Origin of the sequence: Nonomuraea sp. NPDC048892 (genome assembly GCF_040649735.1) — a bacterium.
Lineage (GTDB): Bacteria > Actinomycetota > Actinomycetes > Streptosporangiales > Streptosporangiaceae > Nonomuraea > Nonomuraea maheshkhaliensis.
On record NZ_JBEZFZ010000013.1, the window covers coordinates 115,344 to 171,547 of the forward strand.

The window sequence follows — 56,204 nt, forward strand, 5'->3', positions numbered from 1 at the left end:
GGCAGCTGCGGCTCAAGCCCGACCGCAAGATGATGACGGACCCGGACACGAAGTTCCCCGTCTACCTCGATCCGTACTTCTCGGCCGCGCGCAACGCCTGGACCGCGGTCTGGAGCAACTGGCCCAACTCCAACTACCTCAACTCCAGCGACGTCGCCCGGGTGGGGCACGTGGAGTCGCAGAAGAACCGCACGTTCTACCAGATGAACACCGGCTCGACGATCCACGGCAAGCAGATCATCAAGGCCACGCTGCGGACGTACGAGACGTGGTCGTACTCGTGCAGCGCCCGCAAGGTCGAGGCGTGGGCGACCAACACGATCAGCAAGAGCACGACCTGGAACAAGCAGCCCGCCTGGGTCACCAAGCTCTCCACCGTGAACGTGGCCAAGGGCTGGGGCGCGTCCTGCCTGCCCGGCGGCGTCGAGTTCGACGTCACCCCGCAGGTCGTGGACGCCGCCGCCAAGAACTGGGCCAACGTCACCATCGGCCTGCGGGCCACCAGCGAGACCGACGTCTACGCCTGGAAGAAGTTCAAGAACAACCCGAGCCTGGTCATCGAGTACAACTCGCTGCCGGCCGCCCCCGTGGCCGCCGACGTGTGGTCGGACCCGGGCGGCCCCTGCGTCTCGGGTGACGACCGCCCGATCATCAGCACCAACGCCCCCAAGCTGTGGGCGAAGCTGAAGGACACCGACAACTCGGTCAAGGGCCGCTTCGAGTGGTACAAGGAGGACGGCACCAAGATCGGCGAGTACGTCACCGCGCTCGGCTCCACCGGCACCGCCTTCTCCGCGTCGATCCCGACCACCCTGTACGCCGACGGCCAGCTGATCCGCTGGCGCGTGCGGGCCGAGGACGGCAAGGCCAACAGCGCGTGGAGCCCCTGGTGCGAGGCCACCGTAGACGCCACCGCCCCCGGCCGTGAGCCGCTGGTCTCCTCGCCCACCTTCACCGAGAACGGCTGGAGCGACGGCGTCGGCCTGCCCGGCACGTTCGCGTTCGGCCCGAACGGCATCACCGACGTGACCTCCTACGTCTGGGGCCTGGACACCACGCCCAAGACCGAGGTGGCGGCGAACCAGGACGGCACGGCCACGATCGCGCTGACCCCGCGCCACGACGGCCCCAACGTGCTCGTCGTGCGCAGCAAGGACCGCGCGGGCCAGCTCGGCCCCATCCGCACCTACGTCTTCAACATCAACGCCGGCCGCGGGCCCAGCGGTCACTGGCCGATGAACGAGGGCACGGGCAGCGTGGCCGCCGACGCCACCGGCGCCCATCCCGCCACCCTGACCTCCGCCACCTGGACCTCGGGCAGGACTGGCGGCGGGCTGAAGCTGACCGGCGGCTACGGCCAGACCGCCCGCCCCGTCATCGACACCAGCCGCAACTTCACCGTCTCCGCCTGGGCCAGGCTCACCGGCAACGGCGCCACCGCCACCGCCGTCACCCAGGAGGGCGGCAGGGCGGGCGCGTTCGCGCTGCAGTACTCCAAGGCCGACGACCGGTGGGCGCTCAGCGTGACCGGCTCCGACGCCGACGGCGCGGCCACCGTGCGCGCCAAGTCCGCCGCCGCGCCGAGGCTGAACGAATGGACCCACCTCACCGGCGTCTACGACAGCGCGGCGGGCCAGATCACGCTCTACGTGAACGGACGGCTGGAGTCCACGGTCGCCGTTCCGCAACCATGGAACGCCACGGGCCCCCTGACGATCGGCCGCGGAAAGGCCGGCGGGGCGGCTGCGGACAACTGGCAGGGAGACGTCGACGAGGTGCGCGCCTACGGCCGCGCCATGTTCGCCGACGAGGTCGCCGACCTGGTCAACAGCGCTGCCACGCTGGTGGGCCACTGGCAGCTGGACGAGGAGTCCGGCACCTCGGCCGCCGACTCCTCGGGCCGCGCGGGCGCGGCGACGTTGTCCGGAGCCGCCTCGTGGACGCCCGCCTGGCTGGACGGAGGGCTGGCGCTCGACGGCGTCAACGGCTTCGCCCAGACGACCGCTCCCGCGGTCAACACCAGGAACGGCTTCACCGTCGCCGCGTGGACCCAGCTCGACTACCTGCCCACCGCCGACACCGCGGCGGTGGCCCAGCCGGGCAGCCGGGCGGCCGGGTTCCAGCTCGGCTTCGACAAGGAGCAGGGCCGGTGGGCCCTCGGGATGGCCGCCGCCGACACCGACACGGCCGCTCTCGTACGCACCCGCTCCGACGCCATCCCCAACGCGCTGGAGTGGACGCACGTGGCCGGCGTGTACGACCCGCTGGCGGGCCAGCTGCGCATCTACGTCAACGGCCGCCTGTCCACCACCACGATCACCGACCACCTGAGCGCCTGGAACGCCACCGGCGCGCTGCAGCTCGGCCGGACCAAGGCCGCGGGCGCGTTCACCGGCTACTGGCCGGGGATCGTGGACGACGTCCGCACCTATGACGGCGTGCTGAGCGCCGAGCAGATCGCCCAGCTGGCTGCTCAGTGATCCACCCGGGCGGGGCCCACGCGGCTCCGCCCGGTGATCCACCCCGGAGCCTTCCCGGCTCCGCTTGGTGAGCCATCCCGGCGCGGAGCCTTTCCTGCTCTGCGCCGGTGGCGTTCCAGGGCCAGGTGTTAATAGAATCTCGTTCGGTTCGGCGGTTGGTCGTCAGAGGAGGCGGCGTGGGCGCGTTCGATCTCAGTGGGAAACAGGCTCTGATCACCGGGGCGTCGAAGGGGATCGGGCGGGCCATCGCGCTCGCGTACGCGGGGGCGGGGGCCGACGTGGCGCTCGTGTCCCGCTCGGCCGAGACCCTGGCCGAGGTGGGCAAGGAGATCGAGGCGCTCGGGAGGCGCGCGGTCGTCATCCCCGCCGACCTCACCGACCGCGAGGCCGCGACGGGCGCCGTGGCGGCGGCCCTCGACGGGCTCGGGCACCTCGACATCGTGGTCAACAACGCCGGCGGGTCGAACTTCCTGGTCGAGTTCAAGGACCTGCGGCTGTCGGGCTGGGACAAGCTGATGCGGCTCAACCTCGACTCCGCCATGGCGGTCTGCCACGCGGTCGCGCCGCACCTGCTCGGGCGGGGCGACGGGGTCGTCATCAACGTGGCGTCGGTGGCGGCGCTCGGCGCGCCCTTCCTCGCCCCGTACGCCGCCGCCAAGGCCGGGCTGGTGGCGCTGACCAAGACGCTGGCCGTGGAGTGGGCGAGCGCCGGGGTACGGGTCAACGCCCTGTGCCCCGGCTGGACGGCCACCGACCTCAACCGCAACCTCTGGGAGAACGAGGCGTCCTCCGCCGCCACGATCGCGGGCGTGCCCATGCGGCGCTGGGGGAGCGCGGAGGAGATGGCTCAGCCGGCCGTGTTCCTGGCCAGCCCGGCCTCGGCGTACATGACCGGGCAGGTGCTGTTCATCGACGGCGGGGCCACCGCCATCTGATCGCACGGCCGTCGCCCCGTGGATGGGGCTGCGGTCAGGCGGGCGGCGGGTCGTCGCCCAGGGGTTCGTACACGAAGACGATGTACGTCTCGCACGCCTTCGGGCCCTGGCCGGACACCCGGGCGGCGCCCATGGCCGTGCAGGCCGGCCGGAGCAGCCGGTCGCGCTCGTCGCGCTCGTCGCGCTCGTCGCGGTCGTCGTACCAGGAGGCCACCGCGTCGGCGGCGCCGCGCATCTCCTCGTCCTGGCTCCAGAACACGCTCTCGCCGGTCCCCGGGCGCAGGCCCTCGTGCCCGGCCCGCAGCCCCTCGTGCCGGGAGAGGGCGGCCGCCCTGGCCTTGGCGTACTCGACCAGCAGCGGGTCCATCGCCAGGGGTGGCGCGCCGTGCGCGGCGCGGTGGACGTTCGCCTCACGCAGCGCCTGGAGCAGGAATTCGCCGTTGGTGGCGTCGGGGAGGGCGGGACGGGTCCCTGTGGTTCCGGTGCCTGCCATGCTCGTCACCTCGGGGGGTGCGCGGTATCCGTGTCTGGATTGTGCGCGGAAATGCCAGGTCAGGCAATGTCGTATATATCCCCGGCATTTCCGGTGCGGGGGCACGGGTGCGGTGCGGGGACAGGTCGTCGGAGAAGCGGTCAGGACTGTCGGGGGATATCGGCATACGTCATTGAGTGATTGTTCCCGTGAACCGCGTTACCGTGTGGTCCGTGCAGCTCTACACGAGATCTGCCGGGACCGGGCTCCCGGTTGTGCTGCTTCACGCGTTCCCGCTGTCGTCGGCCATGTGGCTGGCCCAGCGGGAAGGGCTGGCCAGGGTCTGCCGGGTCATCACTCCTGACCTGCGCGGCTTCGGCGGGTCGCGGCTGGGCGACGATGATCCGTCGATCGACCTGATGGCCGACGACGTCGCCAGGCTGCTCGACGAGGAGGGCATCGACAGGGCGGTGGTCGGCGGGCTGTCGATGGGCGGCTACGTGACCATGGCCTTCTGCCGCCGGCACCCCGACCGGGTGCTCGGCGTGATCCTGGCCGACACCAAGGCCACCCCCGACCCGCCCACGGCCAGGGACAACAGGGAACGCATCGCGCGGGCCGTGCTGTCGGACGGCAGCGACGTGCTGGTCAGCGAGGTGCTCCCGGCGCTCATCGGCCAGACCACCAAGGAGCGGCGGGCCATGGTGTTCGGCCGGGTCAAGGGGCTGGTGCAGTCGGCCCCGCCGGGCGCGGTGGCTTGGGCGCAACGGGCCATGGCCGCGCGTCCCGACTCGTTCGAGACGCTGAGCGCGCTCAAGGTCCCGCTGCTGATCATCGTGGGGGAGGAGGACGAGCTCTCGCCGCCCGCCGACGCCGACGCCATGGTCCGGGCCGTGCCCGAGGGCAAGCTGGAGATCATCCCCAAGGCCGGCCACCTCAGCGCGGTCGAGCAGCCGGAGGCGTTCAACGCGGCGGTGACCGAGTTCCTGCGCACGGAGCTGGGCGCCACCGGTCCTGGACACTGAACGCGGGGCTCAGCGGGCGGGGGCGCGGACGTCGAGCGAGGGTCGGACTTCGATGGCGGGGGCCGGACGGCCGGGCGTCGCGGGCGGGGGTCGGGGCGGGGAGCGGTCTCAGGCGTGGTCCTGGCGTGGCAGCACGATCTCGCGGATGATCAGCGAGATCGCCGCCGCCACCGGGATGGCCAGCAGGGCGCCCACGATGCCGAGCAGCGCGCCACCGAACAGCGCGGCGATCACGGTCACCGCCGGAGTCACGTCCACCGAGCGCTTCATCACCCGGGGATAGATGAAGTAGTTCTCGATCTGCTGGTAGATCACGAAGAAGATCGCGCACGCGATCCCGGCGGGCAACGACTCCAGCAGCGCCACGCCGGTCACGAGCACGGCGCCGATCGTGGCGCCCACCAGCGGGATCAGGTCGGTCAGGGCGACGACGAGAGCCAGCGCGAGCGCGTACTGGACTCCGGCGATCGACAGGAAGATCCAGGTCAGCACGCCCGCGATGACGGAGATCAGCACGTTGCCCGCCACGTAGCCCCCGATGCCGCCGAGGATCTCCTCGCTGATCGCCCGCGTGCGCGGCCGGCGCGAGGCCGGGACCAGCTTGAGCAGGTAGTCCTTGATCGTGTGCAGCGAGCCGAGGAAGTACAGCATCAGCACCAGCAGCGTCACCGTGGTGAACACGCCGTTGAGCACCACCAGTCCCGCGCCCATGATGCCGGTCGCCAGTGACGGCCCGAGCGTGCTCGTCACGAACGTACGCAGCTGCGGCAGGATCTGGTAGTCGGCGTCGAGCTGGCGCAGCGTCGGATGGTTGCTCAGCTCGGTGATGTAGCCGGGCACCGCGTTGACGAACTCCGTGAGCTGCTTGCTCACCGGCGGCACGATGGCCAGCCCGAACAGCACGAACGCGACGATGACCCCGGCGAACACGATCGTGATCGCGCCCCTCCTGGCCACGCCCCTGCGCTGCAGGGACTCGACGGCCGGGTTGAGCCCGACGGCCAGGAACATCGCCACCACGACCAGCACGATCGTGCTCAGCGACGCGACCACCATCTGCGCGATGGCGATGGCGGTCAGCACCCCCAGCCCGCCGACCAGGCCGAACAGGAACGGGCCGCGGGCGAACGGCTTGCCGGGCAGTCCGTACGGCTGCCCGCCCTCCTCGCCCTTGACCGCCGCCCTCGGCGCCTGTTCCTGGGGTGCCGGTTCCTGCGGCGCCCGCTCCTCCTGCGGCTGGGGGCTCTCGGCCTTTTCCTGCTCGGCCGTGGACTCGACGTCTGCGGACAAGGGGACTCCAAGGGGGATCGACGACTGAGGATGACGGACCGGTATCGGTTCGTACATGCCCGGCGGCAAAGAGAGAGCCTAGCGACCATTCGATCGCCAGGCTCTCTCAGCCGTCATTCAGCCCCCGTGCGTGTCCGTCGGCGTTACTCCTGCCACCACTCCGAGTCGTCCTCGGACTTGGCGGCCGTCACCTTGGGCGCCGGGGCGGCCGGCGCGGCTGCCGGGGCCGGAGCGGGAGGCTCGGGCGCGGCGAGTGCGGCCTTCGGTGCGGCAGCGGCGACCGCGGGCTCCGGCTCCATGCCCGGCAGGGCGGCGCCGCCGAGGAGCTGGCGGAGCTGAGCCAGGTGGCTGGTGATGCTGTCGCGCTGGCGGGTGAGCTCGTCGACCTGGCGCTGCATCGCCGTACGGGTGCGCTCGGCTTCGTTCTTCGCCTCGGTGACGATGGTCTCCGCGCTCGACTTCGCCTCGGCCACTATCGTCTCGGAGCTCTTGCGGGCGTTGGCGACGAGCTGCTTGGCGTGCAGGTCGGCCTCGCGGCGGGTCTGCTCGGCCTGCTGCGTGGCCTTCGTGGCCCGCGACTCGGCCGTGGCGGCGCGCTGCTCGGCCTCGGCGACCAGCTTCTGTGTGGCGGCCTGCGCGGTGGCGTGGCGCTCGGCCTCCTGACGCTCGGCCTCCTCGCGGCGGGCGGCGAGCTGGATCTCGAACTCCGCCTCGTCCTGCGCCCGCTTGGCCTCCGACTCCTCCAGCACCCGCTGAGCCTGCGCGCGCATCTCGTCGGCCTGACGCTTGGCCGTCGTCAGCACCTCGTCGCGCTCGCGCTTGGTCGAGGCGCGCAGCTGCGCGACCTCGCGCTCGGTGGTGGTGCGGAGCTTGGCGATCTCGCGCTCGGCGTCGGCGCGCTTCTCGGCCACCTCGTGATCGGCCGTGGCGCGCAGCTTGGCGGCCTCGCGCTCGGTCGTGTTGGTGAGCTCGTCGGCCTCGCGGCGGGCGGTCGAGCGGATGTCCTCGGCGTCCCGCTCGGCGCTCGTGCGCATCTCGTCGCTCTCGCGGGTGGCCTGGGCGCGCTTCTCGGCGGCCTCGGACTCGGCGGCGGCCCTCAGGTCCGCGGCCTCGACCTTGGCCGCGGCCTTGATCTCGTTGGCCTCGGACCTGGCGGCCTGGACGAGCTCGGTCGCCTGTTCCTCGGCCAGCCGGAGCAGCTGCTCGATCCGGGCGCCGAGACCGGAGTAGGTGGGACGCTCCTGCTCCTGCAACTGGCGCTGGGAGTCGGACAGATCGCGCTGGAGGCCGACGACCTGCTCGCGCGCCTGCCGCAGCTCCCCGTCGAGCTGCTTGAGATGATCATGGACCTGGTGCCGGTCGTAACCACGGAGCACCACGTCGAACTCGCGGGCTGGGGCGTCCTCGAAGAAGTTGTTGAGCTGGGCGTCGATGTCGGACTGCATGGAGGCTCGATCCTGGGTTGTCGAGACGGCTACACGGGCCGGACGGGGGGTTCGGGGCATCCGTACCAGGAGCCTGTGCCTCTCGGCAGGCCCCATGTCCGGTGGAAGGTCAAGCGTACTCCGCTGGTGCCGCGTGCGAAGCCCCGTCCAACTTTCTGCGTGACTAGTTACATATGAACGTTTTTTGCGTTTTGTGGTGATTTGTCAGGGTTTGGGGGCTTGGACTAGCTCAGTCAGCATTCCGCCTACATCCTTGGGGTGCAGAAATGCGATCTGCGAGCCCATCGACCCGTGCCGGGGGCGCTCGTCCAGCAGCCTCACACCTTTCTCGCCGATCGTCGTCATGGCCTCCGCGACATCGGGCACCCCGAACGCCACATGATGGACGCCCTCGCCCCGCTTGGCGAGGAATTTTCCCACAGGCGAGTCGTCGGAGAGAGGTTCAAGGAGCTGAATGTAGGAGCCCCCACCTTCGCCGTCGGCGATGTGCAGCATGGCCTCCTTGACGCCCTGCTCCTCGTTCACCTCCCGCGCCACGACCGTCAGCTCGAACGTCCTCGAGAAGAGCTCGATCTTCTCTTCAAGATCGCGGCAGGCGATCCCGATGTGGTCGATCCGCATGAACATGTGTGGCCTACCTCCATGGCGAGCGACGGCGTACTCGTGGGTATGGTGTCAAAGACCGGACGCGCGAGCACAGGAGGCCGTTGTCATGTCCAGTTCCGTCATTGTCGCCGGAGCTCGCACCCCTATCGGCAAACTGCTCGGCTCCCTGTCCGGACTGTCGGCCGTCGAGCTCGGCGGCGTCGCCATCAAGGCCGCCCTGGAACGTGCCGGGGTCGCTCCCGAATCCGTCGAATACGTCATCATGGGCCAGGTCCTCCAGGCCGGAGCCGGGCAGATCCCCTCCCGCCAGGCCGCCGTCAATGCCGGCATCCCCATGACCGTCCCTTCCGTCACCATCAACAAGGTGTGCCTGTCGGGCCTCGACGCCATCGCCCTGGCCGACCAGCTCATCAGGGCGGGCGAGTTCGACATCGTGGTGGCCGGCGGCATGGAGTCCATGACCAACGCCCCCCACCTGCTGCCAGGGCTGCGAAAAGGCGTCAAGTACGGCGGCTCCCAGGTCGTCGACTCGATGGCCCACGACGGCCTGTTCTGCGCGTTCGACCAGTGCGCGATGGGCGAGTCCACCGAGCGGCACAACACCCGGCTCGGCATCGGCCGCGAGGAGCAGGACTCCCTGTCGGCCCGCTCCCACCAGCTCGCCGCCGCGGCCGTCAAGAACGGCGTCTTCGAAGAAGAGATCGTCCCGGTGGAGATCCCGCAGCGGCGCGGTGAGCCGGTGATCGTCAAGGAGGACGAGGGCGTACGCGGCGACACGACCGCGCAGACCCTCGCCAAGCTGCGTCCCGCCTTCGCCGCCGACGGCACCATCACGGCCGGGTCGGCCTCCCAGATCTCCGACGGCGCCTGCGCCGTGGTCGTCATGTCCAAGGCCAAGGCCGAGGAGCTGGGCCTGCCCTGGCTGGCCGAGATCGGCCGCCACGGCAACGTGGCAGGCCCTGACGCCTCCCTGCAGTCCCAGCCGGCCAACGCCATCAAGCAGGCCATGGCCAAGCAGGGCGTCACGGCCGGCGACCTCGACCTGGTGGAGATCAACGAGGCCTTCGCCAGCGTGGTCGTCCAGTCGGCCAAGGAGCTCGGCGTTCCGCTCGACATCGTCAACGTCAACGGCGGCGGCATCGCCCTGGGGCACCCCATCGGGGCGTCGGGGGCGCGGATCGTGCTGACGCTGGCGTACGAGCTCAGGCGCCGGGGCGGCGGCCTGGGCGCGGCGGGGCTGTGCGGCGGCGGCGGCCAGGGCGACGCCCTGCTCATCACCGTCCCCAAGTCCTGACGACGCCCGGCTCATCGGCGTCTCCAGGTTCCTGACGGCGCCCGGCCCGTCAGCGTCCCCGGGTTCCTGACGGCGCCCGGATCATCGGCGTCCCCGGGTTCCTGACGGCGCTCTGCTCGTCGGCGTTCCTGGGGATCGACGGGGGCGGCGCTACTTCTCGTTGATCGTCTGGTCGCCGCCGGCCTGGTAGACGCGGCCCTGCCCGGACGCCTCCGCGCGCATTCGCACGTTGGTCGTCCCGTCGCCCGTGCTGATGATCCCCGAGTTGTCGCCGCCGATGGCGACCGACCTGGATCCCGACGCCGAGACGCCGGGCTCGGGCGCGGATACGTTCTGCCCCGGCGCCGCGCCGTCCGGCACGGGCGGGGCCGGGTCGTCGGTCGGCCGGCCGCCGGTCAGGCCGCGGATCGAGATGCCCAGCCCGGCCAGCGCCACGAAGAGCCCGATCACGCTGGCCAGCTTGTCGGCGTCGTCCAGCCCCACCCGGGCGAGATATACGGCCAGAGCCGCGACGGCGGCCACCGCGACCACGGCCCCGCCCCAGACGAGCACCCGTTTGCGCATAGGGGCATCATCATCCCTGCGACCAGGCCCCACAAGCGGAACCCCCTGACCGGACGAGGGGAGAGCCGGATGACGTCCATGTCCCTGGAGACAGCACGATGCCCCGGCCCAACCAGGAATGGACCGGGGCTTCGTGCATGTGGCACCGCGACCTGACCAGGAATTCGGGTCACGAGCGCCGACGCCCCTAAGGAGGCGCCTCAGCCCGGCCGCGAGGGAGGTTGCGGCCGGGCTGCTTGTGGGCGGTCATGAGGCGAAGAGCCGGGCGATGACCGAGCGGTGACGGCGCTCGGCCGGGTTGCCCGTGCGCGCCTGACGGGCGCGGCGGTGCTCCGCTGCCGCCTGCCGCAGCTCGGCGGCGTGGTGCTGCATGATGCTGTATTCGAGTTCGGCGTTCACGAGTTTCTCCTTGTTCGTTTTCCCGCACTCTCAAGACTCGGCCTAAGGCCCCTAGGGACACATCGGGCGTATGCCTTATCTCTCGGTACGGGCACGCTGAGGAGATACCTAGGACGGCTCACCGCGTCCCTAAGGCGGGGTGAGGCGGCTAAGCCTCGTCGGTGAACTTGACCGTGACCTTCGAGAAGCCGAGCGACTTGAGCATGCCCGTCAGCATCGCCTTGGTGTTGGCGTCCGCCCTGGCCCGCAGGTCACTGGACACCGCCGCCTCGCTGATCTTCTTCTCGGCCAGCAGATAGAGCTCCCGCTGGTCGCCTGGCGAGCCCGACAGGAAGTCCTGGACCCGGTCGAGCAGGCCGCGCTGCTGCGCGAACACGTACGAGCGGCTGTTGTCGAGGTTGGGCTTCTCCAGCTGCGCGCGCGGAAGGCGGATGGTGGCCTCGGTACGGTCCTGCGACACCGTTACCCCGTCGGCCGCGACGGCGGAGAAGTCGACGTACGCGTCGACCCCGCCGGCGCCGACGAACAGCGTGCGCGTGCCCTTGACCGCGTCGGGCAGGAAGTTGGCGTCTTTCTCCAGGTCCACGACCACCTGGAAGGTGCCGGTCGCGGCCTGGAACCTGCTCATGTCCTTGATGGACTGCAGCAGCACCGGCTGGCTGCGGTCGATGCTCTGCTCACCGAGCGGGTTGAGCCAGGACCAGGCCAGGCGGCCGCCGACCACCAGTAACACGGCGAGGACCAGCAGGCCCGCCACATATCGCCACCGGCGACGCCGCCCGGGGCTCGCCTCGGGCGGCGTCGTACGCGAAGTCGTCATGCGAGCATGACTACCCGTTCGGCGATCATCAGTGCCAGCTCTTCGGTGACATCTTCGATCCTCAGCCGGCCTGCTTCGTGGACGGCCCCTCCTCGGGGACCCGCGCCGGCGCTGCGGCGGGCCCCTCCACCGGCGCCGACACAGGCTCCGCGACCGGCGCCGACCCAGGAGCCGAAACCGGGCCTGAAACCGGCGCTGAAACCGGCGCGGGCGCGGAGACCGCGCCCGCGGCCGGGCCCGAAACCGGGGCCGTCTGAGGAGACGTCTCCGACACCGGCGACGCCTGACGGTTGGCGCCCGACCCGGGCGCGACTTCTGCGGACACCTCGGAGGCGTGCACCGGCCAGCCCTCCCCGGACGTGTCGGGCGTCCAGCCCCCCGCCGGCTCCGACGAGGCCCAGCCGGCGGCCGGAGCCTCCGGGGTCCAGCCGGTCTGAGGCGCCTCCTGCGTGGCCCCGCCCCCGGGCGCGCTCGACGCCGAGCTGGCCGTCGCGGTGCCGCTGGGCCCCGGATATACCCCTGGATAGACCCCCGGATAGACGGGGTAAGCGTGGCTCGACCCGGGGGTGGGCCGCGCGGACGGCGCGACCTGCGCGTGCCCAGGGCCGCCGCCGAAGTGCGTGCTCGACAGCCGGCAGCCCTGGAAGTCGCTGTAGAACATGCGCAGCCACTCTCTGCGCTGGGGCTCGCTCAAGGAGGAGAACCAGGACGTCGCGTACTGGTGCTCGGCCAGCGGCGTGCCGGGCAGCGGCTCGCCGCGCAGCCAGGCCACCACGATCTGCCGGTATCCCTCCGCGACCGTGCTCTGGCACCTGGGGGACAGGGCCTCGATGTACTCGTACGCGGCCTCCTCGGCGAACCCCGCCGACAGGTCGGGCACGTGCACGGGCGCCAGCCCGTTCGCCGGCTTCAGCGCGTCGTCCAGCGGACGCTGCTCCACCCGCGTGAAGGCGGCGGGCGTCCCGGCCAGCCGGGAGGCGATCTGCGTGAACGCCGCCCCCAGCTCGGTCAGCCCCGCCCGCATCCCCGGATGCACGCACACCGTGATCGGCCACTCCTGGCAGCTGTAGGCGATGTCCACGGCCGCGGCCGGCTTCGGCTGCGCCAGCACCCGCGACACGCCCATGGCGGCGGCCAGCACCGACAGCAGCGCGCACGCCAGCACCAGGGCCTGCCTGGTCACCAGCGCCGCCCAGCCGAGCAGCAGCGCCGCCGTGATGCCGAGCAGCCAGATCGTCTGGTCGAAGAACGGCGCGCCGTTCCAGCCCTGGAACAGGTCGTACGGCTCGCCGGTCCCCGGCGCCAGCCGGTCGGCCCAGCCCCGGTCGTCGGCCAGCCAGGTGAACAGCCCGTAGCAGGCCAGGCCCGCGACCGGCGGCGTGTACGGCCGCGGCAGCACCCATCCGGCCACCCACCCGATCACCGAGTACAGGGCCAGCCCCGCCATGCCCATCCCCAGCCCCGACAGGCTCAGCCGGCCGGCCTGGTCGGTGAGCACCGTCTTGACCGCCAGTACCAGCACCGTGGCCGCGAACGACCCCAGCACCACCATCACGATCGCCAGCGGCGCCTTGAGCGCCCGCCAGGTCGTGAGCGAACGGCCGCGCAGCGCGCGCCGTTTGCGCAGCGCCACCCAGGCGGCGAAGGCCGCCGCCACCGGCCCGGTCAGCCGGAGCGAGCCGATGACCGCGGCCACGATGTTCTCCCACGCGTCTACCCCGGGTATCAGGACGTTCCACGCGGCGATCAGGCCGACAGCCAGCAGCACGGCAACCGTGACGGCCGCGCTCTGCTTCAGCTCCTCTCGTGAAACGCCCGCGTGCTCACGCACCCGTTTCCCCGTTGACGTTCATCAAGCGCACCCCCCGTGCCCCTCGGTGAGGCGGAGGCGCTCGGTCCCGGCCGGTCCCCACAGGCCCATGGACTTGGCTTCCGCGTCACCATACGTAGGAGAACCATAACTGAGCGTGATGATTGATGTCCGGATTCTTGGTCAAGCGAAGGATCCTGTCGCGGAGGGTGACCCGACGAACCGGGACGAGGGGCGCGCTACCGTAGCGCTGTGTCGCAGCAGAAGCCGCTCAACCTGTCGTTCGACCCCATCGACCGCGCCGCCGAGAGCTGGCGCGCCCACTTCGGGCCGTCGGCCGCCATGGCCGCCGTGACCTCGGTCATGAGAGCGCACCAGATCCTGCTGTCGCAACTTGACTCGCTCCTGAAGCCCTACGACTTGACCTTCGCCAGATACGAGGCGTTGGTTTTGTTGACCTTCAGCAAGACGGGCGCGCTGCCGCTGTCCAAGATCGGGGAGCGACTGATGGTTCATCCCACGAGCGTCACGAACACGGTGGACAGGCTGGAGAAGTCGGGGTTCGTCCGCAGGCTGCCCAACCCCCGCGACGGACGCGGCGTGCTCGCCGAGATCACCAGCGCGGGTGAGGACGTCGTGCGCCGTGCCACCGCCGATCTCATGGCCGCCGAGTTCGGCCTCACGATGTACGCCGAGGACGAACTCCAGCAGATGTTCGACCAGCTGCGCACGCTGCGAGTGGCGGCTGGTGACTTCCCAGCCTCGGTCATGCGGCAAGATGAAGGGCATGGCGGACTTCTCTAGGCCCGGGTCACTCTACGGAGCTGTGGACCTGGGCGCGCGCAAGCAGGCACTGGAGGCGCAGACCCGGCGGGAGGCGGCAGGTCCCCAGGCGGCCTCGTCGGCTTCTGTCGTCGATGTGACCGAGGAGACGTTCACGACGGACGTGATCGACCGGTCGATGACCGTGCCGGTCGTGCTCGACCTCTGGTCGCCCCGGGCGCCGGGCAGCGCCCAGCTCAGCCCGGTGCTGGAGAAGGTCGTCGGCGACCTGGGCGGCAAGGCGATCCTGGCCAAGGTCAACGTCGACGCCAGCCCGCAGATCGCCCAGGCGCTGCGGGTGCAGGCCGTGCCGACGGTGCTGGCGATCTTCCAGGGCCAGGCGGTCACCGGCTTCCAGCAGGTGCTGCCCGAGCAGGAGGTGCGGCGCTGGCTCGATGAGCTGATGGGCGCCGTCGAGCAGTTCTACCAGGCCAACCCCGGCGCCCGGCCGCCGGCCGAGCCCGGCGCTCCCGAGGAGGCCGCGGGGCCGCCCGCCGACCCCGACCTCGTCGCGGCCGAGCAGGCCATCGAAAACGGTGACTTCGACGCGGCGATCGAGGCCTACGAGCGGCTGCTGGCCCGCGCGCCCGGCGACGAGGACGCCAAGATGGGCCTGGCCGGCGTCAACCTGATCAAGCGCACGTCCGACGTCGATCCCGCCGAGGTGCAGCGCAGGTTGGAGGACCCGGCCGACATCGACGCCCAGCTGCTCGCGGCCGACCTGGAGATGTTGTCCGGTTCGGTGGACGAGGCGTTCAACCGGGTCATCGCCGTGGTCAAGCGCACCTCGGGTGACGAGCGTGACCGGGTCAGGCGGCATCTGCTCGGACTTTTCGCCGCGTTGCCGGCGGAAGACCCATCTTTGGCGAAAGCCCGTAGAGCTTTGGCGAGCGCTCTGTTCTAACCTGGGGATATGCGGGTCGTCACCATATCCGCCACTTACGGCACGGCCGGGAGCCAGATCGGCCCGGCCGTGGCCGAGCGGCTCGGCGTGCCCTTCGTCGACCGAGCCATCCCCAGCGCCGTGGCCGAAGAGCTGGGCTGCACCCTCGAAGAGGCCCTGGCCCACGACGACCGGGCCGATCACGGCCTGAGCCGGCTGTTCTCCGGGGCGATGCGGCTGCCGACCGTCACGTTCGGCGGCGTCGACATGTACGTCCCCGGCGTGATGCCGCTCGCCCCCGAGGAGTTCGTCCGCCGTACCGAGCGCATGCTCAGAGACATGGCCCGCGACCAGGGCGGCGTCTTCCTGGGCCGCGGCGGGGCGATGGTCCTGGCCGACCACCCAGGCGCGCTGCACGTCCGGCTCGACGCCCCGGCCAAGCGCAGGATCCGCCAGGTGGCCGCGCTGAGCGGGATCGGCGAACGCGAGGCCCGCCGCGTCGTCGAGGACAACGACCGGGCCAGGACCGCCTACGTACGCCACTTCTACCGGGCCGATCCCGGCGATCCCTGCCATTACCACCTGGTGCTCGACAGCACCACGATTCCGGCCGAGACCTGCGCCGAGCTGATCGTCCTGGCCGCCGAGGCGCTCGATTGACCCAACTCCCCCTAACATAGGAGGGATTCTTGGTCAGTCCCGAAGGAGCGATTGACGTGGCGACCGTCCCGAGTGTGTCGTACTCCATCACCGTGCGTCTCGAGGTGCCGGCCGGCGGCAAGGCCGTCAGCCAGCTCACCCACGCCGTAGAGTCGGCCGGGGGTGTGGTGACCGCCCTCGACGTCACCAATGCCGGGCATGAGAAGCTCCGCATCGACGTGACGTGCGCCGCGAGGGACACCGACCACGCGCAGGCCATCGTCGACCAGCTTGAGGCGGTCGAGGGCGTCGTCATCCACAAGGTGTCCGACCGCACGTTCCTCATGCACCTCGGCGGCAAGATCGAAATGGTCTCCAAGGTGCCGCTGCGCAACCGCGACGAGCTGTCCATGGCCTACACCCCGGGCGTGGCGCGCGTGTCGATGGCGATCGCGCGCAACAAGGAGGACGCGCGGCGGCTGACCATCAAGCGCAACACCGTGGCGGTCGTCACCGACGGCTCCGCCGTGCTGGGGCTGGGCAACATCGGGCCCGAGGCGGCGCTGCCCGTCATGGAGGGCAAGGCGGCGCTGTTCAAGCGGTTCGCGGGCATCGACGCCTGGCCCATCTGCCTCGACACCCAGGACGTCGACGAGATCGTGCGCACCGTGCAGGTGATCGCGCCCGGCTTCGGCGGCATCAACCTGGAGGACATCGGCGCGCCGCGCTGCTTCGAGGTCGAGCGGCGGCTGCGTGAGCTGCTCGACATCCCGGTCTTCCACGACGACCAGCACGGCACCGCGATCTGCGTGCTGGCCGCGCTCACCAACGCGCTGCGGGTCGTCGACAAGAACATCGAGCACGTCAAGATCACCATGGCGGGCGCGGGCGCGGCGGGCAACGCGGTGCTGCGCCTGCTGCTGGCCGCCGGGGCGCGCAACGTGATCGTCTGCGACTACCTCGGGGCCGTGCACAAGGGCCGCGACGACCTCGACGAGTCGCTGCAGTGGATCGCCGACCACACCAACGCCGAGGGCTACTCCGGCGACCTGCGCGGAGCCGTCAAGGACGCCGACGTCTTCGTGGGCGTGTCCGCGCCCGGCATCCTGACCGGCGACGACATCGCGACGATGGCCAAGGACGCGGTGGTGTTCGCGCTGGCCAACCCGGAGCCGGAGGTGTCGCCCGACGACGCCCGCGAGCACGCCGCGGTGGTGGCCACGGGCCGCTCCGACTACCCCAACCAGATCAACAACGTGCTGGCCTTCCCCGGGGTGTTCAGGGGGCTGCTGGACGCGCAGGCGGGCGGGGTGACGCAGGAGATGCTGCTGGCCGCCGCCGGCGCGCTGGCCGCGGTGGTGACGCCCGAGGAACTGGGCCCCAACTACATCATCCCCAGCGTCTTCCACCCCGATGTGGCTACTGCGGTCGCTGCGGCGGTGCGCGAGTCCGCCGGTGGCCGTGCGCGAGGCTTCACCGAAGCATAAGATCTTCCATCTTTTACGGCGGTGCCGGCGGCACTCCAACCGTCGTGCGGGGCTGGGGCCTCCAGGGGGACGCTTCTAGACCCGCACATGGCGGGCCGCCGTGACGGCGCATCGTGGGCCGGTTACCGGGTTAAACCCACGGCACTGATTACGGGTCACGCACGGCTCTGGCTACAGGGCGTGCTCGTGGCGCTGGTCGCCGTGCCGTCCACAGTGCTGGTTACCGTGTCGCGCGTGATGTGGTGACTGCCGGGATTATCCGGTAGCTCTCTTGGAAGACCAGATTGTGGGCGTCGGCCGCGGCTATCACGCGCATGGTGTTGAGCTGGCCGATCGCGTCCTGCTCCGTGAAGACGTTGAGGGGCCAGTCGCCTACCGTGTTGCCGCGCAGGTGCGGGTGGTGGAAGTCGCAGCCGTAGTGGGCGACCACCGCGATCGGCTGTGCGCCGCAGGCGCGCTGCTCCTGCCACGTCAGCGACCACATGGCGTTCAGCCCGCCCTCGTGCGACCTGGTGAGCCCGCTCGCGACCACCTCCCCGGTGCCGAGCAGCAGGTCGGCGTCGACCTCGTCGAGCGCCTGGCGGGCCACCGGGTCCAGCAGTTCGACGGTCCTGGCGAACACGCGCTCCTTGTCCTCCCGCGTGACGGCGCCGCCGTGCTCGCCGTCGCGCAGGTCGGTGAAGTGGCGGAGGAGAGCCTGGTTGATCGGAGTAGCCATGCACTCCCCCTTCCCAGGGCTCAGGTGAGCAGGCCGGCGATCCTGGTCCGGATTTCCGGGGTGTCGAGGCCGCGGACGGTGAGGGTCGTACGGCGGCGTACGACGTCGTCCACCGTGGCCGCCCACTCGTGGTCGCGGGCGTAGACCACCTGCGCCCAGATGTCGGGCCCGTCCGGATGGATGCGCTCGCCGAGCGCCGGGTCCTCGCGGATGAGCCGGGCCAGGTCGAACGCGATCGAGCCGTAGTGCGAGGCCAGGTGCCTGGCCACCAGCGGGTCCATGCGCGCGCTCGGGTCGCGGTCGGTCCACAGCCGCATGGCCACCGCGTCGGGGCTGGCCAGGCCGGGCAGCGGCACGGCGGGCAGGATGTCGGCCAGGTCGTCGCCCAGAGGACGTCCGGGCAGGTGAGCGAGGGTGTCGAAGACGTGTCTGCCGATGTGGCGGTAGGTCGTCCACTTGCCGCCGGCCACCGACAACATGCCGCCCGCGCCCCTGGTCAGCACCGTCTCCCGCTTGGCCGCCGTGACCTCCCCAGGACCACCGGGAAGGACCCGCAGGCCGGCGAAGGCGTAGGTGATGTCCTCGCGGCGCAGCTGGGAGTCGCGTACGGAATGTCCCGCCTCGTCGAGGATCTGGGTGATGTCGGCCTCGGTGGCTCCGACCAGCCCAGGATCGCCCTCGTACGCCTCGTCCGTGGTCCCGAGCAGCAGGTGGTCCTCCCACGGGATCGCGAACGACACCCGGTACTTGTCGATCGGCGTGGTCAGCGCGGCCTTCCACGGCTCGTGCCGGCGCATGACCAGGTGGGCGCCCTTGGACAGCCGGATGCTGGGGGCCGCGTCCGGGTCCTCCATGCGGCGCAGGTGGTCGACCCAGGGGCCGGTGGCGTTCAGCACGAGGCGGGCGGAGACGCCGAACTCGGCGCCGCCGAGCCGGTCGCGCAGGTCGGCGCCGGTGACGCTGCCTCCGGTCGTGCGCAGCCCGACGACCTCGGCGTGGTTGAGCACGGTGGCGCCCGCGTCCACGGCCGCGCGCACGGTCATGACGGCGACGCGGCTGTCGTTCATCTGGTGGTCGCCGTAGACGGCGGCGGCGCGCAGCCCCTCAGTACGCAGCGCGGGCACCTTGGCCAGCGCCTGGTGCGGCGTGATCACCTTGCCCATGCCGTCGCCGAACACGGACAGGGCCGAGTACAGGAACACGCCGGCGCCCAGCTTGGCGGCCCCGTGAGGACCACCCTTGTAGATCGGGACCAGGAACGTCAGCGGTTTGACCAGATGGGGCGCGATGTCGCCGGCCAGGGCGCGGCGTTCGCGGTGGTTCTCGGCCACCAGCTTGACGTTGCCGGTCTGCAGGTAGCGCAGGCCGCCGTGGACGAGCTTGGAGGAGGCGCTGGAGGTGGCGCCGGCGAAGTCACCCGCGTCGACCATCGCCACCCGCAGCCCCGCCTGGGCGGCCATCCACGTGACCGACGTGCCCAGGATGCCACCGCCGATGACGAGCAGGTCGTAGCCGGTGGTGGACAGCTCGTGGCGGATCTCGGCCCGGTCGGTGCCGATCGCGGTCGTCATTGCCATACTCCTATTGCTCGACCCAGTCGAGGGTCCTGGCCACGGCCTTCTTCCAGTTGCGGTATTCGCGCTCGCGGGCCGCCTCGTCGATCGCGGGGCGCCACTCGGCGGCCTTGTGCCAGTTGGCGCGCAGGCTGTCGAGATCGGGCCAGTAGCCGGTGGCCAGGCCCGCGGCGTAGGCGGCGCCGAGCGCGGTGGTCTCGGCCACCATCGGCCGGATCACCGGCACGGCCAGCACGTCGGCCAGCGTCTGCATGAGCAGGTTGTCGGCGGTCATGCCGCCGTCGGCACGCAGCGTGGTCAGGTCGAGCCCGGAGTCGGCGTTCATCGCGTCGACGACCTCGCGGGTCTGCCACGCGGTGGCCTCCAGCACGGCGCGCGCGATGTGCCCCTTGTTCACGAACCCGGTCAGCCCGGCGATCACTCCGCGCGCGTCCGAGCGCCAGTGCGGCGCGAACAACCCCGAGAACGCCGGTACGAAGTAGCAGCCGCCGTTGTCGTCGACCGTCTTGGCCAGGGTCTCGATCTCGGCCGCGCTGGAGATCAGGCCGAGGTTGTCGCGCAGCCACTGCACCAGGGAGCCGGTGACCGCGATGGCGCCCTCCAGCGCGTACGTGGCCGGGCCGTCGCCGATCCGGTAGCCGACCGTGGTCAGCAGGCCGTGCTTGGACACGACCGGCTCCTGACCGGTGTTCATCAGCAGGAAGCTGCCCGAGCCGTAGGTGCTCTTGACCTCGCCCGGCGCGAAGCAGGTCTGCCCGAACAGCGCCGCCTGCTGGTCACCGAGCGCGGAGGCCACGGGGACGCCGGCCGACGTGTGGCCGTAGACCTCGGCGGAGGGGCGGATCTCGGGCAGCATGGCGCGCGGCACGCCCATCGCGGCCAGGAGGTCGTCGTCCCAGGCGAGCGTGTGGATGTTCATGAGCATCGTGCGGCTGGCGTTGGTCACGTCGGTCAGGTGACGCCCGGTGAGGTTCCACAGCAGCCAGCTGTCCATCGTGCCGAACAGCACCTCGCCGCGCTCGGCCCGCTCGCGCAGGCCGTACGCGTCGAGCAGCCAGCGGATCTTGGGCCCGGAGAAGTAGGTGGCCAGCGGCAGTCCGGCCTTCTCCCTGAACAGGCTCGCGTGCTCGGCCAGCGCGTGCGTGAGCGCGTCGGTGCGGGTGTCCTGCCAGACCACGGCCGGGCAGACCGGGCGGCCGGTGGCGCGGTCCCACAGCACCGTGGTCTCGCGCTGGTTGGTGATGCCCAGCGCGGCGATCTGGCCGTCCTCCAGGCCGGCGCCGCTCACCGCCTCGGCCAGCACGGCCTCGACGTTCTGCCAGATCTCGTCGGCGTCGTGCTCGACCCAGCCCGGCTTGGGGAAGATCTGGCGGTGCTCGCGCTGGGCGACGCTGATGATGTTGCCGGCCTGGTCGAAGACGATGCACCGGCTGGACGTGGTGCCCTGGTCGATGGCTGCGACGTAGTGCGGTCGAGGCACTGGGTTCCTCGCTAGTGCTCGTAGTTCGACAATGCCGAACGAATCGTATGTGGAAGGGGGTAGGTGTTCAAGTGTCATCGGGCGAGGTCGCGGGTGATGGCGCGGGCGGCGTCGCGTACATAGGAGACGAACTCCATGTGCAGGTCACCGCCGGGGGCGAGCCGCTCGACGGCGCCGCGGATGCCGATGGCGCCCACCGCCAGGCCGCGCGCGTCCCTGATCGGGGCGGCGATGGCCACCTCGCCCTCCGTCAGCTCCTCCATCTCGGCGGCCCAGCCGCGCGCTCGGACCTGGGCGAGCTCCGCCTCCAGTCGCGCGGGGTCGGTGAGCGTGCGCTTGGTGTGGGGCTGCAGCGGCGGGGTGATCGACTCGCCGTACGGGTCGTAGGCGAGCAGCACCTTGCCCAGCGCGCTGGCGTGGATCGGCAGGTAGGTGCCGACCTGCAGCGTCTGCATGCTGTCGTCGGGGCGGAACACGTGGTGGATCACCAGGACGTGGCCCTCGTGCAGGGTGCCGATCCAGGCGCTCTCCCTGCTGCGCCCGGCCAGCGCGTCGGCCCAGTTGATGGAGCGGGTGCGCAGCTCGTTGACGTCGAGGTAGCTGCTGCCGAGGTGGAGCAGCGTGGCGCCGAGCCGGTACTTGCCCGTGGCGTCGTCCTGCTCGACGAAGCCGACGTGGACCAGCGTGCGCAGGATGCCGTGCAGCGTCCCCTTCGGCAGGCCCAGCGCCCTGGCCAGCTCGGCGACGCCGAGCTGCCGGGGACCGGAGGCGAGCAGCCGCAGGATGGCGGCGGCCCGCTCCACCGATTGAATCGTGTCTCCCACGCCGACGACACTAGCGCGAATCGTTCGGGATTGCCGAACACCTGCTGAACGCCGCTGCTTGATGCCGTACGCCGGCCCGGGAGCCGCCAGGCGTGCGCTGGGGAAGGCCGTGCCGCGCGGGAACCGCACCGGCACCGGGTGCGTCTCTTGATCGAGGACTTCCCGCTTAAGGCACCTGTTTCCCATGGATTGTCGGCAAAGAGGGGACTAAATGGAACAACCTTCCCGTATTGCGGGAACCGTGCGGCCTGGAGGCCGCACCGCGAGAGTACGCGCGGCCGTCCTGGAGGCCACCCAGGACGAGCTGGTCGAGCACGGGTTCCATGGGCTGACCATGGACCAGGTGGCGGCCAGGGCCGGCGTCGGCAAGACGACGGTCTACCGGCGCTGGGGGAGCACCCCCGGCCTGGTGGCCGATCTCATGACCGAGCTGGCCAACCAGTCCTCGCCCCACGCCGACACGGGCGGCATCGAAAGCGACTTACGGGTCAACGCGCTCGCCGTGGTCGAGGCGCTCAACGACGGGCGTCTCGGGGCCACGTTCCAGGCGGTCATCGCCGCCGCCACCTGTGACGAGCAGGCATCCCTCGCGCTGCGCACGTTCTACCTGCGCCGCATCGAGGAGTGGACCAGCGTCGTGGACCTGGCCGTGGCTCGGGGGGAGCTGCCGGCGGGCACCGACGGGGGCGAGGTGATCCGGGCGATCGCGGCCCCGCTCTACTACCGGCTGATGATCACCAGGGAGGCGGTGACGGCCGAGGCCGCCGAATGGTCGGTGGCGCGCACGCTGGCCGCCGCCAGGGCGGGCGCCTTCGTGACGGGCGCCCTGGTGACGGGCGGCGCACCGGGATGAGCACATACGGGGGCTCACATGGATGAACGCGGCCAGATCGAGCCGTACCACCACAAGATCCCGCCCATGACCACGAGCCCGCCCGCTGTGGCGAGTTTGCCCATAAGGTCGGTCGGCGGTCCTGTGTAGGGCAGCCGGCCTCCGTGCCGGTGGTGACCCCAGGGGCAGTCGTTCTCGACGTGGCTGGAGTCGATCAGTGTGTCCGGCTGGCCCTCGCTGACCGAGTACGCCTCGACCTCGGATCTGCTGCCCTTGTCCACCGAGACCTGCCTGACGATGGTCTTCCTGGCCGGGATGGATCCGGTGGCCATGCTGACGCCGTCGGCCTTGAGGTCGAAGCGTACGAGCTGGCGGGTCTGGTTGTGCAGCCTGACGGACGCCCGGCCCGAGCGGCAGCCCACGTCGTCGACCGTCATCGTGAACGGGTCGCCGGCGTCCGGCAGCGGCCACGCCTCGGCCGCGGCCGGAAGCAGCAGGACGGCGCCCACCGGCAGGGCGGCCAGGACGAGACGGAAACCGATGCGCATGGTGCTTCCCCCGGACATGATCTTCGCTACATAAAGTTCCCAAGTGGGCACGAAAAGTAACATCCGCTACCGGGGGGAGCGCGCACCCCCGCAGGTACTTCATGATGGATGTATGGCGGAAGCGATCTACGTCGGCGGGTTGCTGGTGGCGACGCCACTCCTCGACGACCCCAACTTCCGGCGTAGCGTCGTGCTGATCCTCGAACACGACCACGACGGCGGCACCCTCGGCGTCGTCCTCAACAGGCCGAGCGACATATCGGTGACGCAGGTGCTGCCCGTGTGGGACCCGCTGATCACCGGGCCGCCGGTGCTGTTCGAGGGCGGTCCCGTGCAGACCGACAGCGCGCTCGCGCTCGCCGCCGTCCCGAGCGGCGAGGAGCCGCTCGGCTGGCGCCGGCTGCACGCGGGCACCGACGCGGTGGCCCGCCTGGGGACGGTCGACCTGGACGCGCCGCCGGAGATCCTGCAAGGGGAGATCGCGCAGATGCGCATCTTCGCGGGGTACGCGGGATGGACGTCGGGGCAGCTGGAGAGCGAGATAGCCGAGGGCGCCTGGTATGTCGTCGACTCCGAGGTCGGCGACACCTTCCACGCCAACCCGGCCTCGTTGTGGCGTCACGTGCTGCGGCGCCAGCGCGGCGAGCTGGCCTTCGTGGCGACCTGCCCGGACGACCCGACACTCAACTGAGACGACAGACACTCGACTGAGACGACCGGCGCTCAGGTGGACGGCCGCCGGTCCCGGGGGCGGTTCAGTGCTGCAGGTCCCAGCCGGGCCGCAGGCAGCGCTCGGCGAGCTCGATGCTCTCGGCCATCCGCCGCTGGATCTCCTCGATCGTGCAGTCGCGCCGCGGGCACTCGAAGCCGACGCGCATGGTGGACATGGCGAACGCCACGATCAGGTGCGTGAGCTGGTCCTCGTCGGGATCCACGCCCCGGCGCGCGGCGATCACCTCGGCCAGGCGCCGCTCGGTCTGCGCGCCCCTGGCCACCGACTTGCCGACCAGGTGCGGATTGCCGTCCAGCAACCTGCGCAACTTCAGGAACCTGAGCGCGTCGTCCGGCGTTGAACCCTCGACGTCGGCCAGGACCGAGCGCAGCGCGTGCATCAGGGCCGTGAACGGCGGCTCGTCCGCCGGGCGCTCCGCGAGCGTCTCCAGCATGATCTCCTCGCCGTGGTCGTGGAACCACATCGCCAGGTGATCCTTGTTGGTGAAGTAGCGGAAGAACGTGCGAGGGGAGATCTCGACCGCCCCCGCGATCTGCTCCACGGTGGTCGACTCGTATCCTTGTTCGAGGAAGAGGTCGAGCGCCGCGTCCAGGATCGCCAGGCGCGTCTTCTCCTTCTTGCGTTCCCGTAGACCCACCGTCACTCCCTCGAAACCGTCCTGTCACAGTGTGCCATAAGTCATAGGGCGACTGTTGAAAGTCGTTTGTCATGTGTCATGCTCTGCCATAGATTACCGGAGGCTTACGAGACTTATGCCCCGGTGCGGGGCGGCATGTTTTGAGGGGGACTCATGGCTCAAGCGAAGGCGGTCGACGCGCCGTCATCGCCAGGCCCGGCGAAGACGGGGACCGGCGGCAACCCGTGGCTGGTGCTGCTGGCGGTCAGCCTGGGCGTCATCATGGTGATGCTCGACGGGACCGTGGTGGGCATCGCCAACCCGGTCATTCAGGTGGACCTGAAGGCCACGCTCTCCGATCTGCAGTGGGTGACCAGCGGTTACCTGCTGGCGCTGGCGGTCTTCCTGATCACCGCGGGCAAGCTCGGCGACCTGTTCGGCCACAAGCGCGTGTTTCTCATCGGTGTGGGCGGCTTCGCCCTCTCCTCGGTGGGCATCGGGCTCAGCGCCGAACTGGCCGACATCATTCCCGGCGCGACGCCGGCCGGCGCCCTGATCGGCCTGCGCGTGCTGCAGGGCCTGTTCGGCGCCCTGCTGCAGCCCGCCGCCCTGGCGCTGCTGCGTGGAGCGTTCCCGGGCGAGAGGCTGAACCAGGCCATGGGGGCCTGGGGTGCGATCATCGGCCTGTCCAGCGCCGCCGGCCCGATCGTGGGCGGGCTGCTGGTCGAGAGCAGGGGCTGGGAGTCGGTCTTCTTCATCAACGCGCCCGTCGGTGTGGTCGCGCTCGTCCTCGGCATCTTCCTGATCAAGGAGAACCGCTCGCAGACGCTGGCGCGCATCGACTGGCTCGGCGTGCTCCTGCTGTCCGGCGCGATGTTCTCGCTGGTCTGGACGATCATCAAGGCTCCCGAGTGGGGCTGGGGCGACAGCACGACCCTGACCTTCATCGGCGCCTTCGTGGTGCTCATGGCCGGATTCATCTTCTGGCAGAGCCGGGCCAGGCAGCCGCTGGTGCCGCTGTCGCTGTTCGCCAACCCGTCCATCTCCATCGGCACGTTCCTGATGATGATGGTGGCGTTCGCCATGTTCGGCGCGATGTTCTTCCTGGGCTTCTTCTTCCAGGGGGTCCACGGGCTCAGCCCGCTGGACGCCGGCCTGCGCATGTTGCCGATGAGCGCCGGCATGATCGTCGCCTCGCCACTGGCGGGCATGCTGCTCGGCAAGCTCGGGCCGAAGATCACGATGGCCGCGGGTCTGCTGATCACCGCGTTCTCGATGTTCCTCATGTCGCAGCTCAGCATCGACGCCTCGTTCATGGCCAGCGCCATCCCGTTCGTGCTGCTCGCCTTCGGCCTCTCGCCGGTCTTCGTGGGCGCCACGGAGATCATCGTGGGCAACGCGCCGGTGGAGCTGAGCGGGGTCGCGGGTGGCGTGCAGCAGTCGGCCATGCAGGTCGGCGGCGCGCTCGGCACCGCGATCCTGGGCGCCGTGATGGCCGGCGAGATCTCCCGCAGCCTGCCCGGCTACCTCGGCCCGGCGGCGCAGGCGATCCCGGGCGAGCAGATGACGGCGCTGGAGAAGATCGCCGCGTTCGGCCAGGCGCCTCCCGGGGTGCCGCAGCAGGTCGCCGACGCGCTGCACAGCTCGTTCATGGACGGCATGCACCTCGCCTTCCTGGTGAGCACCGGCATCGCGGTGCTGACCGCGCTGCTGGCGCTCTTCGTCAAGGCCGGCAGGAAGAGCGCCGAGGGCGCCCCGGTGCACGTGGGCTGACCAGCGTACGGAACCGTGCCCGGCCTGGGCTCGTCGTCGCGGCCCCCGCCCCTGTGGCGGGGGCCGTTCCGTGTTCCGGGGTCGCGGGCGGGCATAAACTCGTGGGGTGAGCACGAAGATCCTCCCAGAGCAGGAGACCACTCCGCGGACGTCGCACGGCGACGGCGATCACGAGCGGTTCGCCCACTACGCGGACAGGAACAAGATCACCGAAAGCATGGTGACCGGCACGCCGATCCGCGCCCTGTGCGGCAAGGTCTGGGTGCCCAGCCGCGATCCCAAGAAATATCCGGTCTGTCCGGAATGCAAGGAGATCTACGAGGGCCTGCCGCCGGGTGGCGGCGAGGGCGGCGACGACAAGCAGTGAGTGTTGCTGAGTGGTAAATCCCTTACGGAGAGTTACGGTCTGTAGCCAGACCGGCTCAAATCGTAGGGGGTTCGCATGGCCCGGCGCGCGACCGCTGTCGTCTCGGCATGCCTGCTCGTAGCCGGGTCCATCCGGCCGCCATGGCCGGGCTCCCCTGGGATCGCCGCCGTGACCGGTCCGGCGGCCGTACCCATGGCCGACGACGGCTGTGCCGAGCGCGCGCACGCGTCGCGCAGCTCGCCCGGGCCGCGTTCGCCCAAGCCGGAAGACGTGGCCAAGGTGCTCGCCGAGCTCGGCGAACGGCTCGCGGGCGTCACGCCGCCGAGCCAGATCACCGTGCCCACCCGGGTGCACGTCCTCACCAAGGGTCCTGAACGGAAGGTGTCCGACGAGGCCGTCAGGGCCCAGATCGACACGCTCAACTCCGCGTACGCCGGCAAGTTCGGCGGCGTGGACACCGGCGTGCGCTTCCGCCTCGACGTCATCTCGGTCAGGGAGAACGGCCCCTGGTTCACCGACCCCATCGGCCACGAGAAGGCCATGAAGCAGGCGCTGCACGAAGGCGGGGCGGGCACGCTCAACCTCTACATCGCCCAGCTCAGCGAGCTCATGCTGGGCTTCGCCAGCTACCCCTACTGGTACGCCGGCTCTCCCCGCCTCGACGGCGTCGTGATCGACTGGCGCAGCCTGCCCGGCGGCGCGATGGCCGACTACAACCGGGGCTTCACCGGCGTCCACGAGATCGGCCACTGGCTCGGGCTCTTCCACACTTTCGAGAACGGCTGCAAGGAGCCGGGCGACGGCATCGACGACACGCCCCGAGAGGCCCGCCCGACCGAGGCGTGCCCGCTGGACAAGGACTCCTGCACCGCCCACAAGGGCAAGGATCCGGCCCACAACTACATGGACTACGCCCACGACCGGTGCATGTGGGAGTTCACCCAGGGACAGGCGAACCGGATGCACGAGATGTGGGCGGCCTACCGCGACACCGCCGACGCCTAGTATTTCCGACAAATTACGATGTGCAGGTGACAGCACCAAAGGCACTCGACGCTCCCCACAGATCCGCCGGCATCCTCGGCCCCGAGTACCGCACGGCCACCCTCGGCATCCTGCTGGTCGTCACACTGATCGCGTTCGAGGGCATGTCGGTCGGGGTCGTCATGCCGGCCATCGCCGGCGAACTGGACGCCCTCGACCTCTACGGGCTCAGCTTCTCCGCCTTCCTCATCGCCAGCCTGTTCATGAACGTGGTGGCCGGGCTGTGGTCGGACCGGCGCGGCTATTCGATGCCGTTCCTGGCCGGCGTGGTGCTGTTCGTGATCGGCATGGCCCTGGCCGGGGCGGCGACCTCCGCCGGCATGTTCCTGGCGGCCAGGGCCGTGCAGGGGCTGGGCGCCGGCGCCTCCATCGTGGCGCTGTACGTGATGATCGCCCGCGTGTACGCGGTGGACGTGCGGCCGAAGGCGTTCGCCTCCGTCTCCGCCGCCTGGGTGGTGCCCGCCATGGTGGGCCCGTCCGTGGCCGGGTTCGTCGGGCAGCACTGGGGCTGGCGTTACGTTTTTTACGGGATCATCCCGCTGGTCATCCCCGCGCTCGTGATGCTCGTACCGGCGTTGCGCAAGGGCTCGGCGGGGGAGGCCGACGCGCCCCAGCCCGGCACCGGGCCCCGGTCCAGGCCGGTGGCGATGACGCTGGCCGCCACCTGCACCGCCGGCGGCGCCGGGCTGCTGCTGCACGGCGTGGACCGGCTGCACAGGGAGGTCGTGCCGGGGAGCCTGGAGACGGCCGCCGGGCTGGTGCTGCTGCTCTGGGGCCTGTACCGGCTGCTGCCGCCCAGGGCGCTGCGCTTCGCGCGGGGGCTGCCCACGACGATCGTCATGCGCGGGTTCTTCTCGGCCTCCTTCTTCGGCGTGAACGCCTTCATCCCCCTGGCGCTGCAGGAGGTGAAGTCCTTCGACACCACGTCCTCGGGGATCGCGCTCACGACCGGGGCCCTGGGCTGGTCGGCGGGGGCGTACATCCAGAGCAAGGGCTCCGGCCGCGCGGACCAGCGGATCAGGCTGGGCGCCGCGGGCGTGGCCACGGGGATCGTGCTGTGCCTGCTCTCCGTGCTTCCCGGGGTCACCGGATGGATCGCGGTGCCCGCCTGGATCGTGGCCGGCTTCGGGATGGGCTTCGGCCTGACCACGGTCAGCGTCACGGCGATGAAGCAGTCGCCGCTCCACGAGCAGGGGGCCAACTCGGCCGCGCTGTCGGTGTCCGACCAGCTCGGATCCGCGCTGTCGATCGGCATCGGCGGAGCGCTGGTGAACGTCATCGGGCACTCCTCGTCCCAGATCGCCACCGGGTTCCTGGTCATCTCCTGCCTCATGGCGGTCATCGCGGTGAGCGGCAGCGTGCTCGCCGGTCGCACCCGCTGAATTCCGCACCTCCCGTCACACCGATCACAGTTCGCCTGAGCGCCGTCGCCAGGAGTGATAGGACAGCGGGCAAGGAGGTGCCATGGAGGACGATCACCGTGTCTGGCCCCCTGAACCGGGGCCAGGGCATCGCCGTACGCCTCCAGAGGACTCGGCGCCCGCGCGGGGCGGCGCACATCGGGACGAAGGGGTCTCGCGGGAGACCCCTAGGCACGCCTCCGCGCCGTACGTACCGGAACAGCCGGAACCGCCAGAACCGCCCGAACCGCCGGAACGGCGGGACGAGGCCGGTTGGGTCCGCCCACCCGACCCGCCACCGGCCTTCGGCCGGCGCGAGCGGCCGTACGAGCAGTTCGGCCGGCGGCACGAGCCCCCGGCGGACCCGGACCCCGACCCGGACCCGGGCTGGGGGCTGGACGATCCCGATGAGCAAGAACCCCGTTGGGGACGAGCGGATCTTGACACTCGCCGGGGACGAGCGGATCCCGCGGATCATGACACTCGCTGGGGACGGGACGATCCCGCGGACCTTGATTCCCCTTGGGGGAGGCGGGGGCATCCGCTGGATCTGGACCGGGGGGAGCCTGAGGAGCCCGCGTGGGGCCCCAGGATCCGCGGAGCCGCCCCCAGAGAGCCGAACCACGGGCGAGGGGAGGCGTGGGAGGATCTGCCCCCCTCCGCCCGCCTGCACGGCTCTCCCGCCGACCCTGGGCTGCGCAGAAGACGCCCGGCCGGCCCGACCGTTCCGGCCGGCGGAGGGTTGTGGCGGCGCGTGGCGGTCGTGCTGGCCGCGCTGATCGCGGGGACGGGCCTGGTGGCGGGCGCCGCGGTGGCGGCGCTGCGGCTCACCGCGCCGCCGGAGCGGACGGGGCTGCTGCGCGACGCGCTGGCCGGGGTGACGGCGACGTTGCCGCAGGGCTGGAGCACGGGCTCGGTGGCTCCCGTCACGGGGTTCACCTCGGTCGTACGCGACGAGCGGGGCGCGCTCGTGATGGCCAGGCCGGTGCCGGGCCCGGTGACCGACGTCAGGAAGGCCACGGCGGAGGCGGCCGAGCTGTACTCCCGGCTGCTGCTCAACGGCGACCGCGTGAGCGTCGTCGACGACAGGAAGACAGCTGACGGCCACACTCGTGCCCTGCGCGCCGAGTACAAGGACGTGGTGAACCGGCCGGCGTTCCTCAGAGTGATGCTGGTCACTCGTACGGACCGCTCCGTCCTGCTGGTCGGGCTGCTGCAACCCGAGGACGACAGCCGCAGGCAGGCGTTGGACGAGGTCATGACGAGCGTCCGATAAGCCGCATAGCACGTGAGGAAGACCTTGGCCAGAATCCCCGGCTCACGGCACGTCTTGTCGGTGAGCCCGATTACCCTTGGGTCACTGTGAGAGAGCGAAGCACACCAACCCCAGAGGTGATGCGGTGAGCACCTTCGCCGCGTCCCACCTTTCGCCTTCCTATCCCGACCGGGCCGCGTGGGGCACCGCCCCGAAGTTGCGTGCCTGGCAGCAGGAGGCGTTCGACCTCTACTCCAGGCGTGAGCCGCGTGACTTCCTCACCGTGGCGACGCCGGGCGCGGGCAAGACGACCTACGCCCTGCGCATCGCCAGCGAGCTGCTCGCCAACGGGGTGATCAAGGCGATCACGATCGTGACCCCCACCGAGCACCTCAAGCGCCAGTGGGCCGACGCCGCCGGGAAGGTGGGCATCGGCATCGACCCCGAGTTCAAGAACAGCCAGGGCGCGACCTCGCGCGACTACATCGGGGTGGCGGTCACCTACGCGCAGGTCGCCATGCACCCTGCCCTGCACAGGGCGCGCACAGAAAACCGCAAGACCCTGGTCATCTTCGACGAGATCCACCACGCGGGCGACGCCAAGTCGTGGGGCGACGGCGTGCGCGAGGCGTTCGAGCCCGCCGCGCGCCGGCTGCAGCTGACCGGCACGCCGTTCCGGTCCGACGACAACCCGATCCCGTTCGTCGCCTACGAGGAGGACGCGGAGGGCTTCAAGCGCAGCATCGCCGACTACTCCTACGGCTACGGCCCCGCCCTCGACGACGGCGTCGTGCGTCCGGTCATCTTCCTGGCGTACTCGGGCGAGATGAAGTGGCGCACCCGCGCCGGCGACGAGATCGCCGCGACGCTCGGCACGCCGCTCACCAAGGACCAGCTCTCCCAGGCGTGGCGGGCCGCGCTCGACCCCAAGGGCGACTGGATCCGCCAGGTCATGCAGGCCGCCGACCGCCGCCTCACCGAGGTGCGCAGGGGCGTGCCCGACGCCGGCGGCCTGGTGATCGCCACCGACCACGAGACCGCCCGGGCCTACGCCCGCCACCTGCGCAACATCACCGGCGAGGGCGCCACGGTCGTCCTGTCCGACGATCCCGGCGCGTCCAAGAAGATCAAGCAGTTCGCGTCCTCCGAGGACCGCTGGCTGGTGGCCGTGCGCATGGTGTCGGAAGGCGTCGACATCCCCCGCCTGTGCGTGGGCGTCTACGCCACCTCCACCTCGACCCCGCTCTTCTTCGCCCAGGCCGTGGGCCGCTTCGTGCGGGCCCGCAAGCGCGGTGAGACCGCCTCGGTCTTCCTCCCCTCGGTGCCCACCCTCATGGGGCTGGCCAACGAGATGGAGGTCGAGCGCGACCACGTGCTCAACAAGCGACCGCCGGAGGACGGACTCGACGACACCCTCCTCGAACAGGCCAACCGCCAGAAGGACAATCCCGACGTCCTGGGTGACGAGCTGCCGTTCGAGACGATGGAGACCACGGCCACCTTCGACCGCGTGCTCTTCGACGGCGGCGAGTTCGGCACCGGCGCGGAGGTCGGCTCGGCCGAGGAAGAGGACTTCATCGGCCTGCCCGGCCTGCTGGAGCCCGACCAGGTGGCGACCCTGCTGCGCAAACGGCAGTCGGACCAGCAGGCCGCCCGCCGCAAGCAGTCGGCCGAGGAGGCCCCGCCGCCGCTGGCCCCGCACGAGCAGATGGCGGAGCTGCGGCGCGAGCTCAACGGCCTGGTGGGGGCGTGGAACCACCGCACGGGGCAACCGCACGGGGTGATCCACTCGGAGCTGCGCCGCGCCTGCGGCGGCCCGCCGATCGCTCAGGCGACGGCGGAGCAGATCCAGGAACGCATCGCCATGATCCGCCGCTGGGCCACCCAACGCCGCTAGGCGGTGCCCCGGTGACGACCAGGCCCGGCCTGGCGTCGTCGGGGCGGGTCGGAGCTCAGACGGGTCGGGTCAGAGTCCGGCGCGGCCGGGTCGGGGTCTGACGCGGTCAGGCCGGATGGCGGGCGCAGGGCTGGTCGTGGTGGCGGTCGAGTTGCCTGACCATGATGCGGCACTTCTCCGGCAGCATCTCGCGTTCGCCGTTCGCGCCGTACTCGATCCGGGTGGTGTTCACGTTGCCGTGCGGCCATTCCTCGTACCCGCGGCGCCGGTACAGCCGCAGCGCCGCGGGGTTGTCCAGGCCCACACCGAGTGCCACCTGGTCGTGCCCCATCGCGGACAGCCGTTCCTCCGCGGCCCGCAGCAGCTCCGTGCCGATTCCCTGGTTGCGCCTGATCGGCGTGACCTCCAGGTGCGTGAGCAGCGCGACCCCCGGCAGGTGGGTGCGCAGTTCGGGCTCCTCGGCGGGCGCGAGCCAGACGTAGACGTCTCCCAGGGCGATCCGCCGCTCCCAGGCGATCAGGAGGAACCCGTGCCCGGCCCCTTGGAGGCTCAGGCGGTCGGCGAAGTAGGTCTCCTGGCCGAGCGAGCTGATCACGGCAGGAAGATCGGCATGGACGGCTTGGCGTATGTCAGGTGCCTCCACGGACGTCAAGATTCCCGGTTGGTGCCGGTATGAATCAAATGCGTAGTTTGTGATTCAGCGCCGGCGCGCCATCCTTGACCAGCCATTTCAGCGCGTCGCTGACATTCGCTGTGAGCCGTGAATGTTTTCTCAGGTGCTGGACCCACTGGTAACGATCTTCGTTCCAGCCTTTGAGATAACGTACGCAGAACTCCGGCTCGATGCTGTTGAGCCTGCCCAGCGCTGCCAGCAACGAGTTCTCCATGGCGGTCGCGTCCTGCCGGGCGCCCAGCCGTCTGACCCGCCCCAGCACGTCCGTGATGAACGCCCGCCGCCGGGCCAGGAAGTCCTCCCAGTGCCGTACGTCGACCGCGCCTCCCAGCCCCTCTCTGCGATCGAGCAGCCAGTAGACGCCTTCGGCCAGCACGTCGCCGAACTCCTGGTCACGTGCCCTGATCGGCTGGTCGAAGGGGTCGTACACCCGCTGCCGCACTTCCCCGGTCACCGCCAGCGGGCGCAGCGAGCCCTCGTCCAGCAGATAGAACCAGTCCTCGTTGTAGACGTTCGGGAAGAACGAGGGGTTGCGGAACGTCTCGACGGCCAGCGCGCCGCCGCCCACGAACGACTCCTGGCGCCCGCCCGTGAGCCGGTGCGCGTGGCACACCACGGAGTTGTCCGGATAGCCGCCGATGTGCATGCCCACGGCGTCGTAACGGTCGAGTAGCGCGGCGGCCCGCATGACCTGCTCGTGCCCGCCGACCTCGATGTCGTCGTCGAGGAAGACGACACGTTCCCAGCCCGCGAGATGGGCCAGCAGCAGCCCGATGTTGCGTTTGGCGCTGAGGTCGGTCAGCCGCCTGAACCTGGTGTCCTTCACGATCGTCGTCGTCTCGAAGTCCGGCAGGTTCAGCCGCTCCACCGGGCCGAGGTCGATCGCGACGTAGCGCACGCCGGGCGGCATCTGGGCGGCGGCGATGCCCGCCTTGCTCCAGTCGCGGCTGTGCAGGGTCACCAGCGGGCAGCCGAGCGTGCTCGCCAGCCGGATCGCGTGCGACAGCCACTGCGGATGCCGGATGGTTGGGACGATGATGGCGTCCGGTATGGCGCCTTCCGCATCGGTGACCGGGGTGTCGGCGAGGTCCCGGTGGGAACCGTGATGATGCTCCTCAGTCTCCACTAGAGGGCTCCGACCATTCGTGGAGCCGTACGGAGTCCAGGGTCCAGTCGGGGGTGACGACGGCCCGGCCCTCGATCCGGACCCGGGTGAGCATGCTGTAGGAGGTGGCGTCGCCGAAGCGCTCGCGCAGGTAGGCCGCGTTCCTGTCGCGGAAGCGCTCGTCGGTCAGCGCCCGCACCACTCCGTACACGCCTCTGCCGTACATCCCGTTGCAGATGGTCAGGGTGCGTTTGACGTTGTCGGGATTGACCCCGCGGTAGAAGAACGCGACGTCCTCCAGTAGTCGCACATTAGCGCCAGACCCGATGTGGCGCGGATGATGCCTGGACGGCGTGTCGCCGCCCTCGTTGACCTCGAAGTACGGGCCGAGCTCGCCGTTCCAGTCGGGCACCTGCCGTACCGGGAGCTCGATCCGGGTCAGCATGGACGCGGTGACCTGGTTGTAGTCGACGCCGCCGAGGAGCGCCAGGTGCGTGGTGAAGTCGTCGGAGCGTAAGTCCTCGGGGGCGCGCAGCGTGACCAGGTTGCGCGGGTTCGCGGCCCTGAGGTGGCCGTGCAGCTCGAACAGCGAGTCGAGGTCGGAGTACTTGTAGTGCTCGATGTAGTCGGGGCTGTCCGGCGAGGTGTACGGGATCTTGGCGCGCTCCTCCTGGGGGAGCTGCGAGCAGATGATCGTGATGGGCTCCCCGTCGGGGAAGCGCCACGGGTTGTCCCGGTAGACGTCATGGCCGGATGAGGGCTCGGTGCTTCCGCCCGAGGCCAGGGCCTTGAGCGCCAGCTGGCGCAGCCGGGTCAGCTCCGCGAGGAGCTCGCGCTGCTCGTCCAGCTCACGCGGCGTCAGATCGGTGAGCGGCAGCACGCGGGCGCGGCCGTTGGCGATCGAGCGTCTCGTCGCGAAGAAGGTGGCGTACTTCTCCAGCCGGTGCAGCGGCGGGACCTTGATCGCGTGGGTGGACTCCCACGATGAGATCAGCGGCACGCTGACCTCGAGCGCCTGGCGAAGCTGGGCCTGGGTGATCCGCAGGCCGGGCCAGTGCTTCTCGCGGAGCTCGCGCAGGCGGAGCGCCAGCGCGGCCTGCGCGGAATCATCGCCGCTCATGCCGTGATCTCATTCGTGTGAACTTCAGTGATTTCTAGTGAACATCGGTCCAGCTGTCGAATCTTCGGGTGAAATCGCAGCTAGGCCGCCATGTCGCAAATGACGCAGACGAATCTTTGGAGCGAAAGCATCAGTCTAACCAGCAGTTCGCTCGCTGCGTGCGCGAATGGGAGGCCGGTGTAGGGGGTAAATAGAAAACGAGGGAAACTTCAGTTAATACTTCTGAAGTCTACTGAATATGGTGGAGGTGGTTCGCGACAGACATGCGATGAACCACGTTCACCCGAGGAGCGGCATCCCCAGCGGAAAGACCGCGGGCACCCCCGAGACGCGCCATCGGCGCGGGTGCCCGGCACGGCAAGGTTTCTGTCAGAAGCGCGTCAGAGCGCGTCTCCGCAGCAGGGAACACCATGTTCACAACAATCCTCCATGTCTCGGCGGCGACGTCCGCCTCCCTTGAGACCCGGCACCTGTCCCTTCTCATGCTCACCGTACTGATCACGCTGGCGGTGGGGGCCCTGCGGGCCCTCCTCCGGCGTACGCAGGTGATCGTCGTGGTGGGCGGCGCGAGCGTCATGCTGACGATCATCGCCGTCCTGGCCGTCGCCTATCTGGTCACCCTTGGAACGGCCTGACCCGCCGCGGGCCCGGCGACCCGAAAGCCCCAGCTCAGGGGGTGTACGGCCGGCGCCGGGCCGATGGTCACGATGCGTGACTCTGTGCTTTTGGACACAGAGCAGTGGCCTGCTGTTAGAAGCTCGGTGGAAGCGGCAACAACCACCTTGGGCGTTCTGAGAGCCGTTTTCACGACAAACAGAAGGACTTTCTCCCATGTCGTCTGAGGCCACCGGAAGGTCGACCCTCACCGTCGTGTCCGGCCTCTCCAGAAACGCCATCATCGTCAGGCTCGAAGGCGAGCTGGACGTCGGCGCGCTGCCGATCTTCAAGGAGCACCTGCAGCGCATCTGGGATCTTCCTCCCAAGGCCTTTCTGGTCCTGGATCTGAGCGAGGTCTCGTTCTGCGACTCCATGGGGCTGAACGAGCTCGTCGACATCATGCAGCGCTGCGAGTCCAGGGGCACCAGGCTGCTGCTCGGCGGGGTGCAGGGGGTCATGGCGCGGGTGCTGGCGATCACCGGGTTGCGGCATGCCTTCGAGGTGTTCGCCAGGCTGGACGACGCGTTGCGGGTGACCGCCGCCTCGTCCTAGCTCTCAGCCCACGTGCGGCGTGCCGCGCAGGACCGCGCCCGCCGCCCGCAGCTCCTCCACCGCCGCCTCCGTGGTCTCCGGCGCCACCCCGGCCGTCAGGTCGAGCAGGACCCTGACCTTGAGCCCGTGCCGCACGGCGTCGAGCGCGGTGGCGCGTACGCAGTGGTCGGTGGCGATGCCCACCACGTCCACCTCGTCCACCCCGCGCTCGCGCAGCCAGTCGGCCAGCGGCTCCCCGTCGCTCGACGTGGCCTCGAACCCGCTGTAGGCCGCGCTGTAGGCCCCCTTGCTGAAGACCTCCTCGACCTCGGACACGTCGAGCGAGGGATGGAAGTCTGCGCCGGGCGTGCCGGCCACGCAATGGGCGGGCCAGGTGGAGGCGTAGTCGGGCTCGGAGGCGAAGTGGTCGCCGGGGGAGACGTGGTGGTCACGGGTCGCCACGACGTGGTCGTAGCCGTGGTCGGTCACGTGGCGGGTGATCGCCGCCGCCACCTCGGAGCCCCCGGCCACGGCCAGGCTCCCGCCTTCGCAGAAGTCGTTCTGCACGTCCACGATGATCAGCGCACTGCCCATGGGCAGAACGATACGTCAGACGAATTCCGTGGAGATGGCCGCGTACCCCCGGCCGAGGTGGAGGGCCTCCTGGGGGAGGGCGGCGACGGTGGCGGCGTGGCGTTCGCGGGCGGCGTCCAGGGGTTCGCGGCCGACGACCTCGCCGTCGCGGACGAGCTCGTGCAGGAGGGGGATGCCGCCTTCGGGGACGCGGCCGCCGGTGGTGATCAGCTCGGTCTCAAGACGGCCCGACTCGTCGAGCAGCCGGTATGCCTCCTTGCGACCCCCGCGCGACGGCTTGCCCACCGAGCGCTTGGCCACGGGCTGCAGCTTGCCGCCGGCCGTCTCCCTGGCCACCAGCTTGTAGACCAGCGCCGCCGTCGGCACGCCCGAGCCGGTCACCAGGGAGGTGCCCACGCCGTAGCCGTCCACGGGGGCGGCGGCCAGGGCGGCGATGGCGTACTCGTCGAGGTCGGAGGTGACCAGGATGCGGGTGTCGAAGGCGCCGAGCGCGTCGAGCTGCTCTCGCACCTCCTGCGCCGCCGCCGCGAGGTCGCCCGAGTCGATGCGGACCGCGCCCAGCTTCGGACCGGCCAGCGCCACGGCCGTGCGTACCGCCTCCGCCACGTCGTAGGTGTCGACCAGCAGGGTCGTCTCGGGCCCGAGCGTGGCGATCTGGGCCTCGAACGCGGCCCGCTCCGAGTCGTGCAGCAGGGTGAACGCGTGCGCCGCCGTGCCGGCCGTGGGCACGCCGTACAGGTGCCCGGCCATCAGGTTGGAGGTGGAGGCGAACCCGGCGATGTACGCGGCCCTGGCGGCGGCCACGGCGGCGACCTCGTGGGTGCGCCGCGAGCCCATCTCGATGATCGGCCGTTTGCCGGCCGCGTTCGTCATGCGGGACGCGGCCGAGGCGATGGCGCAGTCGTGGTTGAGTATCGACAGCGTGACCGTCTCCAGCAGCACGGCCTCGGCGAACGTGCCCTCCACCACCATGATCGGGGAGGCGGGGAAGTAGACGTCGCCCTCGCGGTAGCCGTAGACGTTCCCGGAAAACCGGTAATCGGCGAGAAACGCCAGAGTGCTGTCGTCGACGACATGATGCTCACGCAGATAGGTGAGTTCCTCGTCACCGAAACGGAAGCGTTCGAGCTGGTCGAGGACCCGTCCCGTTCCTGCGACGACGCCGTAGCGGCGCCCACCTGGCAGATGGCGGGCGAACACCTCGAAAACCGCGCGTCTTTGGGCCGCGCCGCTGCGCAGGGCGGCCTGCAGCATCGTCAGCTCATAGTGATCTGTGAGCAACGCAGTGCTCATGGTCATTCTCACGACTCGAAGACTACGGCCCAGATAGGGCAGACTCGGGGATGTGGGTAGCACCGCTCCAATCACCGTCGAGCGTCCGTCATCGGACGTCCGGCCCGATCTGCCGTGGGTGACCATCGTCTGGAACGACCCGGTCAACCTCATGTCCTACGTGACCTATGTCTTCCAAACGGTCTTCGGTTATCCGAAGGAGAAGGCCGAGAAGCTGATGCTGGACGTGCACCACAAAGGCAAGGCGGTCGTGTCCAGCGGCACGCGCGAGGAGATGGAAAGGGATGTGCAGATTCTCCACTCCTACGGCCTGTGGGCGACGGTCCAGCAGGATTCGAACAAATGAGGCACGAGTTGGGGCCGGCATCGGGGTCAGCGAGGTGGCACTGGTGACTTCCGGATTCTCGCGCGGCAAGGACGGCGCGGTCGTCACCGTGTTCGAGCCGGCGGAGGTCTCGCTGCTGCGCTCGCTCGTCTCCATGATGCTCGGCATCGTCTCGCCGGGGCAGACCAGTGAAGACCCGCTGGAGCGGGCGCTGGGCATCGGCGACAGCGCGGCGCCGTCCGATCCGGTGCTGGCCAGGCTCTTCCCGTCGGCGTACCAGGACGACAAGGAGGCGGCCGAGTTCCGCCGCTACACCGAGGCCACGCTGCGCGACGGCAAGCGGGCCGACGCGCGGACCGTCCACGAGACGGCCAGGGCGGGGCGGGCCGAGCTGACGTCTGAGGAGGCCCAGGCGTGGCTGCGCGCGCTCAACGACCTGCGCCTGACGCTCGGCACCAAGCTCGACGTGACGGAGGAGGTCCATGACGAGGTCGCCGTGATGTCCGAGGACGACCCCCGTTACCCGGCTTACGTCACCTACGACTGGCTGACCTACCTCCAGGACAGCCTGGTCCGAGCCCTCTGGTAGCTTCCGGGCATGCTGTCGATCTCGCAGGAATTGGTGGACAAGATCGTCGCGCATGCGCGGGCCGACCATCCCGACGAGGCGTGCGGCGTCATCGCGGGCAAGAACGGGGTGCCCGAGCGGTTCATCCCCATGGAGAACGCCGAGCGCTCGCCCACGTTCTACCGCTTCGACTCGATGGAGCAGTTCAGGGTCTGGCGCGAGATGGACGACCGGGACGAGGAGCCCGTCGTCATCTACCATTCCCACACCGCCACCGAGGCGTACCCGTCGCGCACCGACGTCTCCTACGCCTCCGAGCCCGGCGCCCACTACGTCCTGGTCTCCACGCGGGACGAGGACGAGGTGGAGTTCCGCTCGTACCGCATCCTCGAAGGTGTGATCACGGAGGAAGAGGTAAGGTTTCTCCCATGATGGCCAGACCTGTGCAGAGCTTCCTGTTCGCACACACTCCGGTTGTCGTCCTCTACGACTGTTCCTGAGCTGGAATCCGCATCCAGCCGTCGGCGTTGCATGCCGATGGGACGACGACCTTTCTGAGGAGACTGACCGCGATGGCCATCGAGGTTCGCATTCCGACCATCCTGCGTAACTACACCGACGGGGCCAAGGCCGTGAACGCCGAGGGCGCCACCCTTGAGGAGCTGATCAGCAACCTCGAGTCGGCCCACCCCGGCATCAAGGACCGCCTGGTCGACCAGGGCGCCCTGCGCCGCTTCGTCAACGTCTACCTGAACGACGAGGACGTGCGCTTCCTCGGCGGCCTCGGCACGCCGGTGTCCGACGGCGACACGGTGACCGTCCTTCCCGCCGTCGCCGGCGGATGACATGCGGTTCGACTCGCTGATCGACTCGGTCGGCCGCACGCCCCTGGTCGGGCTGCCGAGGTTGTCGCCCTCCGCCGACGTACGGATCTGGGCCAAGCTCGAAGACCGCAACCCGACCGGGTCGATCAAGGACAGACCGGCCCTGTGGATGATCCAGGAGGCCGAGAAGGAAGGCCGGCTCACGCCGGGCTGCACGATCCTGGAGCCCACCAGCGGCAACACCGGCATCTCGCTGGCCATGTCGGCCAAGCTCAAGGGCTACAAGCTCATCTGCGTGATGCCGGAGAACACCTCGGAGGAACGCCGCCAGCTGCTGCGGATGTGGGGAGCGGAGATCATCTCCTCGCCCGCGGCGGGCGGCTCCAACGAGGCCGTACGCGTGGCCAAGGGCCTGGCGGCCGAGAACCCGTCCTGGGTGATGCTCTACCAGTACGGCAACCCGGCCAACTGGCGCTCCCACTACGAGGGCACCGGCCCCGAGCTGCTGGAGGACCTGCCCACCATCACCCACTTCGTGGCCGGGCTTGGCACGACGGGGACCCTGATGGGGGTCGGGCGGTTCCTGCGCGAGCGGGTGCCCGGCGTGCGCATCGTCGCGGCCGAGCCGCGTTACGGCGAGCTTGTCTACGGGCTGCGCAACGTGGACGAGGGCTTCATCCCCGAGCTCTACGACGAGTCCGTGCTGACCACCCGGTTCTCGGTGGGCTCGGCCGACGCGCTGCGGCGCACCCGCGAGCTGCTGGCCACCGAGGGCATCTTCGCCGGCGTCTCCACCGGGGCCGCGCTGCACGCGGCGCTGGGCGTGGCCGCGAAGGCGGTCAAGGAGGGCGAACGGGCCGACATCGCGTTCGTGGTGGCCGACGGGGGCTGGAAATACCTGTCCACGGGGGCGTACGAGGGCACGCTGGAAGAGGCTGAGGAGCGTCTCGAAGGCCAGCTCTGGGCCTGAGGGGCTGCGTCACGAGGCTGCGTCACGAGGTTGGGGGCCGGTTCCGGGCCTGATCCTCAGGGCACGTGAAGAGGCGGCCGGTCCGATCGGACCGGCCGCCTCTCGTCGTCCAGCGGACGAGCGGGTCAGTTGAACAGCAGTCGCAGCGAGAACGTCGCCTCGGTGTCGCTCTGCGTGCCGCTCAGGCCGACCGCCCGCAGCACCTGCGCGTTGGCCTTGTCGTCGCCCTGCATGGACGCCAGGTACAACTTCTCCACCTTGTCCAGGTCCACGAAGAGCGCGTAGTTCACGTCGTCCGCGTTCGGGATCGCCGTCTGGAACGTCTCCGAGTCGCCCAGCGTGCCCTCACCGGCCAGCTTCTTGGCGTACTCGTCCGTCGTCGCCACCGCGAGGACGCCGTCACCGGCGACCTTGGCGATCTGGGGAGCGGCCTGGCCGTTCTGGCTCAGCGCCTGCGTGACCTTGTCGAGGACCGCCTGCGCCTTGGCCGGGTCGGTGACGATGCGCACGCCGCCCTTGATCTGGTCGCTGTCGAGGCCCTCGCTGTCCACGGCGACGGTGAAGTTCTGGCCCACGAACGTGGCCAGGTCGTCGGGCAGCTTCAACCCCAGCGAGGTCTCGGCCTGCTGGAGCAGCTGCTTGATCTGCGCCCCGCCGGCCGCCGCGGCCTGCTTCTCGATCTCGGCCCACTGCTTCTTGACGACCTGGTCCAGGCCGGAGATCGACAGCGCGCCGGCCGTGGTGGCGGGCAGGGTGCCCAGAGCGGCCTTGGGCAGGTCGCCCTCGGGGGTCATGCCCTTCGCGCCCCTGACGAGCCCGGCCAGCTCGACGTAGGCGCTGTCGAAGCGCAGGGCGCCGGCGAACCTGGCGTCCTTGATCATGTCGAGCGCCGCCTGCTGGTCGGTGCCGACCTCCTTCTTGGCCAGGTCGAGCAGGCCGCCCATGTCGGCCCAGAACGACAGCACGCCCTGCTCGCCGACGGCGCCCATGTCGTCGCTGAACTCGGCGTTGTCGGACAGGCTGTCCTCGCCCTGCGCGTACTTGTCGGCCAGCGCCTGCGTGGTGCTCAGCAGCGCGTAGTCCTCACGGAAGGCGATGCCGTACTCCTCGCCCTTCATGAGCTTGGCGATGCCGTTCTTGGCCAGCTCCTGGTCCTTGATCTGGATGGCCACCGCGAAGTCGGGCTCCTCCTTGCCGGAGGGCACGGCCGCGAAGCCGACCCGGCTGCCCAGCCATGGGTCGACGTCCTTGGCGAAGTCGACCTTGCTGTCCTCGCCGTCGTTGAGCGTCTCGAACAGCGCCTTGCGCGGGTCCTCGCCGGTGAACTTGTCCTTGGTGACGGTGAACTTCCTGGCCAGCTGGAACAGCGCCAGCTTCTGGTTCGCCGCCGGGTCGAGGTCGAGGCGGGCGTAGGCGATGGAGTTGCCGGGCAGGACGTCGTTCGGCTGCGTGCCGCCGCCGCCGAAGGCGCCCACGGCCCACACCGCGCCGCCGCCCAGGAGCACCACCGCGAGTGCCGCGGCGATGGCGATCACCCAGTTCTTGCGGCCCTTCTTGGCGGGCTCGGGCGGGCCGAAGCCCTCGGGGCCCTGCTGCTGCCAGCCGCCCTGGGCGTACTGGTCCTGCTGCTGCCAGCCCTGCTCCTGCTGCCAGCCACCCTGCTGGGGCTGCTGCTGCCAGCCACCCTGCTGTCCCGGCTGTCCCTGCTGTTGCTGCTGCCAGCCACCTTGCTCCTGCTGCCAGCCTTGCTGCGGTTGCTGTTGCCAGCCGCCCTGGGCCTGCTGGCCGCCGTACTGGTCCTGCTGACCGTACTGCTGGCCCTGCTGGCCGTACTGCGCGTCATACGGGGGCTGCTGCTGGCCGTACTGGTTGCCGGAAGAGGGCTGCTGGCCGTAGGACGCCTGCTGCCCGTAGGCACCCTGCCCCTGCTGCTGGCCATACTGCTGCTGCGGCGGGTACGGCTGCCCCGGATACTGCGCCGTCGGCGCGCTCTCCGGCTGCTGCCCCTGGTTCCAGTTGTACGCCGTGGTCCGGTCAGGATCCTGGCCATAGGGGGGATTGTTCGCAGACATCACTCAACTCACAATGTGGACTTTTGACCACAGAGAAGGTAGCTGATGTTGCTATACGGGCGCTTGCAATGTGCTGAAGTCGAAATTAGACCCGGTTGAGTTCTTTCCTCAGCACGTCGATGTGGACCTCGCCGCCCCCGTAATCCAGGACGTTCTCCCACGGAACGAACGTGCATCCCACGTACACGATGCGGGCCAGCGTCCGGGAGAGCCAGGCCGATCGGCCCTGGCGATCGCGCGTGAGGCCGAGCAGCAGCGGCGCCCGCCGCATCGAGACGACCAGGCCGTAGACGGTGTGGCTCTGCTGCAGCTCGCCCCTGTGCTTGACGACCCGGATGTCCACCACGAATCCGACCCACACCCCGTTGGAGTCCCAAACGGACTGACCCAGGAGTTCGGTGACACTTGCCATGATCAAACGTTGTCAGTCGAATCATGTTTTCGCAGGTAGGCGCGCTGATGGGCGAATGCTCTAGAGTCTCTAGAACATGGTTCCAGACTGGAGGCGGGCGGGAATGACGAAGTTCGACGAGGCCACCCAGGCGATCAGGGCCGACGAGAACACCTACGACGTGTGCCTCGACCCGGGATACGCGATCGGCGGGCCGCTCAACGGCGGTTACCTGATGGCCGTGATCCTGCGTGCGGCGGTGGACGCCTCGCCGTTCGAGCATCCGGTGAGCACCACGGCGCAGTTCCTCAAGGTGCCGGCCGCGGGCCCGGCGCAGGTCAGGATCGAGCCGCTCAAGGCGGGCCGGACGGTCGCGTTCGCCAGGGCGACGCTCGTGCAGGACGGCGTCGCGCGGATCGAGGCGTTGATCACCACGGCCACGCTGAACGACGCCGAGCCGATTTATAGCGATAAAGCCACTTATGAGATGCCTCACATTGACGAGTGCGCCAAACTGCCCGAACCGAAGCCCGAGTCGGGGATGACGCTCAACGCCCAGATGGAGCTGCTCTTCGACCCGCCCACGATCGGCTGGCTCAAGGGCGAGCCCTCCGGCAGGCCGGAGTCGCGGGCCTACTTCAGGCTGGCCGAGCCCCAGGACCCCGACCCGTACGTGCTGGCCCTGGCCGTCGATGCCCTCCCACCTGTCGTCTTCTCCGCCGGCGCGCGCGGCTGGGCGCCCACCGTGGACCTCACCTGGCACCTGCGCGCCCTGCCCGCGCCCGGCTGGCTCACCCTGCTCGGCAGCGGCCGGCTGGTCTCCGACGGCTGGTTCGACGAGGAGGTCGAGGTGCGCGACTCCACCGGCCGCCTCGTCGCCCAGGCCCGCCAGCTCGCCCGGGTGGGCCGAGGCTGACCGGCCATGATGTGACCAAGACAACACCGCGTCACGCTCAGATGTCGTACCTGTGAGCATTCTTACGCAGTGTTGATCGTGCAGGTCGCCTACCCTCTAAGCGTGCCGGACGCGAGTATTGGGATCTTCGACAGCGGGGTCGGCGGCCTGACGGTCGCCCGGGCGATCATCGACCAGTTGCCTCACGAGTCCATCACCTACGTGGCCGACACGGCCCGCCAGCCGTACGGGCCGAAGCCGATCGCCGAGCTTCGCGCGTACGCGCTGGAGGTCATGGACCACCTGGTCGAGCAGAACGTCAAGATGCTCGTGATCGCGTGCAACAGCGCCAGTGCCGCCGTGCTGCGCGACGCCCGCGAGCGCTACGACATGCCCGTCGTCGAGGTGATCATGCCGGCCACCAGGCGCGCGGTGCGAGCCACCCGCAACGGCAAGGTCGGCGTGATCGCCACCAGGGCCACCATCGCCTCGATGGCCTATCACGACGCCTTCACCGCGGCGCCCGACGTACAGCTCACCGGCGTGGCCGCCCCACGCCTGGTGGACTACGTCGAGCGGGGAGAGACGATGAGCGACGAGCTCATCGAGGTCGTCCGCGAATATCTCGAGCCCGTCAGGGCCGCCGGATGCGACACGATCATCCTCGGCTGCACCCATTATCCGCTGCTCACCGGCGCGATCTCGTACGTCGCCGGTGAGGGGGTCACGCTGATCTCCAGCGCCGATGAGACGGCGAAGGACGTCTACCGCATCCTGCACGACCGCGACCTGGCGGCCGGCAACGGAGCCACCCCCCGGCACCGTTTCCGCGCCACCGGCGACTCCCTGCTCTTCGCCCGGCTCGGGCGACGTTTCCTGGGCCCGGAGATCGACGTGGTCGAAGTCGCACCAGTGGGGGGTACTACCTATAACGGGAGGCCCACATGAAGGTGACCATCGTCGGTTGTTCCGGGAGCTACCCCGGCCCCGACAGCCCAGCATCCTGCTACCTCCTCGAAACGGACGGGTTCAGGATGCTGCTCGACCTCGGCAGCGGGTCGCTGGGCGCGTTGCAACGTCACGTCGGCATCTACGACGTGGACGCCATCTGCCTGTCACACCTGCACGCCGACCACTGTCTCGACATCTGCGGCTATCACGTGGCCCGCACCTACGGGCCCGGGGCCCCCTATCCCCTCGTCCCCGTCTACGCGCCCGCCGACGCGCCCCGGCGGCTGGGGGCGGCGTACGGCATGCCGGACGAGCCGGGTCTGGAGACCGCCTTCGAGTTCCGTACGCTGACGCCGGGCGTGTACGAGATCGGGCCGTTCACGCTCACCGCCGGCCTGGTCAACCACCCCGTCGAGGCGTACGGCTTCCGCGTCGCCAACGGCACCAGGAGCATCGCCTACTCCGGCGACACGGGCGAGACCGACGAGCTGGTCAAGCTGGCGGCCGGCGCCGACCTGCTGCTGTGCGAGGCGTCGTTCGTGGAGGGCCCCGACCTGCCCACCGGCCTGCACCTGACCGGCCGCCAGGCGGCCGCGCACGCCGCCAAGGCCGACGTCGGCCAGCTCGTGCTCACCCACCTGGTCCCCTGGAACGACCAGGCCACGGTCCTGGAGGAGGCGTGCGGCGGCGGCTACGACGGCCCGGTCGAGCTGGCCCGCAGCGGGGTCGTCTACGACCTGAGCTGAGCCGCCGCGGCGAGCCGCCGGAGCGGCCTGCTACCACCTGAACTGAGCCGCTGAGGTGAGCGCGGAGCAGCCTGCTATGACCTGGCTTCGACCTCGGAGAACTCGCGCATCCGCGGCAGCGGCGAGAACAGCAGCGGCACGAACGCCAGCAGCCGGCCGGCCATGAGCACCCACAGGGTCTGCCGCACCCCTACCTGCTGGGCGACCAGCCCGCCCATCAGCGCACCCAGCGGCATGATGCCCCAGGTCATGAAGCGCACCGAGGCGTTGACCCGGCCGAGCAGATGTTCGGGGGTGACGAGCTGGCGGTAGGTGGTCTGGCCCACGTTCATCAGCGTCGCGCTCCACGAGATCATGATCGAGGTGATCGCGAAGCACACCACCCGCCAGTCGGGCTGCGTCATCGGCAGGAGCAGGCCGAACGGCGCGCCGATGGTGACGGCCAGCCAGGTCATCCTGGCGCTGCCGACCCGCCGCGCCAGCCAACCTCCGGTCAGGCCGCCCAGCAGGCCGCCGATGCCGCCCGACATGAGCAGCGCCCCGACCGCGCCGGGGCTCAGCCGGACGGTCTCGGCCAGGAACAGCACCGACAGGGCCAGCACGCCGCTCACGCACATGTTGCCGATCGCCGACGAGGCCACGAATGCCCGTAACAGGCGGTGGTGCCACAAATAGGAGAGCCCCTCGCCGATGCCCCGCAGCAGCGGCGTGCGCTCGACGTCGGCGGGCGGTTTGTCCGGCGCCTTGATCGTGGCCAGCAGCAGCACCGAGGCGAGCGCGCCGAGCGCGGTGGCCATCATCGTGCGTGGTGCGCTCAGCAGCTGCACGAGCGTGCCGCCCACGCCGGGCCCCGCCAGGAACGCCCCCGCGCGGACCACCTCCAGCTTGGCGTTGCCGTCGGTCAGCTGCCCGGCGCTGATCAGATCGGGCAGGTACGTCTGGTCGGCCACGTCGTTGAACACCTGGGACACGCCGGCCAGCAGCGCGACCACGAACATCATCTCGATCGTCAGCAGTCCCAGCGCGGACGCCACGGGAATGCTGCCGAGCAGCACGAACTTCGTCAGGTCGGACACCATCATCACCCGGCGTTTGCGCATCCGGCCGACCCACACGCCCGCGGGCAGCCCGAGCAGAAGGAACGCCAGCGTCTGTAACGACGACAGCACCCCCACTTCCGCCGGACCGGCATGCAGAGCAAGCACGGCCACCAGCGGAAGCGCCACGCGGGAAATATTCGCTCCGAGTTCGTTCGCGACGTGCGAACTGAGGAATCGGAGGAAGTCAGGGTTTCGCAACACCCCCGTTGTCATTGCGTAAGGATCCATGTGACGGACACATTTGGTCAAGGGTGTCGCGTCGCGGAGATAGGGTGATCTGCATGTCCAGACAGGATGGCCGCAACCCTGACCAGCTTCGCCCCATTACCATCACCAGGCAATGGCTGACCCATGCCGAAGGCTCGGTGCTGGTCGAATTCGGCGGGACCCGGGTGTTGTGCGCGGCGTCGGTCCAGGACAGCGTGCCGCGCTGGCGCAGAGGCAGCGGCCAGGGCTGGGTTACGGCCGAATACGCGATGTTGCCGCGAGCGACCAATACTCGTAACGATCGCGAATCGGTCCGCGGCAAAATCGGCGGCCGGACCCACGAGATTTCCCGGTTGATCGGGCGTTCGCTGCGTGCCTGCGTCGATTACAAGGCGTTGGGAGAAAACTCCATTCTGCTCGACTGCGACGTCCTTCAGGCCGACGGCGGCACCAGGACGGCGGCGATCACCGGCGCCTACGTCGCGCTCGCCGACGCGGTCGCGTGGATGCGCGAGCGGCGCATGTGCCCGGGAGACCCGCTCATCGGCTCGGTCGCGGCCGTGTCCGTCGGCGTGGTCGGCACGGTCCCGATGCTCGACCTCTGCTACACCGAGGACGTCGCGGCAGAGACCGACATGAACGTGGTGATGACCGGCGAGGGCAGCTTCGTCGAGGTGCAGGGCACCGCCGAGGGCGCGCCCTTCGACCGCGGGGCCCTCGACCGCCTCCTCGACCTGGCCGTGGCCGGCTGCGCGGAGCTGACCTCGATCCAGCAGGAGGCCCTGCGCGCAGGGGAGCGGTCATGAGGATCGTGCTGGCCACCCGCAACACGGGCAAGATCGCGGAGCTGCGCCGCATCCTGTCCGGGTTCGACGTCGTCGGGCTGGAGGAGTTCCCCTCGATCGGCGAGGTCGCCGAGACCGGCGTCACGTTCGAGGAGAACGCCCTGCTCAAGGCGCACGCCGTCGCCAAGGGCTCCGGCCTGCCCGCGGTGGCCGACGACTCGGGGCTCTGCGTCGACGTGCTCAACGGCATGCCGGGCGTCTTCTCCGCCCGCTGGGCCGGAAACCACGGCGACGACCGCGCCAACCTCGACCTGCTGCTGGCCCAGATCTCCGACGTGCCCGCCGAGCGGCTGAGCGCCCACTTCGCCTGCGCCGCCGCGCTCGCGCTGCCGTCGGGCGAATACCGGGTGGTGGAGGGCACGCTGCCGGGCCGCCTCGTCATGACGCCGCGGGGGTCCAACGGGTTCGGCTACGACCCGATCTTCGTGCCCGACGGCGACGAGCGCACGACGGCCGAGATGACGGCCGAGGAGAAGGACGCGATCAGCCATCGGGGCCGGGCCTTCCGCGGGCTGGCGCCGATCGTGCGCGAGCTGCTCGGCTCGTGACCATCGCCGAGGTGCTCGGCTCGTAACCATCGCGTAAGAAGTCCGTCGCCGCCGGAGACGTACCTTCGGAAGTGTGCAGAGGAATGTAATGGTGCCGGCCTGGGCGGGAGCCCTGGCGGGACTGGTGTCCGGAGGCGTGGCCCTCGGGATCGCGCAGCTCGCGGCCGGGCTCGTCGGGCCGCAGACGTTTCCCGTGGTGGCCGTCGGCGACGCGGCCGTCGACCTGACGCCCGCCCCCCTCAAGGACTTCGCGATCAGGACGTTCGGCGAGAACGACAAGGCCGTGCTCATCGGCGGGGTGCTGGTCGTGCTCGCCGCGGTGGCCGCGCTCATCGGGGCGCTGGCCCGCCGCCGGCTCACCTACGGCTTCGCGGGGCTGGCCGCGTTCGGGGTGATCGGGCTCCTCGCGGTGCTGACCCGGCCGGACGCCGGGCCCCTCGACGCCGTGCCGACCGTGATCGGCGTGGCCGTCGGCTGCTGGGCGCTGTCCTGGCTGATACGCCGCGCGTCCGGCGGCCGGATCCCCGCGCGCGTCCCGGACTCCGCTTTCGCCCCGGACCCCGCCTTCGCCCCCGCCGCCACGGTGGCGGCGCCGGCGGCGAGGCCCGCGGCCGGTGACGGGCGGCCGGAGGATGAGCCGGACGCCGAGCCGGACATCGGGCCGGACGCCGAGCGGCCCGCCGTGATGCGGGCAGGTGACGAGCTGCGCGCCTTCGACCGGCGGCGGCTGATCACCGGCGCCGCCGGCGGCGTGGTGGTCGCCGGGGCGGCGGCCCTGCTCGGACGGCAGTTCGGCGGGCGCCAGGCCCTGGACGCCGCCCGGGTGGGCGTGGCGCTGCCCAAGCCGGCCACCCCCGCCAAGCCCCTCCCCGCGGGCACGGACCTGCGCATCCGCGGCCTGTCGCCGTTCGTCACCCCCAACAGCGACTTCTACCGCGTCGACACCGCGCTCGTCGTCCCCCAGGTCGATCCGAACGACTGGAGCCTGCGCATCCACGGGCTGGTGGACCGCCCGGTCGAGCTCACCTACGCCGACCTGCTGAAGATGCCGCTCACCGAGGCCGACGTCACCCTGACCTGCGTCTCCAACGAGGTCGGCGGCCCCTATGTGGGCAACGCCCGCTGGCTCGGCGTTCGGATGGCCGACGTGCTGCGTCAGGCGGGGCTGCGTTCCGACGCCGACATGCTGCTGTCCACCTCGGCCGACGGCTTCACCTGCGGCACCCCGGTCGACGTGGTGATGGACGGCCGCGACGCGCTGTTCGCGGTCGCGATGAACGGCGAGGTGCTGCCGGTGGACCACGGATTCCCCGTGCGCCAGGTGGTGCCCGGCCTGTACGGATACGTCTCGGCCACCAAGTGGGTCGTGGACATCAAGGTGACCAGGTTCGACGCCGACGAGGCGTACTGGACGCCCAGGGGCTGGTCCGAGAAGGGCCCCATCAAGACGCAGTCGCGCATCGACCTGCCGGCCTACGGCGACTCCATGAAGCCCGGTCGTACCACGATCGCCGGCGTGGCCTGGGCCCAGCACACCGGCGTGGACGCCGTCGAGGTGCGGGTGGACCGGGGGGAGTGGCGGCAGGCGAAGCTGGCCGCCGTGCCGGGGCCCGACACGTGGCGGCAGTGGTCGATCGACTGGGACGCGACGGCGGGGGAGCACACGCTGGAGGTACGGGCGACCGACGCCCACGGGCGTACGCAGACCGACCGGCTGGCGCCGCCCGCGCCCGACGGGGCGACCGGCTGGCACGCCGTCACCGTCCGGGTGGGCTGAGGTTTGCCGCGTTTGCCCAGGTAAGTGGGATGATCGGGGCGGAGGATTTCGCCGACTTCGCCTCGTGGCCCTCGTGTCGGCTCTACGATCGTTCGTCGAGCATGACAGGAGGCAGGCCGTGTTCCGCGAGCGCAAGCCGAGTGTCCCGCGCGCCCTTCCGGGGGTGGCCTACAACCCGATCGTGGCGGACGGGGTGCGGTGGCTCGACTACGAGCGGGCCGCCGAGCCCGTCCCCGACGACCATGACCCCGCATCCGGCGACCACCATTCCGGGCCCGAGTATCGCCGCTCCGGGGCCCGCGAGTGCCGTTCCGGGGCCACTGAGTGCCGCTCCGAGCCCCACGAGTGCCGGCCCGGGTCTCACGAGTGCCGCCCCGAGGGGGGCGAGGGCCCGCACGTCCTGGAGTTGCCGGAGTACGACTGGTTCGACCTGCCGCACCGCCCGCCCAGCCTGGCCCGCAGCCGCCCGTACGGGGTGTCAGGAGGGCTCGCCGAGCCCGACCCGCAGGTGGAGCGGGACCTGGCCGACGCGCTGCGGCCGGGGGCCCGCTTTCCCGACCCGCGCGGCACCTGGGTGCGGCTGGTCAACGGCTCAGGGCCCGCCGACGACCCGTTCCGCGCCTCCAACGCCGCCGACTGCGCGCTGGCCGTGCTGTCCACCTGGCACGGCGAGCCCGCGACGGCCGCGCCACGGCTGCCCGAGTACGACCGGATCGGCCGGCCCGCGCTGACCGGGGAGCGGGGCAGCGTGGCCAGGATCGAGCGCTGGGTCGGGCACCGGCTGCAGTACGCGGGCCAGGGGCGGCACGCGTACCCGATGATCGAACGGCGGCTGCTGGACGCGGGCCACGGAGCCGCGGCGGTCATCGTGGTGCGCTGGCCAGGGGGCGGCTCGCACGCCTGGAACGCGGTCAACTTCGACGGCGAAGTGATCTGGATCGACGCGCAGCGGGGCCACATGTCGGTCGAGCCGCCGTACCGGACGGTGACGGGGGTGTTCTGCGTGATACTCGACCGCGGGGGGCGGCCGCGATGACCACGGAGGCGATGACCACGGAGGCGATGGCCATGGAGACGATGAACATGGAGGAGGCCAGGGCGCTGGCCGAGGAGTACTTCAACGGGGCCCGCGTGGGGGATGAGCCGCTGCCGGTGGGCGTGTACGCGTTCGACGGCGGTTACGTGGCCTGGATCCGGGACCTGGAGCCCGACGACCCCGCCAGGCTGCCGGAGACGGCAGGGGGCGGATGCGTGGTCATCGACCGGGTGACGGGCGAGGTGGTGGCCAGGCCGCTGCTCGACCCGGAGACCGTGGCCGAACTCTGGCCGGGCCGCACCCCCCGCTGACCCTCACCAGAGGGCCCGCTAACCGTGGGCCCTGACCGCTTCCCGACGTCGCGGCCTCACCGGAGGCCCTGACTGTTTTGCGACTGTTTTGCGGGGTCGCGTCATCACGCTGCGTGACGTCGAGGCCGGGCGCCGCCCCCATGAGACGCCCGGCCTCCTCTGTGCCTTCTATCCGGATATTTCTGCTTTATTCGACTAAGGGGCTTTCGTCCGGCTCACCCCGCCGCGAGCGACGCGACGATCGACGCCCGCGCCGCGCGCCGGCCGGGAAGCACCGCCGCCAGCACGCCCGCCACCCCCGACAGCGCCACGAGCAGCACGATCGACGCGAACGGCACATCCAGCAGGGCTCCGTCCAGCATCGCCCGAATCGCGGCCCAGCCGAAGACGACCCCGAGCACGACGCCTACCAACGCCCCCACGACCCCGAGCACCAGCGCCTCGATGGACAACATGCGGCGCAGCTGCGGCCGGGTCAGGCCCAGGGCCCGCAGCATGGCCGACTCCCTCGTCCGCTCGTGGACCGACAGCGAGAGCGTGTTCGCGATCCCCAGCAGCGAGATCAGGACCGCCAGCCCGAGCAGCCCCGTGATGATCATGAGCAACATGTCGAGGGTCTCGTCGAACTGCCCGCGTACCTCCGTCGAACTGCTCACCCGCACGGCCGGATAGGCGGCGACGGCGGCGTCCACCACCGCGCGGGCCCGCTCGGCCGCCACCCCGTCCCTGATGCCGATCATCACCAGCGAGTCGGGCACCGCGCCGAAGTACGCGTCGAAGGAGGGCTCAGCGAGCGTGACCGGCGGCAGCGACGACTGGTCGCCGTCGAGCAGCGCGACCACCTCCAGCGACACCGTCCCGGCCCGCTCGGTCCGCAGCTCCACCGTGTCGCCCACCCGCACGCCGAGCCGGGCGGCCGAGGTGTCCTCCAGCGCGGCCCGGCCCGGGCCGAGACCGTTCAGGGAGCCGGAGACGACGTGCGGCTCGACGGGCCCCGTGAAGGTCCCCGCGATCGTGCGCCGGCCCGCCACCGTCGCGTCGGCCTGACGGATCTGCGTCACGGACGCCAGCTCCGGCCTGCCGCGCAGCCCCTCCGCCACCGAGCGCGGGATGACCGCGTCGCGCTTCTGGCCGGCCAGCAGGTAGTCGATGGGGAACTGCTCGTCCAGCTTGGCCGTCATCGTCAGCCGGGTGGAGGCGGTCACCACCGAGATCAGCGTCATCAACGTCACCCCGATCGTGAGCGCCACCGTGGTGGTCGCGGCCCGCTTCGGGTTGCGGCCAGAATTGTCCACCGCCAGGCGGCCCGGCACCCCGAACAGCCTGCGCGGGATCCAGCCCACCAGCGCGCTCAGCGGCCTGACCAGCACCGGGCCCAGCACGAGCACCGCCAGGAACGTCAGCGCGCCCCCGGCCATGACGACGAGCAGCGTGACCTGCTGCCCGGGAACGAGGACGAACGCGCCCGCTCCGGTCGTGCCGAGCCCCGCCAGCAGCAGGATCGCGGCCACCACGGCGCGGGCCGGACCGGCGCGGAACGCCGGCTCCTCGCTCTGGCCGCGCAGCGCGGCGATCGGCGGCACCCGCGTGGCCGACCTGGCCGGCAGCAGCGCCGCGCCGACCGTGACCAGCAGGCCGACGGCCAGACCGGTCGCGATCGTGGCCGGCGTGAGCGCGATGCCCGCGTTCGAGGGCAGCGGGGAGTCGACCGCGCGCAGCACGGCCAGGGTGGCCGCGGCCAGGCCGTACCCGATGAGCAGGCCCAGTGCGGAGGCCAGCGCGCCCACGACGGCCGACTCCAGCACGATCGAGCCGAACACCTGCCCGCGCGTGGCCCCGACGCAGCGCAGCAGCGCCATCTCCCGCGTCCGCTGGGCGACGAGGATGGCGAAGGTGTTGTAGATGACCAGCGCGGCCACCAGCATCGCCACGACGCCGAACAGCAGCAGCCCCGTCGTGAGCATGGCGGTCTCCGTCCCGGCCGCCCTGGCCAGGTCGTCGGCCAGCTCCGTGCCCGTCTTGACCTGGTACGAGCCGCCGGCGGCCGCCGCCACCGCCTCCTTCACCGCCTCCTTCAGCCCGGGCCCGCCGCCCGCGACGTCGATCTCGGCGTACCCCTTCGCGCCGGTCATGCGCCGGGCCACGTCCGGGGTGAAGCCGACCGCGCCGGTGTAGGCCAGCGTCTGGTCCACGCCGGTGTCGATCAGGCCGACCAGCCGGAACCGGTGCCCGGTCTCCTTGCCGTCCAGCACCGTGATCGTGTCGCCGAGCCGGAAGCCCTGGGCCTTGGCGGTGTTCTCGTCCAGCACGGCGGCCTGATCATCGGTGCCCGGGCCGGTGCCGGCGACGACGTTCGTGCGGTCGAGCGGGCCTGTGACGATCGACAGGGCGGTGGTCGGGACGTCGCCCACCGTCTTGCCGTCCTTGCCCAGCACGGGCGCGCTGCCGCGGATCAGGCCCTCGGCCCGCGTCACCCCGGGCAGCGCCCTGATCCGGTCCAGCGCCTGCTCCGGCAGCCTGCCTCCGGCCGGTCCTGGCAGCACGGCCACGTCCACCTTGTCCGCGTCGGCCGTCACCCGCTGCGCGAAGCCGGCCTGGGCGGTGTCGTTCAGCACGAACGTGCCCGCGATGAAGCCCACCCCGAGCATGATCGCCAGTGATGTGAGCAGCAGCCTGAGCCGGTGCGCACGCAACCCGGCCAGCGCGGCCCTCAGCACCGCACACCTCCGGCGAGCGCGATCGTCCGCACGTCACGCGTCCGCATCTCACGGCTCAGCACGTCACGCCTCCAGCCGGACGAGGGTGTCCAGAACGGACTGCGGCGTCGGAGCGCTGACCTCGGTGACGAGCTCGCCGTCACGCAGGAACACCACCCGGTCGGCGTACGCGGCCGCCACCGGGTCGTGCGTGACCATGACGATGGTCTGGCCCAGCTCGCGCACGGACGCGCGCAGGAACGACAGCACCTCGGCGCCGCTGCGCGAGTCCAGGTTCCCGGTGGGCTCGTCGGCGAAGATGACCGCGGGCTTGCTGATCAGCGCCCTGGCCACCGCCACCCGCTGTTGTTGGCCGCCGGACAGCTCGCCCGGCCGGTGCCCGAGCCGGTCCTTCAGCCCGACGGTCTCGATGACCCGGTCGAACAGCGCCTGGTCGGCCAGGCGGGCGGAGATGTCCAGCGGCAGGCGGATGTTCTGCTCGGCCGTCAGCGTGGGCAGCAGGTTGAACGCCTGGAAGACGAAGCCGATCCGCTCCCGGCGCAGCAGCGTGAGCTGCCGGTCGGTCAGCCCCGTGAGCTCCGCGTCGCCGATGCGCACGGTGCCGGACGTGGCGGCGTCGAGGCCGGCCAGACAGTGCATCAGCGTCGACTTGCCCGAGCCGGACGGCCCCATGATGGCGGTGAACGCCCCCGTGGCGAAGGACACGGTCACGCCGCGCAGGGCGTGCACCCGGGCGTCGCCGGAGCCGTACACCTTGGACAGATCGGTGGCCACGACGGCGGGCGGGGCCTGGCGGCGGGTCTCGGTGAGCGTCACGTTCACTCCTCGTACGCGAAATTTCAACGCGCCCCACGCTAGGAGTGGAAATTTCGTGATTCATGGGCCCTGAGGAGGGACTTCAGCTGCGCCGGCAGATGACCCCGGTCAGACTTTCGGCCGAGGAGAGGGCACGATCAGACCGGCCTCGTACGCGTACACCACCACCTGCGCCCGGTCCCGCAGCCCCAGCTTGGCCAGCACCCGCCCCAGATGCGTCTTCACCGTCGCCTCCGCCACCTCCAGGCGGCCCGCGATCTCCATGTTGGACAGGCCGCGCGCCACCATCAGCAGCACCTCGCGCTCGCGCGGCGTCAGCTCGGCCGCCGAACGCACCGGCTCCTCGGCGGGCAGTTGCGCGGCGAAGCGGTCGAGCAGCCGCCGCAGCGTGCTGGGCGAGACCACCGACTCGCCCGCGTGCACCGTCCTGATGGCGCTGACCAGGTCGTCCGGCGGCACGTCCTTCAGCAGGAACCCGGCCGCGCCCGCCTTGACCGCGGCGAAGGCGTACTCGTCCAGGTCGAACGTGGTCAGGATCAGCACCTTGGGCCCGTCGATGCGCCGGGTGGCCTCCAGCCCGTCCATGGACGGCATGCGTACGTCCATGAGCACCACGTCCACCTCGGTGCCGCGCAGGATCTCCAGCGCCGTGGCGCCGTCGGCGGCCTCGGCCACCACCTCGATGTCCGGCTGCGCGCCCAGCACCATCCTGAACCCGGCCCGCAACAGCTCCTGGTCGTCGACCAGCATCACCCGGATCACGCCGCCTCCTTCGTCATCGGCAACCTGGCCAGCACCTCGAACCCGCCACCCTGCCGGGGGCCCGCCGACACGGCGCCGCCATACATGCCGACCCGCTCGCGCATCCCGATCAGGCCGTGCCCGTCGGAGCTCACCGGAGCCGCCGCGCCCCGGCCGTCGTCCACCACCCGCACGACCAGCTCGGGGCCGCTGTAGTCGATCTCCACGCTGGCCCGGACGCCGGGGCCGCCGTGCTTGAGCGCGTTCGTCAGGGCCTCCTGGACGATGCGGTAGACGGCCAGCTGCTGGCCCTCGGGCAGCTCGGCCGGCACCCCGTCGACGCTCAGCCGGGCGGGCAC

General features: G+C 70.5%; 57 protein-coding genes (2 of these 57 cut by a window edge). 31 read left to right on the forward strand and 26 right to left on the reverse strand.

Features of this window, described 5'->3' with window-relative positions:
• Both AB0C28_RS34595 and AB0C28_RS34600 read left to right on the forward strand, forming a co-directional pair.
• Window positions 1–2,480, forward strand: the 3' portion of a protein-coding gene (locus tag AB0C28_RS34595) for a LamG-like jellyroll fold domain-containing protein (RefSeq protein WP_358080044.1). It extends 775 nt beyond the left edge of the window; only the last 2,480 of its 3,255 coding nucleotides appear in the window; the start codon falls outside the window, past its left edge; it ends in the stop codon at window positions 2,478–2,480.
• A gap of 176 nt (window positions 2,481–2,656) precedes the next feature.
• Window positions 2,657–3,415 carry an SDR family NAD(P)-dependent oxidoreductase gene (locus tag AB0C28_RS34600; RefSeq protein ID WP_346106023.1) on the forward strand — a complete coding sequence of 253 codons (759 nt, stop codon included), beginning with the start codon at window positions 2,657–2,659 and terminating at the stop codon, window positions 3,413–3,415.
• 34 nt (window positions 3,416–3,449) lie between these two features.
• On the opposite strand, the gene AB0C28_RS34605 is transcribed toward AB0C28_RS34600, so the two are convergent.
• Window positions 3,450–3,908, reverse strand: coding sequence for a CAP domain-containing protein (locus tag AB0C28_RS34605; protein ID WP_358080045.1), 459 nt, complete (start codon window positions 3,906–3,908; stop codon window positions 3,450–3,452).
• 254 nt (window positions 3,909–4,162) lie between these two features.
• On the opposite strand from AB0C28_RS34605, the gene AB0C28_RS34610 reads away from it, so the two are divergent.
• Complete coding sequence (locus tag AB0C28_RS34610) at window positions 4,163–4,912, forward strand: alpha/beta fold hydrolase (protein WP_358080046.1); 750 nt, start codon at window positions 4,163–4,165, stop codon at window positions 4,910–4,912.
• Window positions 4,913–5,020: 108 nt separating this feature from the next.
• Here the strand turns inward: AB0C28_RS34610 and AB0C28_RS34615 are convergent, their stop codons facing one another.
• The 3 genes from AB0C28_RS34615 to mce all read right to left on the reverse strand — a co-directional run bounded on the left by AB0C28_RS34615 (window position 5,021) and on the right by mce (window position 8,274).
• The gene (locus AB0C28_RS34615; RefSeq protein ID WP_357859215.1) at window positions 5,021–6,202 is read right to left on the reverse strand and encodes an AI-2E family transporter; all 1,182 of its coding nucleotides are present in this window, start codon (window positions 6,200–6,202) and stop codon (window positions 5,021–5,023) included.
• Window positions 6,203–6,345: 143 nt separating this feature from the next.
• Window positions 6,346–7,647 carry a DivIVA domain-containing protein gene (locus AB0C28_RS34620; protein WP_357859212.1) on the reverse strand — a complete coding sequence of 434 codons (1,302 nt, stop codon included), beginning with the start codon at window positions 7,645–7,647 and terminating at the stop codon, window positions 6,346–6,348.
• 204 nt (window positions 7,648–7,851) lie between these two features.
• Complete coding sequence (gene mce / locus AB0C28_RS34625; RefSeq protein WP_357859209.1) at window positions 7,852–8,274, reverse strand: methylmalonyl-CoA epimerase; 423 nt, start codon at window positions 8,272–8,274, stop codon at window positions 7,852–7,854.
• A gap of 85 nt (window positions 8,275–8,359) precedes the next feature.
• On the opposite strand from mce, the gene AB0C28_RS34630 reads away from it, so the two are divergent.
• Entirely contained in the window at window positions 8,360–9,547 is a 1,188-nt protein-coding gene (locus AB0C28_RS34630) for an acetyl-CoA C-acetyltransferase (protein WP_358080047.1), read from the forward strand.
• Between the two features lie 150 nt (window positions 9,548–9,697).
• Here the strand turns inward: AB0C28_RS34630 and AB0C28_RS34635 are convergent, their stop codons facing one another.
• The 4 genes from AB0C28_RS34635 to AB0C28_RS34650 all read right to left on the reverse strand — a co-directional run bounded on the left by AB0C28_RS34635 (window position 9,698) and on the right by AB0C28_RS34650 (window position 13,161).
• A complete protein-coding gene (locus tag AB0C28_RS34635; RefSeq protein ID WP_357859202.1) occupies window positions 9,698–10,111 on the reverse strand; it encodes a hypothetical protein in 414 nt (137 codons plus the stop codon).
• Between the two features lie 246 nt (window positions 10,112–10,357).
• Entirely contained in the window at window positions 10,358–10,510 is a 153-nt protein-coding gene (locus tag AB0C28_RS34640; protein ID WP_357859199.1) for a hypothetical protein, read from the reverse strand.
• 148 nt (window positions 10,511–10,658) lie between these two features.
• Window positions 10,659–11,330, reverse strand: coding sequence for a DUF4230 domain-containing protein (locus AB0C28_RS34645; protein WP_357859196.1), 672 nt, complete (start codon window positions 11,328–11,330; stop codon window positions 10,659–10,661).
• 61 nt (window positions 11,331–11,391) lie between these two features.
• Complete coding sequence (locus tag AB0C28_RS34650; protein WP_358080048.1) at window positions 11,392–13,161, reverse strand: hypothetical protein; 1,770 nt, start codon at window positions 13,159–13,161, stop codon at window positions 11,392–11,394.
• A 231-nt stretch (window positions 13,162–13,392) separates the two neighbouring features.
• Between AB0C28_RS34650 and AB0C28_RS34655 the strand changes: the two genes are divergently transcribed.
• Genes AB0C28_RS34655 through AB0C28_RS34670 form a run of 4 tightly spaced genes read left to right on the forward strand, consistent with a single transcriptional unit; the run spans window position 13,393 to window position 16,971 of the window.
• Window positions 13,393–13,944 (forward strand): MarR family transcriptional regulator, encoded by a 552-nt coding sequence (locus AB0C28_RS34655; RefSeq protein WP_346106042.1) that lies wholly within the window; start codon window positions 13,393–13,395, stop codon window positions 13,942–13,944.
• A complete protein-coding gene (locus tag AB0C28_RS34660; RefSeq protein WP_357859190.1) occupies window positions 13,928–14,866 on the forward strand; it encodes a tetratricopeptide repeat protein in 939 nt (312 codons plus the stop codon). The genes AB0C28_RS34655 and AB0C28_RS34660 overlap by 17 nt, the downstream gene beginning before the upstream one ends.
• Before the next feature lie 9 nt (window positions 14,867–14,875).
• Window positions 14,876–15,505, forward strand: a complete 630-nt coding sequence (locus AB0C28_RS34665) for a cytidylate kinase-like family protein (protein WP_357859187.1) — start codon at window positions 14,876–14,878, stop codon at window positions 15,503–15,505.
• 56 nt (window positions 15,506–15,561) lie between these two features.
• Entirely contained in the window at window positions 15,562–16,971 is a 1,410-nt protein-coding gene (locus tag AB0C28_RS34670) for an NAD-dependent malic enzyme (RefSeq protein ID WP_357859185.1), read from the forward strand.
• A 220-nt stretch (window positions 16,972–17,191) separates the two neighbouring features.
• Here AB0C28_RS34670 and AB0C28_RS34675 read toward each other — a convergent pair whose 3' ends face one another.
• From AB0C28_RS34675 to AB0C28_RS34690, 4 genes are all read right to left on the reverse strand, one after another.
• Complete coding sequence (locus AB0C28_RS34675) at window positions 17,192–17,689, reverse strand: hypothetical protein (RefSeq protein WP_358080049.1); 498 nt, start codon at window positions 17,687–17,689, stop codon at window positions 17,192–17,194.
• A 20-nt stretch (window positions 17,690–17,709) separates the two neighbouring features.
• Window positions 17,710–19,260 (reverse strand): glycerol-3-phosphate dehydrogenase/oxidase, encoded by a 1,551-nt coding sequence (locus AB0C28_RS34680; RefSeq protein WP_357859179.1) that lies wholly within the window; start codon window positions 19,258–19,260, stop codon window positions 17,710–17,712.
• Between the two features lie 10 nt (window positions 19,261–19,270).
• Window positions 19,271–20,743, reverse strand: a complete 1,473-nt coding sequence (gene glpK, locus AB0C28_RS34685) for a glycerol kinase GlpK (RefSeq protein WP_357859176.1) — start codon at window positions 20,741–20,743, stop codon at window positions 19,271–19,273.
• 74 nt (window positions 20,744–20,817) lie between these two features.
• Window positions 20,818–21,567: an IclR family transcriptional regulator gene (locus AB0C28_RS34690; RefSeq protein WP_358080050.1), complete on the reverse strand. Its 750-nt coding sequence runs from the start codon at window positions 21,565–21,567 to the stop codon at window positions 20,818–20,820.
• Window positions 21,568–21,808: 241 nt separating this feature from the next.
• Between AB0C28_RS34690 and AB0C28_RS34695 the strand changes: the two genes are divergently transcribed.
• Window positions 21,809–22,420, forward strand: coding sequence for a TetR/AcrR family transcriptional regulator (locus AB0C28_RS34695; protein WP_358080051.1), 612 nt, complete (start codon window positions 21,809–21,811; stop codon window positions 22,418–22,420).
• A gap of 14 nt (window positions 22,421–22,434) precedes the next feature.
• On the opposite strand, the gene AB0C28_RS34700 is transcribed toward AB0C28_RS34695, so the two are convergent.
• Window positions 22,435–22,947, reverse strand: coding sequence for a hypothetical protein (locus AB0C28_RS34700; RefSeq protein ID WP_358080052.1), 513 nt, complete (start codon window positions 22,945–22,947; stop codon window positions 22,435–22,437).
• A gap of 112 nt (window positions 22,948–23,059) precedes the next feature.
• Between AB0C28_RS34700 and AB0C28_RS34705 the strand changes: the two genes are divergently transcribed.
• Window positions 23,060–23,638, forward strand: a complete 579-nt coding sequence (locus tag AB0C28_RS34705) for a YqgE/AlgH family protein (RefSeq protein WP_357859165.1) — start codon at window positions 23,060–23,062, stop codon at window positions 23,636–23,638.
• A gap of 64 nt (window positions 23,639–23,702) precedes the next feature.
• Here the strand turns inward: AB0C28_RS34705 and AB0C28_RS34710 are convergent, their stop codons facing one another.
• The gene (locus AB0C28_RS34710) at window positions 23,703–24,317 is read right to left on the reverse strand and encodes a TetR family transcriptional regulator (protein ID WP_357859162.1); all 615 of its coding nucleotides are present in this window, start codon (window positions 24,315–24,317) and stop codon (window positions 23,703–23,705) included.
• Between the two features lie 153 nt (window positions 24,318–24,470).
• On the opposite strand from AB0C28_RS34710, the gene AB0C28_RS34715 reads away from it, so the two are divergent.
• The 6 genes from AB0C28_RS34715 to AB0C28_RS34740 all read left to right on the forward strand — a co-directional run bounded on the left by AB0C28_RS34715 (window position 24,471) and on the right by AB0C28_RS34740 (window position 32,032).
• Window positions 24,471–26,069, forward strand: coding sequence for an MFS transporter (locus AB0C28_RS34715; RefSeq protein ID WP_358080053.1), 1,599 nt, complete (start codon window positions 24,471–24,473; stop codon window positions 26,067–26,069).
• A 106-nt stretch (window positions 26,070–26,175) separates the two neighbouring features.
• Window positions 26,176–26,436 carry a DUF3039 domain-containing protein gene (locus tag AB0C28_RS34720; RefSeq protein WP_148435018.1) on the forward strand — a complete coding sequence of 87 codons (261 nt, stop codon included), beginning with the start codon at window positions 26,176–26,178 and terminating at the stop codon, window positions 26,434–26,436.
• A 168-nt stretch (window positions 26,437–26,604) separates the two neighbouring features.
• Window positions 26,605–27,441, forward strand: a complete 837-nt coding sequence (locus AB0C28_RS34725) for a zinc metalloprotease (protein ID WP_357859155.1) — start codon at window positions 26,605–26,607, stop codon at window positions 27,439–27,441.
• Between the two features lie 26 nt (window positions 27,442–27,467).
• Window positions 27,468–28,862, forward strand: coding sequence for an MFS transporter (locus tag AB0C28_RS34730; protein WP_357859152.1), 1,395 nt, complete (start codon window positions 27,468–27,470; stop codon window positions 28,860–28,862).
• 772 nt (window positions 28,863–29,634) lie between these two features.
• Complete coding sequence (locus tag AB0C28_RS34735; RefSeq protein ID WP_358080054.1) at window positions 29,635–30,156, forward strand: hypothetical protein; 522 nt, start codon at window positions 29,635–29,637, stop codon at window positions 30,154–30,156.
• A gap of 124 nt (window positions 30,157–30,280) precedes the next feature.
• A complete protein-coding gene (locus AB0C28_RS34740) occupies window positions 30,281–32,032 on the forward strand; it encodes a DEAD/DEAH box helicase (protein ID WP_357859146.1) in 1,752 nt (583 codons plus the stop codon).
• Window positions 32,033–32,138: 106 nt separating this feature from the next.
• Here the strand turns inward: AB0C28_RS34740 and AB0C28_RS34745 are convergent, their stop codons facing one another.
• The 3 genes from AB0C28_RS34745 to AB0C28_RS34755 all read right to left on the reverse strand — a co-directional run bounded on the left by AB0C28_RS34745 (window position 32,139) and on the right by AB0C28_RS34755 (window position 34,930).
• Window positions 32,139–32,627, reverse strand: a complete 489-nt coding sequence (locus AB0C28_RS34745) for a GNAT family N-acetyltransferase (protein WP_357859144.1) — start codon at window positions 32,625–32,627, stop codon at window positions 32,139–32,141.
• A gap of 82 nt (window positions 32,628–32,709) precedes the next feature.
• Window positions 32,710–33,831, reverse strand: a complete 1,122-nt coding sequence (locus tag AB0C28_RS34750) for a hypothetical protein (RefSeq protein WP_357859141.1) — start codon at window positions 33,829–33,831, stop codon at window positions 32,710–32,712.
• Entirely contained in the window at window positions 33,821–34,930 is a 1,110-nt protein-coding gene (locus AB0C28_RS34755; RefSeq protein ID WP_358080055.1) for a helix-turn-helix transcriptional regulator, read from the reverse strand. The genes AB0C28_RS34750 and AB0C28_RS34755 overlap by 11 nt, the downstream gene beginning before the upstream one ends.
• 410 nt (window positions 34,931–35,340) lie before the next feature.
• Between AB0C28_RS34755 and AB0C28_RS34760 the strand changes: the two genes are divergently transcribed.
• Entirely contained in the window at window positions 35,341–35,565 is a 225-nt protein-coding gene (locus AB0C28_RS34760) for a hypothetical protein (RefSeq protein WP_357859136.1), read from the forward strand.
• A gap of 196 nt (window positions 35,566–35,761) precedes the next feature.
• On the forward strand, window positions 35,762–36,139 hold the full coding sequence (locus AB0C28_RS34765; RefSeq protein ID WP_346114208.1) for an STAS domain-containing protein: 378 nt from the start codon (window positions 35,762–35,764) through the stop codon (window positions 36,137–36,139).
• 3 nt (window positions 36,140–36,142) lie between these two features.
• On the opposite strand, the gene AB0C28_RS34770 is transcribed toward AB0C28_RS34765, so the two are convergent.
• Together AB0C28_RS34770 and AB0C28_RS34775 are read right to left on the reverse strand one after the other, a co-directional pair.
• Complete coding sequence (locus tag AB0C28_RS34770) at window positions 36,143–36,712, reverse strand: nicotinamidase (RefSeq protein ID WP_357859132.1); 570 nt, start codon at window positions 36,710–36,712, stop codon at window positions 36,143–36,145.
• Between the two features lie 15 nt (window positions 36,713–36,727).
• Window positions 36,728–38,011, reverse strand: coding sequence for a nicotinate phosphoribosyltransferase (locus tag AB0C28_RS34775; protein ID WP_357859129.1), 1,284 nt, complete (start codon window positions 38,009–38,011; stop codon window positions 36,728–36,730).
• 46 nt (window positions 38,012–38,057) lie between these two features.
• Between AB0C28_RS34775 and clpS the strand changes: the two genes are divergently transcribed.
• The 5 genes from clpS (at window position 38,058) to AB0C28_RS34800 (ending at window position 40,692) form a co-directional block, all read left to right on the forward strand.
• Entirely contained in the window at window positions 38,058–38,351 is a 294-nt protein-coding gene (gene clpS, locus AB0C28_RS34780) for an ATP-dependent Clp protease adapter ClpS (RefSeq protein WP_357859126.1), read from the forward strand.
• A gap of 43 nt (window positions 38,352–38,394) precedes the next feature.
• Window positions 38,395–38,919 carry a DUF2017 domain-containing protein gene (locus AB0C28_RS34785; protein ID WP_357859123.1) on the forward strand — a complete coding sequence of 175 codons (525 nt, stop codon included), beginning with the start codon at window positions 38,395–38,397 and terminating at the stop codon, window positions 38,917–38,919.
• A 9-nt stretch (window positions 38,920–38,928) separates the two neighbouring features.
• A complete protein-coding gene (locus AB0C28_RS34790) occupies window positions 38,929–39,330 on the forward strand; it encodes a M67 family metallopeptidase (protein ID WP_346114215.1) in 402 nt (133 codons plus the stop codon).
• Between the two features lie 140 nt (window positions 39,331–39,470).
• A complete protein-coding gene (locus tag AB0C28_RS34795; protein ID WP_106248253.1) occupies window positions 39,471–39,743 on the forward strand; it encodes a MoaD/ThiS family protein in 273 nt (90 codons plus the stop codon).
• 1 nt (window position 39,744) lies between these two features.
• Window positions 39,745–40,692: a cysteine synthase gene (locus AB0C28_RS34800; protein ID WP_357859119.1), complete on the forward strand. Its 948-nt coding sequence runs from the start codon at window positions 39,745–39,747 to the stop codon at window positions 40,690–40,692.
• A gap of 125 nt (window positions 40,693–40,817) precedes the next feature.
• On the opposite strand, the gene AB0C28_RS34805 is transcribed toward AB0C28_RS34800, so the two are convergent.
• Entirely contained in the window at window positions 40,818–42,764 is a 1,947-nt protein-coding gene (locus AB0C28_RS34805; protein WP_358080056.1) for a DUF3352 domain-containing protein, read from the reverse strand.
• 85 nt (window positions 42,765–42,849) lie between these two features.
• Window positions 42,850–43,176, reverse strand: coding sequence for a hypothetical protein (locus AB0C28_RS34810; protein WP_346114220.1), 327 nt, complete (start codon window positions 43,174–43,176; stop codon window positions 42,850–42,852).
• A 103-nt stretch (window positions 43,177–43,279) separates the two neighbouring features.
• Between AB0C28_RS34810 and AB0C28_RS34815 the strand changes: the two genes are divergently transcribed.
• The 3 genes from AB0C28_RS34815 (at window position 43,280) to AB0C28_RS34825 (ending at window position 45,747) form a co-directional block, all read left to right on the forward strand.
• Complete coding sequence (locus tag AB0C28_RS34815) at window positions 43,280–44,071, forward strand: thioesterase family protein (protein ID WP_357859113.1); 792 nt, start codon at window positions 43,280–43,282, stop codon at window positions 44,069–44,071.
• Window positions 44,072–44,173: 102 nt separating this feature from the next.
• Entirely contained in the window at window positions 44,174–44,998 is an 825-nt protein-coding gene (murI, locus tag AB0C28_RS34820; protein WP_346114222.1) for a glutamate racemase, read from the forward strand.
• The gene (locus AB0C28_RS34825; RefSeq protein WP_357859109.1) at window positions 44,995–45,747 is read left to right on the forward strand and encodes an MBL fold metallo-hydrolase; all 753 of its coding nucleotides are present in this window, start codon (window positions 44,995–44,997) and stop codon (window positions 45,745–45,747) included. The genes murI and AB0C28_RS34825 overlap by 4 nt, the downstream gene beginning before the upstream one ends.
• 74 nt (window positions 45,748–45,821) lie before the next feature.
• On the opposite strand, the gene AB0C28_RS34830 is transcribed toward AB0C28_RS34825, so the two are convergent.
• A complete protein-coding gene (locus AB0C28_RS34830) occupies window positions 45,822–47,075 on the reverse strand; it encodes an MFS transporter (RefSeq protein WP_358080057.1) in 1,254 nt (417 codons plus the stop codon).
• A 53-nt stretch (window positions 47,076–47,128) separates the two neighbouring features.
• Between AB0C28_RS34830 and rph the strand changes: the two genes are divergently transcribed.
• From rph to AB0C28_RS34855, 5 genes are all read left to right on the forward strand, one after another.
• Complete coding sequence (rph, locus tag AB0C28_RS34835; protein ID WP_357859104.1) at window positions 47,129–47,860, forward strand: ribonuclease PH; 732 nt, start codon at window positions 47,129–47,131, stop codon at window positions 47,858–47,860.
• Window positions 47,857–48,447, forward strand: coding sequence for an RdgB/HAM1 family non-canonical purine NTP pyrophosphatase (gene rdgB / locus AB0C28_RS34840; RefSeq protein WP_357859101.1), 591 nt, complete (start codon window positions 47,857–47,859; stop codon window positions 48,445–48,447). The genes rph and rdgB overlap by 4 nt, the downstream gene beginning before the upstream one ends.
• A gap of 88 nt (window positions 48,448–48,535) precedes the next feature.
• On the forward strand, window positions 48,536–50,224 hold the full coding sequence (locus tag AB0C28_RS34845; RefSeq protein ID WP_358080088.1) for a molybdopterin-dependent oxidoreductase: 1,689 nt from the start codon (window positions 48,536–48,538) through the stop codon (window positions 50,222–50,224).
• A gap of 73 nt (window positions 50,225–50,297) precedes the next feature.
• A complete protein-coding gene (locus AB0C28_RS34850) occupies window positions 50,298–51,260 on the forward strand; it encodes a toxin glutamine deamidase domain-containing protein (RefSeq protein WP_358080058.1) in 963 nt (320 codons plus the stop codon).
• Window positions 51,257–51,571 carry a hypothetical protein gene (locus AB0C28_RS34855; protein WP_358080059.1) on the forward strand — a complete coding sequence of 105 codons (315 nt, stop codon included), beginning with the start codon at window positions 51,257–51,259 and terminating at the stop codon, window positions 51,569–51,571. Before AB0C28_RS34850 ends, AB0C28_RS34855 begins: the two co-directional genes overlap by 4 nt.
• Before the next feature lie 215 nt (window positions 51,572–51,786).
• Here the strand turns inward: AB0C28_RS34855 and AB0C28_RS34860 are convergent, their stop codons facing one another.
• The 4 genes from AB0C28_RS34860 to AB0C28_RS34875 all read right to left on the reverse strand — a co-directional run.
• Complete coding sequence (locus AB0C28_RS34860) at window positions 51,787–54,288, reverse strand: FtsX-like permease family protein (protein ID WP_358080060.1); 2,502 nt, start codon at window positions 54,286–54,288, stop codon at window positions 51,787–51,789.
• Window positions 54,289–54,351: 63 nt separating this feature from the next.
• Window positions 54,352–55,104 carry an ABC transporter ATP-binding protein gene (locus AB0C28_RS34865; RefSeq protein ID WP_358080061.1) on the reverse strand — a complete coding sequence of 251 codons (753 nt, stop codon included), beginning with the start codon at window positions 55,102–55,104 and terminating at the stop codon, window positions 54,352–54,354.
• 108 nt (window positions 55,105–55,212) lie between these two features.
• Complete coding sequence (locus AB0C28_RS34870; RefSeq protein ID WP_346104811.1) at window positions 55,213–55,866, reverse strand: response regulator transcription factor; 654 nt, start codon at window positions 55,864–55,866, stop codon at window positions 55,213–55,215.
• Window positions 55,863–56,204, reverse strand: partial view of a histidine kinase gene (locus tag AB0C28_RS34875; protein WP_358080062.1) — the end only. Its footprint extends 846 nt past the window's final position; only the last 342 of its 1,188 coding nucleotides appear in the window; its start codon lies off the right edge, out of view — the gene reads right to left on this strand; its stop codon occupies window positions 55,863–55,865. Before AB0C28_RS34875 ends, AB0C28_RS34870 begins: the two co-directional genes overlap by 4 nt.

Bases quoted from the DNA above. Each gene is read 5' to 3' on its own strand.
- AB0C28_RS34665 (WP_357859187.1), top strand. From the start codon at position 14,876: ATGCGGGTCGTCACCATATCCGCCACTTACGGCACGGCCGGGAGCCAG.
- AB0C28_RS34855 (WP_358080059.1), top strand. From the start codon at position 51,257: ATGACCACGGAGGCGATGACCACGGAGGCGATGGCCATGGAGACGATG.
- AB0C28_RS34700 (WP_358080052.1), bottom strand. From the start codon at position 22,947: ATGCGCATCGGTTTCCGTCTCGTCCTGGCCGCCCTGCCGGTGGGCGCC.
- AB0C28_RS34705 (WP_357859165.1), top strand. From the start codon at position 23,060: ATGGCGGAAGCGATCTACGTCGGCGGGTTGCTGGTGGCGACGCCACTC.
- AB0C28_RS34805 (WP_358080056.1), bottom strand. From the start codon at position 42,764: ATGTCTGCGAACAATCCCCCCTATGGCCAGGATCCTGACCGGACCACG.
- AB0C28_RS34760 (WP_357859136.1), top strand. From the start codon at position 35,341: ATGTTCACAACAATCCTCCATGTCTCGGCGGCGACGTCCGCCTCCCTT.
- rdgB (WP_357859101.1), top strand. From the start codon at position 47,857: ATGAGGATCGTGCTGGCCACCCGCAACACGGGCAAGATCGCGGAGCTG.
- AB0C28_RS34715 (WP_358080053.1), top strand. From the start codon at position 24,471: ATGGCTCAAGCGAAGGCGGTCGACGCGCCGTCATCGCCAGGCCCGGCG.
- rph (WP_357859104.1), top strand. From the start codon at position 47,129: ATGTCCAGACAGGATGGCCGCAACCCTGACCAGCTTCGCCCCATTACC.
- AB0C28_RS34630 (WP_358080047.1), top strand. From the start codon at position 8,360: ATGTCCAGTTCCGTCATTGTCGCCGGAGCTCGCACCCCTATCGGCAAA.
- AB0C28_RS34815 (WP_357859113.1), top strand. From the start codon at position 43,280: ATGACGAAGTTCGACGAGGCCACCCAGGCGATCAGGGCCGACGAGAAC.
- AB0C28_RS34605 (WP_358080045.1), bottom strand. From the start codon at position 3,908: ATGGCAGGCACCGGAACCACAGGGACCCGTCCCGCCCTCCCCGACGCC.
- AB0C28_RS34845 (WP_358080088.1), top strand. From the start codon at position 48,536: ATGGTGCCGGCCTGGGCGGGAGCCCTGGCGGGACTGGTGTCCGGAGGC.
- AB0C28_RS34810 (WP_346114220.1), bottom strand. From the start codon at position 43,176: ATGGCAAGTGTCACCGAACTCCTGGGTCAGTCCGTTTGGGACTCCAAC.
- AB0C28_RS34775 (WP_357859129.1), bottom strand. From the start codon at position 38,011: ATGACCATGAGCACTGCGTTGCTCACAGATCACTATGAGCTGACGATG.
- AB0C28_RS34675 (WP_358080049.1), bottom strand. From the start codon at position 17,689: ATGGCTACTCCGATCAACCAGGCTCTCCTCCGCCACTTCACCGACCTG.
- AB0C28_RS34795 (WP_106248253.1), top strand. From the start codon at position 39,471: ATGGCCATCGAGGTTCGCATTCCGACCATCCTGCGTAACTACACCGAC.
- AB0C28_RS34800 (WP_357859119.1), top strand. From the start codon at position 39,745: ATGCGGTTCGACTCGCTGATCGACTCGGTCGGCCGCACGCCCCTGGTC.
- AB0C28_RS34645 (WP_357859196.1), bottom strand. From the start codon at position 11,330: ATGACGACTTCGCGTACGACGCCGCCCGAGGCGAGCCCCGGGCGGCGT.
- AB0C28_RS34765 (WP_346114208.1), top strand. From the start codon at position 35,762: ATGTCGTCTGAGGCCACCGGAAGGTCGACCCTCACCGTCGTGTCCGGC.
- AB0C28_RS34770 (WP_357859132.1), bottom strand. From the start codon at position 36,712: ATGGGCAGTGCGCTGATCATCGTGGACGTGCAGAACGACTTCTGCGAA.
- AB0C28_RS34680 (WP_357859179.1), bottom strand. From the start codon at position 19,260: ATGACGACCGCGATCGGCACCGACCGGGCCGAGATCCGCCACGAGCTG.
- AB0C28_RS34830 (WP_358080057.1), bottom strand. From the start codon at position 47,075: ATGGATCCTTACGCAATGACAACGGGGGTGTTGCGAAACCCTGACTTC.
- mce (WP_357859209.1), bottom strand. From the start codon at position 8,274: ATGTTCATGCGGATCGACCACATCGGGATCGCCTGCCGCGATCTTGAA.
- AB0C28_RS34635 (WP_357859202.1), bottom strand. From the start codon at position 10,111: ATGCGCAAACGGGTGCTCGTCTGGGGCGGGGCCGTGGTCGCGGTGGCC.
- AB0C28_RS34755 (WP_358080055.1), bottom strand. From the start codon at position 34,930: ATGAGCGGCGATGATTCCGCGCAGGCCGCGCTGGCGCTCCGCCTGCGC.
- AB0C28_RS34825 (WP_357859109.1), top strand. From the start codon at position 44,995: ATGAAGGTGACCATCGTCGGTTGTTCCGGGAGCTACCCCGGCCCCGAC.
- AB0C28_RS34660 (WP_357859190.1), top strand. From the start codon at position 13,928: ATGGCGGACTTCTCTAGGCCCGGGTCACTCTACGGAGCTGTGGACCTG.
- AB0C28_RS34790 (WP_346114215.1), top strand. From the start codon at position 38,929: ATGCTGTCGATCTCGCAGGAATTGGTGGACAAGATCGTCGCGCATGCG.
- AB0C28_RS34620 (WP_357859212.1), bottom strand. From the start codon at position 7,647: ATGCAGTCCGACATCGACGCCCAGCTCAACAACTTCTTCGAGGACGCC.